This is a genomic window from Hymenobacter coalescens, from assembly GCF_054783195.1.
Genome location: NZ_BAAGRA010000029.1, coordinates 1 through 57194, shown reverse-complemented (window position 1 = coordinate 57194; position 57194 = coordinate 1). Strand labels below are relative to the sequence as shown.

Sequence of the window (57194 nt, the reverse complement as noted above, 5' to 3'; positions counted from 1 at the left end):
CCCTGATGATTCCGGTGCACTTCATGGTGGCGCGGGCCCTGCAGCGGCGCCTGGGCAGCCGGCGTTTCAGCAGCTGACAACCACCGGGCCGACGGCCCACCGCTCCGACCAGCTAAAAGGCCCCGAGCATCGTGCCCGGGGCCTTTTTGCGGAGTGTCATCTGACGGGTACACGGCGGGCGGCCGAAACCCGGCGCCGATTGCGGCTACTCGCGGCTGGCCTGGTCCAGGGCCGTCAGGTCTTCGGGGGCGAGCTGCAGCTGCAGGGCCGGCAGGAGTTCCGCTACCTGCCGGGCGTTGCTGGCCGAGGCGATGGGCGCCGTCAGGCCGGGCTGCGCCATGATCCAGGCCAGCGCCACCTGTCCCGGCGTGGCTTGGTGCCGGGCCGCCACTTCGTCCAAGGCCTGCAGAATGCCCAGGCCCCGCTCATTCAGGTACTTCTGGCCCACGCCGCCGCCCCGGGCGCTCTGCGAGAGGTCGGCTTCGGAGCGGTACTTGCCCGTCAGGAAGCCCGCGGCCAGCCCGTAGTAGGGAATCACGCCCAGGCCGTACTGCCGCACCACCGGCCGGAGCTGCTGCTCGAAGTCGGCGCGGTCGTAGAGGTTGTAGAGCGGCTGCAGCGTTTCGTAGCGCGGCAGGCCGTGCTGCTCGCTGGCCTGCAGGGCTTCGGTGAGGCGCGCGGCGGAAAAGTTGGAGGCCCCGATGGCACGCACCTTGCCCTCCCGGATCAGGTGGGCGTAGGCTTCGAGCGGCTCCTGCACCGACACCGTCGGGTCATCCTTGTGCGATTGGTACAGGTCGATGTAATCCGTCTGCAGGCGTTTCAGCGAGCCTTCCACGGTGCGCAGGATGTACGCTTTCGACAGGCCTTTCTGCTCGGGCGTGATTTCCCAGCCTACTTTGGTGGCGATGATTAGGTCGTCGCGGCGGCCGCGGCGCTTGAGCCACCGGCCGATGATGGTTTCGGACTCGCCGCCCACGTGGCCCGGCACCCACACCGAGTAGCCGTCGGCCGTGTCGATGGCGTTGCCGCCCCAGTCCACGAAGGCGTCCAGGATCTGAAACGAGGTAGCCTCGTCGGCCGTCCAGCCAAAAACGTTGCCGCCGAGCACGAGCGGCGCAATATGCAGGCCCGAGCGGCCTAGTTCGCGGTGTTGCATGAGCAAAAAGCGGAAGTAGCGCCGCGGCCCGGTGGCGGGCCGTGGCTGGTAGAATAAGGGTGTTTAACTCGCCTGCCGCGCCAGATGTTTTGGCCGAAGGCCGCCGGTCATGCGGCGGTTGGGAAAGCCGCCCCCGTAGCGCGGGCTGCAGCCCGCGTCCGCTCGAATGGTACCCACCGGCTGAACCGCCGCCCCGCCAGGCAGGCGCTGCAAGGCCGCGTACACCCGGCCCGAAACGGCCATACCTTGCAGCTTCCCGCCCGTTCTGCCTTCCCATGAAATACCTGCTGCCGCTGCTCGCCGGCGCCCTGATGCTGAGCCAGCCCCTGCGCGCCCAGGCCCAGCAGCCCCGCGCCGACCTCCTGATTCGCCACGGCCGCGTGCTCGACGGCACTGGCAACGCCTGGTTTTACGGCGACGTGGCCGTGCGCCAGGGCCGTATCGTGGCCGTCGGCCGCCTCGCCGCCGATTACCCGGCCGACACCGTGCTCGACGCGCAGGGCCTGGTCGTCGCGCCGGGCTTTATCGACGTGCACACCCACATCGAGGACGACGAGCTGCGCCAGCCCACGGCCGACAACTTCCTGCACGACGGGGTGACGACGGTGGTAACCGGCAACTGCGGTTCCTCGCGCCTCGACCTGCGCCGCTACTTCCATGTGCTCGACAGCGCCCGGCTGTCCGTCAACGTGGCCTCGCTCATCGGCCACGGCACGGTGCGCAAGGCCGTGCTGGGCCGCGCCCGCCGCGCCCCGGCCGAGGCGGAGCTGGCGCGCATGGAAGCCCTGGTCGACAGCGCCATGCGCGCCGGGGCGATGGGCCTGTCGTCGGGGCTGATTTACGTGCCCGGCACCTACTCGCGTACCCCCGAGCTAGTGCGGCTGGCCCGCGTGGCGGCCCGGCACCGCGGCCTCTACGCCACCCACATGCGCAACGAAGGCGACAGCGTGCGGCAGGCCATCGGGGAGGCGCTGCGCGTGGGCCGCGAGGCCGGGCTGCCGGTGCAGATTTCCCACCTCAAGCTCAGCGGGCAGCAGAACTGGGGCCGGGCCGCCGATCTGCTCGGCCTGATCGAAGCAGCCCGCCGCGCCGGCCAGGAAGTCACCATCGACCAGTACCCGTACACGGCCAGCTCCACCTCGCTGAGCACCCTGCTGCCCGACGACGTGCAGGCCGACGGCCGCGACTCGCTGCGGGCGCGGCTGGCCCGCCCGGCCGTGCGCCGGGCCGTGGAAGCGGCCCTGCTGCGCCGCCTGCGCACGCGCGGGCTGCGCCACTTCAGCTACGCAGTGGTGGCCAGCTTCCCGCCCGACACCGCGCTGAACGGGCTGAGCATCGAGCAGATCAACCAGCGGCTGGGCCGGCGCCACCGGGCCCGGGCCGAAGCCGCCACCATCCTCGACTTGGTGCTGCAGCACGACCCCAGCTCCGTGTTTCACGGCATGAGCGAGCCGGACGTGCAGCAGATCATGCGCTACCCGCAGAACATGGTGGCCTCCGACGCCAGCATCCGGGTGTGGCGCGAGGGCGTACCGCACCCGCGCGGCTATGGCTCCAACGCCCGCGTGCTCGGCCGCTACGTGCGCGAGCTGCAGGTGCTGACTCTGGAAGAAGCCGTGCGCCGCATGACCAGCCTGCCCGCCCAGACCTTCGGCCTGGAAGGGCGGGGCCTCGTGCGCCCCGGCTACGCCGCCGACCTGGTCGTGTTCGACCCGGCCACGGTGCAGGACCGCAGCACCTTCGCCCAGCCGCACCAGTATTCGGTGGGCATGAAATACGTGCTGGTCAACGGCCGCCTGACGGTGCGCGAAGGCCGGCACAACGGCCGGCGCGCCGGGCAGGTGCTCTACGGACCGGGGCGGCGGTAGCCAGATACCGCCTCACATCGGCTGGCGTAGTGCCCCGAATCCAAAGGCACGAAGCGGTGCGAAGGGTAAGCAAACCGGCCAGCCGCCGCTATGACCACTCCAGCACCCGCCAGCCGTAGGCGGGCACCGGCAGCTCGTCGCCCGTGCGCAGGGTAACGACTTCGTCGCCAAAGGTGTCCCACCAGCTGCCGGCGGCTTCGGCCGGCAGGGGCAGGCTCCGGCTTTCGGCGGCGGTGCTGATGACGACCAGCACCACGGCCCTGACGGTGTGCCGCACAAAGGCGTACAGCTCCGGCGGACTGGGCAGGCGGCGGAAGCGGCTCGTTGCGTCGCCGTTGCGCAGGGCCGGGTGGCGGCCCTTGAGCTGCAGCAGGCGGGTGTAGAAGTCCAGCAGCGGGTAGTCCTGCCAGTCGATGGGGTCGCGGTCGAAGAAGGCGAGGCGACGGTTCAGCGCCGCTTCCTGGCCTGAATATACCAGCGGCATGCCCGGCAGCAGGGCCGTGAGCACGGCAAAGGGCCGCGCCAGCGGGCCCAGCCGCTCGTACTCAGTGCCGTCCCAGCTGTTCACGTCGTGGTTGCTGGTGAAGTGCATCAGGTACACCGAGGGCGGGTATTTGGCCCGCTCGGCCGCCAGGTAGGCATCGATGGCGCGCAGCGGCTCCCGGCCCTCGGCCACGTGGTCGAGCAGGTAGTGCAGGCGCAGGCCGAAGCTCATGTTGAAGGCGTTTTCGAGCAGGCGGGTGTTGCCGTCGAATTCCTCCCAGCTCAGCCCGCCCGAGGGGTATAGCTCGTCCCATTCGGCCAGCATAAAAACGGGCTTGACCGCGTCCAACTCCCGGCGGGCCGCTTCCCAGAAGTCGGTGGGCACCAGGCCCGCCACGTCGCAGCGGTAGCCGTCCACGTCGGCCGCGTACAGCCAGTACAGCAGGGCGTCGGTCATGTAGCGGCGCAGCCCGGGCTGCCGGTAGTCCAGGGCCACCACATCGGTCCAGTCGGGCACGGGCGGCACCAGTTGGCCCGCCGCGTCGCGCCGAAACCAATCGGGGTGCTGCTCCACCAGCAGGTTGTCGGGGCTGGTGTGGTTGGCCACCCAGTCGAGGATGACGCGCAGCCCCAGCGCGTGCGCGGCCTGCACCAGATGGCGCAGGTCGCGCAGGGTGCCAAACTCGGGATTCACCCCGAAGTAATCCTGCACGGCGTAGGGGCTGCCGAGCGTGCCCTTGCGCCCGGCCTGCCCGATGGGGTGCACTGGCATCAGCCACACGATGCTCACGCCCATGGCCGCCAGCCGCGGCAGGTGCGCTTCGAAGGCCCGGAAGGTGCCCTCCGGCGTGTACTGCCGGATGTTGACCTCGTAGATGGTGGCGTGGGCGGCCCACTCGGGGTGGCGAACCTGAAACAGGTGGGCGGCGGGGTGCGGCAGCAGATCGGACACGGCGACGGGTGGTTAGGACGGGTAATGCCGCCGTGTACGCAAAATCGGCTCTGGCCGGGCCAAAACGCCGCTGCGCTTCCCCGGACCGGCACCCGCCGGATGGCAAGGGGCTAAGGCCTGGGGAAGCGCAGTCAATGGGCGAGGGAGCCGCTAGCTCCAGCCGGGGGCTACTGCACGGTTACTTTCAGGGCGCTGCTGGCGCCGCTGCGGTCCTGCACTTCCACCAAGTACGTGCCGGCGGGCAGGCCGCGCAGCGCTTCGGAGGGCTGGCCGGTGGTGGCGGGCGCGGTACGCACCGGGCGGCCCGTCAGGTCGCGCACGGTCAGCTCCACGGGCTGCTGCCGGCCGTTGCCCAGGGCCACGGTCAGGCGGCCGTCGGCGGTGGGGTTGGGGTAGGCCTGCAGGCCGCCCACGGCCGTGGCCAGGGCGTTGCGGGCGCTGGTGACCAGGTTGGCTTCCCGCGAAATCTGGGCGAAGTCCACGGTCTGGTAAGTGTCGTCGTCGTAGGAGAAGAAGGCCAGCGGCTGGGCCGAGTTGGCACGGAACAGCATGTCGAAATAGCCTTCCGACTCCTGGCCCTGCTGTACGCCCAAAATCAGCAGCAGAAAGGGCGAAGCGGGTTGGCCGTCGACGTACACGCTATCCACCTGGCGGAAGCGGGTGCGGCGCAGCAGGGCCGGGATGGGCGCCGTGGCGCCGCTGCCCATGACGGCCGGCAGGCGCACCGTGCCCCAGCCCGCCACCGAGTCAATCTGGCTCACGCGCTGCACCAACGTCACCTGGGCGCGGTTCAGCTGCAGCAGCTGCGCCGTCAGGATGCCGCGCGAGGCGCTGCGGTAGGAGTTGCGCTGCACCGAGCCGGCGGTGAGCGGAAACTTCACGATGTAGGAGTTCGAATAGGTCACCTGCTGCGCCGGGATGATGAGCGAGTCGGTGCGCACACCGGTGGTCGGCTGCAGGCCGATGCGCTGCTGGCGGAGCGCGAAGCCCAGGTCCTGCAGCCCCTGCGCGTTCAGCGACTGGTACTGCACGCCGGTGATGGGCGCCGGCCCGAAATCCACCGTGTAGTTGTAGGCGCGGGTGGCGGTGGGGAAAGCCGCGTTGGCGGGCGGGGCAATGTAGGTGCTCTGGTCCACCGCGCCGGTGGGCACCACGCTGGCGTAGTTCCAGGTCTGGTTGGCGCCGGTAGCGGGCCGGGCCACCGGCAGGGTCACGTCCTGAAAACGCTCCACGGTAGCGGTGGTAGCCGGGAAGTTGCCCTGGTTGATGGTGATGGCCGATTGGGCCTGGGCAGCCCCGGCGCTCAGCAGCGCGGTCAGCGTGAGGAGTACAGTCTGTTTCATGCGAAAGGAGAAAAGAATGCGGACTAAAGATGTACGGGCAAAGCTACGGCCTGCCAGGAAAATAATTGGGATACGGGAAGGACGAACTGGAATATTTTGATTCTGGCGGCTCGGTCTGGCGCGTGGCGGCGTGGCTTATTCCGCTTTCGGAGCCGCCGTACCGCTCAGGAAACGGATGACGTCCGTGTCGACCGGCGTGTAGCCCAGCAGCCGGCTCATGGACAGCACCTGGCCCTTGTGGTGAAACTCGTGCGTGATGACGTGGGTGAACAACTGCAGGGGCGTGCTGTGCAGCGGCGTGGCCCGCCCGGGCACGGCAAACGCCGCCGGAGTGAGCCAGTGGCCGGCGGCATGGCGGCCGAACTCTGCCACCAGCGCATCGGTGGCGCTAAACAACGCCCGCCAGGTAGCCGTGCGCGCATCGGGCAGCGGGGCGGCGGGCCGGCCCAGCGCGACCTGTCCGAGCCAGAAGTCGTAGGTGCCGGCCACGTGCATCAGCAGGTCGCCGATGCTGCGGTTGTGGAAGGCCGCCACCGGGGCCAGCAGGTCGGCGGGAGCCAGAGTGGCGCAGTACGTCAGCAGGGCCTCGCGGGCATCCTGCACCAGGGCGTACTGCTGGGCGTAAGGTGTTTCCATAGCAGCAGGAGGGGGAGCGAAGTCAGGTTCGGCTAGGGCTGGGCGCGGCGCTCCAGCACGCGGTAGCCGTGCGGCTCCACGGGCAGGGAGGCGCCGGGCGCCAGGGTGTAGTCCTGCTCGGCAAACACGTCGACGAAGCGGCCCTGCCAGGCGGCGGGCACGGCCAGCTCCTGCAGCTCGTCGCCCAGGTTCACGGCCACCAGCACGGCATCGGCCCCCTGGCTCCGCACGAAGGCATAGGCCGACGCGGCGGTGGGCAGGCGGGCAAATTGCCCGCAGGCGTCGCCGTTGGCCAGGGCCGGGTTGCGCTTCTTGAGCTGCAGCAGCCGGGTGTAGAAATCCTGCAGCGGAAAGTTGTTCCAGGGAATCGGGTCCTTGTCGAAAAACTTCAGCCGCTTCTTCAGGGCCGCTTCCTGCCCGGAGTACACCATCGGGATGCCCGGCAGGGTGGCGGCCAGCACGGCCTGGGGCAGGGCGTTGGCGCCCAGCCGCTCGTACTCGGTGCCGTCCCAGCTGTTGATGTCGTGCGAGGTGGTGAAGGTCATCAGGTAGCTGGTGGGCGGGTATTTGGCGCGCTCGGCCCGCCGGTAGCTATCCACGGCGGCCACGGGCTGCTGGCCGCGGGCCACGCTGTCGAGCAGGTAGCGCAGGCGCAGGGCGTAGGTCGCGTCGAAGGCCTGCTCGAGCAGGCGCGTGTCGGGCCGAAACTCGCCGGGCCGCAGGAAGGGCGGGGCGTGCAGCTCGTCCCACTCGGCCAGCATAAACACGGGCTTGATCTTTTCCAGCTCGGCCCGCGTGGAGTTCCAGAAGTCGGTGGGCACCAGGCCGGCCACATCGCAGCGGTAGCCGTCGACGTCGGCCTCGCGCACCCAGTAGGCCATGCTCTCGGTCATGTACCGGCGCAACTCGGGCTTCGAATAGTCGAGGTCGATGACGTCCTGCCAGTCGGCCACGGGCGCCACGAACCGGCCCTGGGCGTCGCGGGTAAACCACTCCGGGTGCTCCCGGGCGAGCTTACTGTCCCAGCTGGTGTGGTTGGCCACCCAATCGAGGATGACGTGCATGCCGCGCCGGTGCGCTTCGGCCACGAGGTGCTGCAGGTCAGCGAGCGTGCCCATTTCGGGGTTCACGGCCCGGTAGTCGCGCACGGAGTAGTAGCTGCCGAGCGTGCCCTTGCGCTTTTCTTCCCCGATGGGGTACACCGGCATCAGCCACAGAATGCCCACGCCCATCTGTTGCAGCCGCGGCAGGTGCGCCTCGAAGGCCCGGAAGGTGCCCTCCGACGTGTACTGTCGGATGTTGACTTCGTAAAGGCTGGCCTGCCGGGCCCAGTCGGGGTGCCGGATGGTGAACTGCGGTGGCGTCGGTGGGCAGTCGGCGGCGGTGTTTTGGGTGGATTGGGACTGGCAGGCCGGCAGCAGGGCCGCGGCCAGCAGGCCGAAAGCGAAGAGCGGGAGGGAGAGGCGCATTGCCCCAAACATAAGCGTTTACCCGCCGCCTCCCGGGTGGCCCGCAGAAGCAGGCCCAGCCGCCGGCTCAGGCCGCTGCCGCTTTGGCCGCCGAGGGCGCGCGTAGCCAGCGGTTCAGCGGCTGCTCCACGAGGTAGTACAGCCCGATGCTCAGCGCGTTGAGCAGCACGAACAGCGCCAGCGGGTGGTCCACCACGTAGTCGCGCAGCAGCTCCTGCACCAGCCCGAAGTGCACCAGGTAAAACACGTAGGAGCTTTTGCCCAGCAGCTGCAGCGGCGCGCTGGCCAGCAGGCGCTGCAGCCAGGTGCGCTCAGTGAGCAGCCCGGCGAAAAGCAGCGCGATGCCACCGGGCAGCACCACGTTGTTCAGCACGATGCCCAGCGGGGCCTCCTGCCCGTACTCGTAGGGGCCGCGCACTGCTACCAGCCCGGCCACCACGGCCGTCATCAGCAGCAGGCCGGCGGCGGTGAGCAGGCCCGGCACCCGGCTCCCGGCACGCAGCAGCCCGCGGCGGTACCAAAGGGCCAGCTGCACCCCGGCAAAAAACTCCACGGCCCGCCCGAAGAAGGTGAACAGCAGCATGAAGCGGAGGTTGCCGAACAGCCCGTGGTGCTCCAGCGCGCCCACCGTGGCCACCAGCAGGCAGCCCACCGCCAGCAGGCCCAGCGGCAACAGCCACAGCAGGCGCGGGCGGCGCAGCAGCAGGGCAAAGGCCACGGGCGCCAGCAGGTAAAAGCATTCCTCCACCGTCAGCGTCCAGCCCTGCGGAATGCCGGTGTACTTGTACTCATCGAAAAAGCCGCGCAGGAAGGTGACGTTGAACAGCCAGGTGCGGAAGGCAAACGCGCCCTCGCGGAAGTAGCGCACCACGAACACGAGCGTGGTGAGCAGAAAAAACATGGGGTAGATGCGCGCCACGCGGTTGCGCAGGTAGCGCGCCCACCAGCGGCGCGTCCACTGCCCGGTGCCGAAGTAGCGCAGCGTAATCAGAAAGCCGCTGAGCACGAAGAAGATGGGCACGCCCACGTGAAACTCCCGCACCGCCTCGTGCAGCAGCCCCGCCGGGCCGGGTCCCTCGGGAAATGGGTTGAAATGGTGCAGGCACACCAGATACGCCGCCACGGCGCGCACGCCCGTCAGGGCCGGCAGGTAGGCCCGGACGCGGGCGGTGAGGGCAGCGGCGGTGGCGCGGGCAGAATCGGGGGCGGGCAGCGTAGAAGGGGGCATAAGCGCGGGCAGTCGGGCGGCGGCCCGGCAAGTTACGCCGCCGTTCCCGCGCTTCCGCCGCGCCGGGGCGGCTCAGTGAAAGTCGCGCAGGCGCTTTTTGCTTAGCTCGTAGCTGAGGATGGCCGGCACGTAAAAGGTCACGTCGGCCAGCAGCTTGGCCAGCAAAATGCCCCCGGAAAAGTTGCCCAGCCACAGGGGCAGGTAGTACATCAGGGCCGGGCGGATCAGGAAGCTGTCGGCCAGCTCGGCCACGCCGAACTCCACCAGCAGGGCGCGCACGTTCTTGCCGAAGGTGGCCCAGGAGTACCCGTAGCCCCGGGCGCGGCGCATGCGCCGCGCCTGCCACACGTCCGTCAGCAGGATGGTGCCGAAGTACAGCACGTTGCCGGCCCAGGTACCCGCCAACGCGGCCGTCACGCGGCTTCCCGTCAGTGTCAGGGCCAGGGCGGCCCCGGCCAGCGTGGCCAGCAGCGAGAGGATTTCGGCCGGCAGGTAGCGGCGCAGCCATTCGCGGACTTTGCGTTTCATACGAGGAGCCGGGCTTCAAGTCAGGGCCCAGCCCAGTACGAAATAAAGCAGGAGCAGTGCCACGAAGGCCAGGGCCAGTGGCAGCACGCCGCGCCGCGGCACCAGCGCCAGCAGCAGCAGCGCCACCGCCGGCACCAGCACGCCCACCAGCAGCGACACGGCCACGTACCCCAGCCCCGTATACCGGCCGAGCTGCTCCAACACCCGGATGTTGTGGTCGTAGAACCAGCGGCTGAGCCCGCGGAAGCGGTGACGCTCGGCCGCCAGCCCGCAGCCCGCCAGCAGCAGCCCGCCAGCAGCAGCCCGGCCGGCAGCCACCAGGCGCGCGGCTGGCGCAGCGCGGCCACGGCCAGCCAACTCAGCGGCGCCAGCAGGCAGTACACGAAGATGTTCAGCTCCGGGTAGGTGAGGCCGGTGGCCCGGCACGTCGCCTGAAACGCCCGCACGATGTCGTCGAAGAACTGCTGCATGGCCGTCTGTCTATTCGGTGGGCAGCACCACCAGGCGCTGCCGCTGCCCGGCTAGCTCGGCCCAATACACGCCGCCGGGCACGCGCCCGCCCTGCTCGTTGGTGGCATCCCAGGCCAGGGTGTGGGCGCCGGCGGTGCCCGCCGTGGGCAGGGTGCGCACCAGCGTGCCGCGGCTGTCGCGGATGCGCAGCGGGCCGGCCGCGCCCGGCTCGTGGCGGGTGTAGCGCAGCTCGGTGCGGCTGCGGAAGGTGCGCTCCGAAGGGCCTTCCAGCGTCAGCACCTCGGGCTCGGCGTGGCGGGCCGGCGTGGTGTCGAGGTGCAGGCCGCGCACCGATACGCGGACGCGCTCCACGCCCTGTTGAACCTGGAGCCGCAGCGTCAGGGTGTGAGCGGCGGAGTCGTAGCGCCAGGCCTTGGCGGCCAGCTCCCCGCTGCCCAGCAACACGCGCTCCGGAGCGGCCACCACCCGCGGCAGCAGCAGCTCGATGACCCGCTGCTCGGGGGCGCCGGGGTAAGCGGCCCCGAGCAAGGCCAGGTGAATATCGGCCTGGCTGCCACGGGTCTGGCCGCTGAAGCTGAGGAGCTGGTACTCGCCGCGGGCCTCGGCCCGGGCCGAGCGGCCGTCGTCGTCGTAGAGGGCGAAGGCGGTGGTGCCGGCGGCCGGGTCGGCGTAGTACTGCACCTGTAAGGTGTCGGCGCGGTACGCGGCGGTGCTGGCGCGGTAGGGCGTCATCGGCAGGAAGGCGCCGGCGCGCACCAGCAGCGGCAGGTGCCCGAGCGGGGCCGGGCGCCCCACCGTCCGGCCGCCGGGCAGGGTTTCGTGGGAGTAAAAGTCGATCCAGGTGCCGGCGGGCAGCACCACGTTGCGGCGGCGCTGGCCGGGCTGCAGCACCGGGGCCACCAGCAGGTTCGGGCCGAGCATGAACTGGTCGTTGACGTTGACCAGGGCGGCGGCGTTGTGGCGCGCAAAAGCCTGCCGCTGCCGCTCCACAAGGCGTGCCTGGCCCCAGGTGCTGGAGGCGGTGGTGTTCCAGTTCCAGGGCAGCGCGGGAGCACCCCAGTCGAGGTCGGGCGGCAGGCCGGCGGCGCGCTCCTCCGCCGTCAGCGGCCAGGCCTGGGCGGCTTCCGGCAGCACGTAGGTGTCGCCGTAGTTCATTGGCCGCGTGAGGGGCGTGCCGGTCTGGCTGTTTTCCCAGGCCAGCGAGTAGAGGTAGGGCAGCAGCTGGTAGCGCAGGCGGGCGTAGTTGCGCACGATGGCCCGGTACTTTTCCGGCCACCAGTAGGGCTCGGGCGGCACGCCTTCGCCGTGGGGGCGCAGGATGGGCCCGAGCGCGGCCATTTGCAGCCAGCGGGTGTACAGCTCCGGGTCGGTGGGGCCCACGCAGAAGCCGCCCGCGTCGGAGTGCATGTAGCCCACGCCGCCCAGGCCCATGCTGAGCATGATGGGCACCTGCGCCTGCAGGCCCGACCAGGAGCGGTTCACGTCGCCCGACCAGGGAAACACCGCGTGGCGCTGCATGCCGGCCCAGCCCGAGCGGGCGAGGTTGAAGAGGCGCTCTTCGGGGTAGTGGCGCCGGTAGCCTTCGCTGAGGACGCTGGCCCACATCTGCCCGTAGCCGTTGTGAATGCGGCGGGTGGGGCCCGCGTCGTACACCATGTCGGCGGGCTGGTTTTCCGGCTCGCCCAGGTCGCTCCACCAGCCCTGCACGCCGTCCTGCTTCAGCCCATCGTACTGCTGCCACAGCCAGCGGCGGGCGGCCGGGCGGTACATGTCCAGCAGCGTAGCCGGCCCGGCCCAAAACGATTCCACGGTGTACGGCTGGCCCGCCTGGTTGCGCCCCACCAGGCCCTGCTGGCGCACCAGCGCGTCGTGGCGGGAAGTGCGCATCACGTAGGGCTCCGAAATCAGGAGGGTTTTGACGCCGGCCGAGTCGAGGCGGCGGATCATGCGCCTGGGGTCGGGAAAGCCGGTGGGCTCCCAGCGGAAGTCGCCCTGCCGCCGGGTGCCGCCAAACCAGTACAGGTCGAGCACCAGCGCATCGAGCGGAAAGCCGGCCTGGCGCATGCGGCGCGCTACCTGGTACATCTCCTGCTCCGATTTATACCCGAAGCGGCTCTGGATCAGGCCCAGCCCCCAGCGCGGCGGCAGCGGCTGCCGGCCCGTGAGGGCGGTGTAGCGGCTCAGGATTTCGGCGTAGGAGTGGCCGGCGATGATGAAGTAGCCCAGGTTGCGCAGGCCTTCGCCGCGGTATTCGAGCACGTTCCTGTCGGTGGCGCCCAAATCGAGGGTGCCGGCCGCGTGGTGGTCGAAAAACAGTATGTACCCCCGGCTGCTCATCACCGTGGGCAGCGTGGCGTTGAGCGTCGGCTCGCCGTTCTGGTAGCTGTAGTGGGCCTCGTTGTAGAGCGTGAGTCTGCGCCCGCGCCGGTCCAGCGGGAGGGCGCGGGAGCCGGTGCCGTAGAGGTGCTCGTCGGGGCTGAGGCCAAAGGAAACGCCCGTGCCGCCCGCCGGACCCGGCAGCGCGAAGACGCCGCCGGCCTCGGCCACCACGGTTTCGCCGGCGCGCTGGTAGCTCACGCGCAGCGGGTTTTTCTGCACGACGATGGTGCCGTCGAACGTGTCGCCGCGCAGCAGGGGCCACACCAGCGCATCGGCGTCGTTGCGCACCAGGCTGCGGTCGGGCTGCACGTTGAGCAGGTAGCTTTCCAGCTTGGTGTTGACGGGAGGCACCGTGGGCTGCTGCACCACGCTCAGCGACGAATCGGGCCGCACCGGCTGTCCGGCGGGGAAGTATTCCACCCGCACCACTCCTTCGGCCCAGGGCAGTACGCGCAGGGTGCTGCCGTCGGTGCTCAGCATGGTGAGCGTACGGGTGGTGGCCCGGTGGCTCTTGTAATTGCCGATGGCCCGCACCGGCGCCGGCGTTTCCGCGCGGCCGAACGGGTCTTGGGTGGGCGGCCCGGGGCCCTCGCGCTGGGCCCGGGCGGGCAGAACGGCCAGAGACAAGCCCAGCAGGGGCAGCAGGCAGCGGGTACGCATGGGCATCAGGTACGGGGCGGGAAAGGGACCGGCAAAATACGCGCTTCCGCGCCCGCTCGGCACCTCAGGCGCCAGCCACACGGCTTCGGCCCCGCAGTTACCGGCCCTGGCACCCCGGCCTTACGCACCGCTCACCCGCCGCAGCTGCAGCACGCCCGGAATTTCGGCCTGACCCGGCAGCTGGCCGGTGCGGATAAAATCAGCCCAGAGCGCGCGCAGCTGCCGGCCGGCGGCGTCCACCGCAGCCCAATCGGCCTGGCCCAGCAGCGGCACGGCCGCCCAGGTGGCTTCGGCGCCGAGCAGAAAGGGCAAATCCACGGTGTGGGCCGCGCCGAAGGGGCTGGCGGGCGGCTGGTAGGTGAGGGTGAAGCGGTAGGCCCGGCCCCCAGCCGCGGCGTGGCGCCGGGCAAAAGCCGTGGCCGGGGCGCCGTATATGCGCGCCGATACCTTGTCCACCAGCAGGCGCACGGCCGGGCGGCCCAGCAACGGCAGCCGCCCCAGCCACTGAAATTTCGGGTCGATAACGGCGAAAAACCGCACTTCCTCCGCCGTGGTGCCGATGAGCACATCAACGCGGGCCGCGGCGGCCTGCCAGGCGGCCTCCACGTCGGCCTCGGGCGGCAGCGGCTTGGCCCCGTACTGGGTGCCGAAGGGCATGCCGGCTTTCAGGCCGTAGCGCCGGGCGGCTCGCCAGGCCAGCGGCTCCCGGGCCAGCACCTCGGCGGTGCTGGCTGTCTCGGGCAGCGGGCCCACGGCGGCCGCCATGGCCCGGGTAAGCGGGCCGCGGTTGCGGGCCAGCCCCAGCGGGGCGCTGTGCAAAATCACGCGCTGAAACAGGCCCTCGGCCCCGCGCGCTATCATCAGGTGGGCGGCCGCGTCGCCGCCGGAGGAGTGGCCCAGCAGCGTCACGCAGGCCGCCTCGCCGCCGAACGCGTGGATGTTCTGCTGCACCCAGCGCAGGGCTTGCAGCAAATCGAGCAGGCCCAAGTTGGGCGGGGTGCCGCCTTGCGCGTTGCCCAGAAAGCCGAACAAGCCCAGCCGGTAGGTTACGGCCACCACCACCAGGCGCTGTTCGGCCACCAGCCGGGCCGGGTCGTAAAAGGCCAGGTCGCCGGCGCCCGTCACGTAGGAGCCGCCGTGAATCCACACCAGCACCGGCAGCCGCTCGTCGGGGCGCTGGTCGGCGGGCGTCGTCACCGAGAGGTGCAGGCAGTCTTCGTCGAAGCGCGTGCCGGTCCAAAAGTCGCCCAGGGCCTGGGCCAGCAGGGCGTCGGGCGCCTGCGGGCAGGCCGGACCGGGCACCAGGGCCCGAATGGGCGCGGGGCTGGGCGGCTCGGGTACGGGCGGCCGGAAGCGCGCCGCGCGGGCGTAGCGGATGCCCAGGGCCCGCAACACGGCGCCGTCGCGGCGGCCGATGATGCGGCCGGCGGGGGTATCGAACTCGGGCGGCGGGAGAGTGGTCATGGGTAGAAAGCCAGAAAGCGTCATTGCTGCCGCAGGTGGGGCACCGTATACGGCGGCGCGTAGCCAAGGGCCCGTAGCAGCCGCTGGCGCCCCGTCGCGGTCAGGACCGCCCCGCGCCGGAAGCCACCCGGTTTGGTCGAGGCGACGGCCCGGGCGTCGGAAAACAAATCCAGGTCGGTATAGCCCAGGATGTGGCCGGTCGCATCGTAGCAGACGAGCAGGTGGGTGAAGTTCGGAGTGGTGTCGCCGCCGAAGAGCAGGGAGTCCTGCAGCACCGCCAGAATGGCTTGGCTCCGGGCTTGGCCGAAGCTGCGGCCACGCTGAAAAAAGCCGCGGTAGTATTCGGTGCGCACCACCCGGCTGGCGTCGAGGGAAGCAGCGGGCGGCGTCCAGGTGCCGTTCCAAAGCGCAAAGGGAAACGGTAGCAGGCCGAAGCGTGCACCCACCGCCAGTGCCAGCACCAAGAGCAGTGCGGCCAGGCGCTTGATTAACGGCCGCATCGCACGTGGGCCTTAATACCCGGCCGCCGTGTCGTCGCCGCGCGGGTCGGCGCCGCCGCGCAGGGTGCCGTCCGGCAGCCGCTCGATCAGGTCGATGCGGCCCCAGGGGCTGCGCGGGTTCAGCCGGTGGTTGCGGCGCGTCAGTTCGGCTTCGGCGGCGGGCGTGAGGGCCCCGGCTTCCACGTCGATGTGGTCGGGCAGCCACTGGTGGTGCAGGCGCGGGGCGGCTACGGCCTGCTGCGGGTCGAGGCGGTACTCGAGCACGTTCAGCGTGGCCTGGAGCACCGAGGTAATGATGGTGCTGCCGCCGGGCGTGCCCACCACCAAGCGCAGCCGGCCTTTTTCGGTCACGATGGTGGGCGTCATGGAAGAAAGCATGCGCTTGCCGGGCTGAATGGCGTTGGCCGTGCCGCCCACCACGCCGTACATGTTCGGCACGCCGGGCTTGGCGGAGAAGTCGTCCATCTCGTTGTTGAGCAGGAAGCCCGCCCCGGCCACCACCACCTTCGAGCCGTACGCGCCGTTGAGCGTGGTGGTGCAGCTCACCGCGTTGCCCGCGGCATCCACGATGCTGTAGTGGGTCGTCTGATCCGATTCGTAGCCCGGCAGGCCGGCGCCGGCCGCTACCTGCGCCGAAGCCGTGGCGGACCCCGCCGGGGTGACGCCCTGCATGCGGGTTTTCAGGTAGTCGGGCGCCAGCAGCCGCGCCACCGGTACGCGGCCGAAGTCCGGGTCGCCGAGGTAAGTGGCGCGGTCAGCGTATACGCGCCGCTCGGCTTCGGTGATGAGGTGCACGGCCTCGGCCGAGTGCCAGCCGAGCTGGCCCAGGTGGTAGGGCTCCAGCATGCGCAGCATTTGCAGCAGGGCCACCCCGCCCGAGGAGGGCGGGGGCATGCTGATGACTTCGTACTGGCGGTAGCGGCCGCGCACGGGCTCCCGCCATTCCGGCTGGTACTGGTCGAGGTCGGGCTGGCGGATCAGGCCGCCGCCGCGCTGCATTTCGTCCAGCAGCAGGCGGGCTGTTTCACCCTGATAGAAACCGGCGCGGCCCTGCTCGCGGATGCGTTCCAGGGTGGCAGCCAGGTCGGGCTGGCGAAAGGTTTCGCCCGCTTGCCAGGGGCCGTGCTGGTCGGGCGCCACGTACGCCGGCCAAGTGGCCGCGTCGGCCCCGGGGGCGTTCTGCTCCCGGAAAACGCGCTGGTTGGCGTTCAGCCCGGCCGCTTCTTTGGGGGTGAGGGCGAGGCCCTTGGCGGCCAGCTCCACGGCCGGCTGCACCAGCTCGTGCCACGGCAGCTTGCCCAGCTTCTGGTGCAGCGCCACCATGCCGGCCACGGTACCCGGCACGCCCACGGCCCGGTGCCCGGTGGTGCTCAGGTTGGCAATGACCTGGCCCTGTGCATCGAGGTACATGTCCCGCGAGGCAGCCAGGGGCGCTTTTTCCCGAAAGTCCAGCGCGCCCGCCGCGCCGTCGGCCGCGCGGTACACCACGAAGCCGCCACCGCCGATGTTGCCGGCCACCGGCAGGCACACGGCCAGGGCAAACTGCACGGCCACCGTGGCGTCGTAGGCGTTGCCGCCGCGGCGCAGCACTTCCAGCCCGATGCGCGTGGCCTCGGGGTGGGCCGACACCACCATGGCCTGCCGGGCCGTGACGGGCGCGGCGGCCTGGGGCAAGGGAGCCGCTGTGCTGGCGGTAGCCGGGTAAGCGGAAGCGGCCGTGGGCGCGGCAGAGCGCTGGCACGCCGCGGCCACGGCCAGCAGCGAAGCCAGGCCCAGGGAAAGAGCAGAGCGGTGGAGCATGCAGCTAAATTACGGCAGTTGGTGTTTGTGGGAATGAAGAAGGAAGAATGAGGAAGGAGGAGCGGAGAAAGCCGGCGCCGGTTCTTCCTTCGTCATTCATCCTTCTTCCTTCGTCATTCTTGCTTCTCTCGCCCATGCCTCACCGTTACTGCCTGCTGAGTCTGCTGTGGCTGGCCGCGCTGCCTGGCAGCGGCGTGGCGGGCCAGGCCCTGCCGCCCCACCTGCTGCTCGACGACGCCTTCGACGACAACCGCCAGGGCTGGCGCACCGGTACCGACGCGCACGGCTCGCTCAGCCTGGAGGGCGGCACGTACCGCCTGCGCAACCGCCAGGGCGTGAGCGTGAGCCACCAGCCGCTGCCCCTGAATACCGCCGCCGATTACGCCCTCGAAGCCACCGTGCAGCTGAGCGGCGCGGGGCGCGGGGGGCTGTTCTGGGGCGCCCAAGACGACGACAACGGCAACGTCTTCGCCCTCGAAAACGACGGGCAGCAGGTCGTCATCGGGCGCTGGCAGAAGGGCAAGTGGGAGGAGCTGCGGCCGGCCGCGGCGGTGCCCGGCGCGGCCCCTGGCCAAGCCCACGCGCTGCGCGTGCTCGTGCACGCCGGCGAGGCCCGCTACTTTGTCGACGGCGCGGAAGTGTGGAAGCAGAGCGCGGCGCGCACCTTCGGCACGGCCGCCGGGCCCTACGCCAGCCGCGAGGCCGACCTGCGCCTCGACCGCCTGCGCGCCTGGCACACGGCCCGCATCCGCCTGGCCCCCGACGTGCCGCTGAGCCTGGAGCGCACCCCGCTCGGGGCCGCCATCAACGAGCCCCAAGTGCGCGAAACCAACCCCCGGGTGAGCCCCGACGGGCGGCAGCTGTACTTTGCCCGCGACGTGGGCGAGGGGGCGGCCCTGAACCTGGATATTTTCATGGCCCAGCGCCAGCCCGACGGGCGCTACGCCGACGTGCAGCCCGTGGGCCGGCCGCTCAACAACGACGGCAACAACGCGGTGGAGAGCATCACGCCCGACGGCAACACGGCCCTGCTCCTGAACCTCTACCAGGCCGACGGCAGCACCCGCCCCGAGCGCGGCGCCTCCCTGGCCCGCCGCCGCCCCGACGGGCAGTGGGGCGTGCCCGAGCCGGTGCGCTTCCGGGCCCTGCCGCCCACCGCCGAGCGCGCCGACTACTTCCTCGGCGCCAGCGGCACGGTGATGCTGCTGGCCCTGGACGCGCCTTCGCACCCGCAGAAGTGCGACCTGTACGTGAGCCACCTCACCCCGCGCGGCGACTGGACCGAGCCCAAGCTGCTCGGGCCCGCCGTGAACACGCCCGGCGACGATTACGCGCCCTTCCTGGCCCCCGATGGCAAGACGCTGTACTTCGCCTCCAGCGGCCACGCCGGCTTCGGCGGCGACGACATCTTCGTCACCCAGCGCCTGGACGAAACCTGGACCCGGTGGAGCGAGCCGCTCAACCTCGGCCCGGGCATCAACACCCTGCAGGACGACGGCTACTTCTCGGTGACGGCCAGCGGCGACTACGCCTTTCTGGTGGGCACCAACGAGCAGGGCACCTACGACCTGTACCGCGTGGCCCTGCCGCCCGCCCTGCGGCCCAAAGCCACCGTGCTGCTGCGCGGGCGGGCCGTGGACGCGCGCACCGGTCAGCCGCTGGCGGTGGTGGCCGACATCCGGGCCGAGCTGCCGCCCAAAACTGCGCCCGTGGCCCAGGCCAGCGCGGCGTCGGCCGGTAAGTTTCAGCTCACGCTGCCCGGCGGCGCCAGCTACACGCTGCGCGCCACGGCCCCCGGCTACCTGCCCGCCTCCGAGCCGCTCGACCTGACCAACAGCACCGAGTACGGCGAAATCACCCGCGACGTGCCCCTGACGCCGCTCGCGGCTGGTCAGCGCATTGCCCTCAACAACCTCTTCTTTCAGCAGAGCAAGGCCGACATCCTGCCCACCTCACGGCCCGAGCTGGACCGCTTGGTGCAGGTGCTCAAGGACAACCCCGAGCTGAAAATCCGCCTCGAAGGCCACACCGACAACCAGGGCGACCCGAAGCTGAACGTGAAGCTGTCGGAGGAGCGCGTGCAGCACGTGCAACAGTACCTGGTGGGCCAGGGCATAGCGGCCGGGCGGCTGCAAACCCTGGGGTACGGCGGCAGCAAGCCCGTGGCCCCCAACGACAACGAGTACAACCGGCGCAAAAACCGGCGGGTGGAGCTGGTGGTGCTCGAGTAGCCCCGAAGCTGGCGCCGGTGTAGCCGCAGGCGTGACCGGCGCCCGTAAGTTGAAAAATGTCGAGCCGCCGAAAGTGCCGTCTGCTGGCTGTTCAATCGATTGCACGGCCGCAGCCGTTGGGAACGGCGGAACGGTGCCAATCCATTGGATGGCGCGGCGGGTTACATTTGCTCTGAACCAAACGCCTGCTCCGATGGAAACCGACGCCGCCCTGACGACCCCGCCGCCCACCACCGATCCGCAGCTGCCCCTGATTCAGCACGACCCCTGGCTGGCGCCGTACGCCGCCGTGCTGCAGCGCCGCCTCGACCGCTACGAGGCCCGCAAGGCCGAAATCGAGGCCCAATGCGGCGCCCTGACCAAGTACGCCTGCCGCCACCAGCAGCTCGGCCTGCACTACGACGCGCGCCGCCGCGGCTACTGGCTGCGCGAGTGGGCCCCGGCCGCCGACGCGGTGTTTGCCGTCGGCGACTTCAACGAGTGGGACCGGAGCTACACCCCGCTCACCCGCCGCCCCGACGGCGTGTGGGAGGTATTCCTGGCCGAGCAGACCTTCCCCAACCTGGTGCACGGCTCGCGCTACAAGCTGCACATCCACGCCGCCAACGGCCAGCGCGACCGGCTGCCGGCCACCGTGCGCCGCGTGGTGCAGGACGAGCACACCAAGGACTTCAGCGCCCAGGTCTGGCGCCCGGAGCAGCCGTTTTCGTGGACCGATCAGCCGTTTCGCGTGAATAACTACGTGAAGGAGCCGCTGATCTACGAGGCGCACGTGGGCATGGCCCTGGAGGAAGGCCGCGTGGGCTCCTGGCGCGAGTTTGCCGACCTGATTCTGCCCCGCATCCAGCAGGATGGCTACAACGTGGTGCAGCTCATGGCCGTGGCCGAGCACCCGTACTACGGCTCCTTCGGCTACCACGTGGCCAACTTCTTTGCGCCCTCCGCCCGCTTCGGCACGCCCGAAGACCTCAAGTACCTCGTCAACGAAGCCCACCGCCGCGGCCTGGCCGTGGTGATGGACATGGTGCACTCGCACAGCGTCAAAAACGAAGCCGAGGGCCTGGGCAACTTCGACGGCTCCGGTGCCCTCTACTTTCACCCCGGCTCGCGCGGGCAGCACCCCGGCTGGGACTCGCTGCTGTTTGATTACGGCCGGCCCGAGGTGCAGCAGTTTCTGCTCAGCAACCTGCGCTACTGGCTGGAGGAGTTCCACTTCGACGGCTTCCGCTTCGACGGCGTCACCTCCATGCTCTACCACCACCACGGCGAGGGCACGGCCTTTACCGACTACGGGCAGTACTTCGGTCCCGAAGCCGACGACGACGCCATCCTGTACCTGCAGCTGGCCACCACGCTGGTGCGCGAGTGCAAGAAGTCGGCCCTGCTCATCGCCGAAGACATGAGCGGGCTGCCCGGCCTGGCCCGGCCCGTGGCCGAAGGCGGCATCGGCTTTGGCTACCGCCTGGGCATGGGCCTGCCCGATTACTGGATCAAGACGCTCAAGCACCTGCGCGACGAGGACTGGAGCATGGGCGGCCTCTGGCACCAGCTCACCAACCGCCGCGCCGGCGAAAAAACCGTGGCCTACTGCGAGTCGCACGACCAGGCGCTGGTGGGCGACAAGTCCATTTCGCACTGGCTGCTCGACGCGCGCATCTACACGGGCATGTCGCGGCTGCCCGCGCCCGACCTGATTACGGCCCGGGGCATCGCCCTGCATAAGCTCATCCGCCTGATAACCCTCGGGGCCGGCGGCGAGGCATACATGAACTTCATCGGCAACGAATTCGGCCACCCCGAGTGGGTCGACTTCCCGCGCGAAGGCAACAACTGGAGCCACCACTACGCCCGCCGGCAATGGTCGCTGGCCGACAACCCGGACCTGTACTTCCACAGCTGGCTGCTCTTCGACCAGGCCATGATTGCCCTGGAGCGCCGCACGCGCTTTCTTACCGCGCCCACCCAGCTGCTGCACGCCGACGAAGACAACAAGGTGCTGGCCTTCGAGCGCGGCGGGCTGGTGTTCGTGTTCAACTTCCACCCCGAGCGCAGCATCGCCGACTACCGCTTCTTCGCCGGCACGGCCGGCAGCTACCAGCCCGTGCTCGACTCCGACCAGGCTGCCTTCGGGGGCTTCGACCGCATCGTGCCCGACGTGAAGCACTTCACCCTGCCCAACGAGCACGATACACCGTTCCTGAGCCTGTACCTGCCCAGCCGCACCGCCCAGGTGCTGCAGCGGGTCAAGTAAGCCTCCTGCCAAGCGAGCGGCCCCACCCGCTAGCATTGCGAAGAAGCACAAACGAAGCAAACAGCACCGCCCGAACCTGCAAGCGCAGGCTTCGGGCGGTGCTGTTTTCGGGGGAGTAAACTTTGTGCCCTCGGCGCTGGTGGGCAGCAGGTTACTTCGCTAGCAAAGACCTGCGAGGCCAGCAGCGGGCTGCCGCTTTTTAGCTGCGCTTGCGGCCGGCCAGAATCATTTCCGTGGCCTTGCGAATCCGCTCGTAGCGCGTTTCGGTGTTTTTGGCGGCCTCGATCCAGCGGGTGTATTCCTTCTGGTGCGTGTACGACATGTCTTCGAACCGCTTGCGGGCCCCGGCGTTGGCAAGGGCCTTGGCGAAGTCCTCGGATACCTCGGCTAGGCGCGGCTCCTTGTCCAGGGCCAGCGCTACCGTCACGGTGTTGCCCCAGGTTTTGCCGATGGCGCCGCGCACCAGCTTGGTCACGCCCAGGATGTGGTGCCCGTCGCTGGTGGGCACGATGGAGCCGCGGTACGGGAAGCCGTCGAAGGTGGCCAGCACTTTCACTTGCCCGCGCGTGCCGTAGGTTTCCTTCACGTCGAAGGGGATAACGACGAACACGCCGCCGTTTTCGCTTTCGAGCTCCAGCTCGGCTTCAAAGGTGTGTTCGGGGGTGAAAGCGGGAAAGGAGGACATCGTCAAAAAAGAGGTTAAGCGGGAAAATGCGGGTCGAGCACCAAGGCTGCCGTCAGCTGGGGCGCGCTGCCGGGAGGCAGCACCTGAATGCGCGTGGTGGGCACGCGGTACAGCCGGTGCAGGCGGGCGGCGGTGGCTTCGTCGGGTACCAGGATGCGGTCGGCGTGGGGCAGGGTAAGGCGTTCGAGGGCTTCCATCCAGCCGCGTTCGGGCCGGGCAGGTTGGTCGGCCGCCAGCTGCGTGACCTGCAGTATCAGCGGCCGGCGCGTGAGCTGCCGCAGCTCCACGCCGGCCAGCCACGCGGGCCAATCCGGTGCAAAGATGACCTCAAATTCCGACTCGTAGGCCAGCCGGGCCGCGTGGCGGGCGTACTGAATGATACGCATATTGAGCTCGGCGGCGCTGACCGCCGCTGTCGTGGGGTTTTCGCCCGCCGAAACGGCCGGCTCCGCGTTGCTCTTGGAGCGCACGGGCAGCTCGGCAAACGATGGGGCAGCGGCTGGCGGCTGCTCAGTACTGGCTGCCGGGCTGCCGGGGGCGGTTTCGGCTCGCTGCAGCGGCTCGTGATGCACAAAAGCGGGCTGACCGGTGTGGGTCAGCGCCGGCTGCGCGCTGCTCAGCTCGGCGGCTTCGGCCGGGCCGGGCTCGGCGGCCGGCTGTTGCGCATCGGCCAGCAGGGCCGGGGGCGGGGTGGCTGCTGAGGGCTGCGCGGCGGGCTCGGCAGTGTGCGGGCGCGTGACGAAAGCGTCGTCTGTGGCGGCGGTGGGCGGCGGCGGGACGCTGCTGCCCAGGTAAGGGGCGGCCGGTACGGCCAAGGACCGCTGCGCCCGGCTGCTGCCCAGGTATGGAAACGCCGGCGCGGCGGCGGAGAGGGCCAGCGCCGGTGCGGGCGGCAGGGGGCCGGCCAGCAGGTTTTTTACCGGGGTGCCGTTGGTCGCGGTGCCGGCCGGCAGGGGGGCGGCCATCCACAGCTGCGCGGGGTGGCGCGGGGCCAGCGCCTCGGCCACGGGCAGCACGTCGGACGCCTGGTCCCAGCCCAGCAGCAGCACGGAGGAGGGGGCAGCAGCGGTCATTGGCATAGCAAGGTGTACGTAGGCCACGAACCTACGGCCGGCACGGCCGGCAAACAAGCCGCCGGCGCGCAAAGCCAGCGAAACCCAAGGCTACCAACCGGAAACCTCCGTAATTTGCGGCTTGCTTCCGCCGGGCCCGGCCCGGCGGAGGTTTTTTTCACTTCGCGTTACCGCCGCCCTGAACTCATGAACGAGTCGACGATTCAGGAAAACAACTACATGATCAACGACCTGGCCCAGCGGGCCAAGCAGGAGTTTTTTCCTGGCCAGGTCATCCGCGCCGAAGTCGTACCGGGTACGGCCGACTTCCGTTTTAGCTGCGCCAACGGCGTGGTGCTGCTGGTGCAGGTCATCAGCGACAAAATCCTGCGCTTCCGCTACGGTACCGACGGCCACTTCGCGCCCGACTTCAGCTACGCCTTCGAGGGCGGCGCCCCGCCGCGGCAGGCGCTGAGCATGCTGGAGTTCGTGGAGAAGGACGACCACTACCGCCTCACCACCGGGCGCGTCATCTGCATCATCGGCAAGGAGGGCCTGCACGTACGCCTGCTCAACCGCTCGGGCATCGTGCTCTGCGAGTACGAAAAAGGCTTCCACTGGGAGTACGAGTGGGAATCGGGCAACGACATCGTGAAGATGAGCCAGCAGGTGCAGCCCGGCGTGCACTACTTCGGCCTCGGCGACAAGCCCGCCAACATGAACCTGCGCGGGCAGCGCTTCTGCAACTGGGGCTCCGACACCTACGGCTACGAAAAGGGCTCCGATCCGCTCTACAAGAACATTCCCTTCTTCCTGGCCCTGCACCAGAAGCAGGCCTACGGCATCTTCTTCGACAACTCGTTTAAGAGCTACTTTGACTTCGCCGCCGAGCGCGCCGACGTGACCTCCTTCTGGGCTCACGGCGGCGAGATGAACTTCTACTTCATCTACGGCCCTACGCTCACCGAAGTCACCCAGGCCTACACCAAGTGCCTCACCGGCACGCCCGAGCTGCCCCCGCTCTGGGCCCTGGGCTACCACCAGTGCAAGTGGAGCTACTACCCCGAACAGCTGTTCCGCGGCATCGGGGCGGAGTTCCGCCGCCGCCAGATTCCCTGCGACGCCCTCTACCTCGACATCGACTACATGGACGGCTACCGCTGCTTCACCTGGAGCCCGGAGCACTTCCCCGAGCCCGAGAAGATGGTGCGCGAGCTGGCCCAGGACGGCTTCAAGACCATCGTCATCATCGACCCGGGCATCAAAATCGACCCGCACTACCCGGTGTGGCAGGAGGGCTTCGAAAACGACTACTTCTGCCGCCGCGCCGACGGCCCGCTGATGAAGGGCTCGGTGTGGCCCGGCCTCTGCCACTTCCCCGACTTCACCCGCCCCACGGTGCGCGAGTGGTGGGCCGGGCTGTTCAAGGGCCTGATCCAGGACGTGGGCGTGCGCGGGGTGTGGAACGACATGAACGAGCCGGCCGTGTTCGAGAAGGGCACTTTCCCCGACGACGTGCGCTTTGACTACGACGGCCACCCGGCCTCGCACAAAAAGGCCCACAACGTGTACGGCATGCAGATGGCCCGCGCCACCAACGAGGGCGTGAAGCGCTTCAGCTACCCGAACCGGCCCTTCACCATCACCCGCAGCACCTACGCGGGCGGGCAGCGCTACTCCTCGGGCTGGACCGGCGACAACATCGCTTCGTGGGAGCACCTGTGGCTGGCCAACATCCAGTGCCAGCGCCTGAGCATTTCGGGCTTCTCCTTTATCGGCTCCGACGTGGGCGGCTTCATCAACACCCCCGACGGCGAGCTGTACGTGCGCTGGGTGGCGCTGGCGGCCTTCCACCCCTTCTTCCGCACCCACAGCTCCGGCGACCACGGCGACCAGGAGCCCTGGTCGTTTGGCGAGGAATTTGCCGAGCTGGCGCGTCACTTCATCGAGCTGCGCTACCGCCTGCTGCCGGTTATTTACACCGCTTTCTGGCAGTACACCCAGCACGGCACGCCCATGCTGCGTCCCTTGGCCTTCCTCGACCAGACCGACGCGCAAACCTACCAGCGCATGGCCGAGTTCGGGGTGGGCGACCACCTGCTGGTGTGCCCCATCACCCAGGCCGGCGCCGACGGCCGCTGGATGTACTTGCCCAAGGGCCAGTGGTACTACTGGTGGACCGACGAGCCCAAGGAAGGCGCGGCCGAAGTGTGGGCCCCCGCCGCCCTCGACCGCATTCCGGTGTACGTGCGCGCCGGCGCCGTGATTCCCACGCGCCCGCTGATGCAGTACACCGACGAGCGGCCCGTGGAGGAGCTCACGCTGCACGTGTACTACCTCGAAGGCGAAGAAGCCAGCACCCTCTACGACGACGGCGGCGACGGCTACGGCTACCAGCAAGGCCAGTACACCGTGCGCCAGTACACCGTAACGGGCACCGTGATGAGCCTGAAAGTGGTGCAGCAGACCGAAGGCGAATTGGCCCCGAGCTGGACCAGCTACCGCGTGGTACTGCACGGCCTGCCGGCCCTGCCAATCGAGCAGCTTGCCGCCACGGCCGATGGCGCATCCCTGGAGGTGCGCCTGCTGCCCTCGGCCAACGGTGGCCAAGAACTGCCCCAGCTGACGGTGCCCAGCAACTTCCGCGAGCTGATGATCCGCCTGAGCTAAGCGTACGATAGGGGCTTGCCGACCGGGCTGCGTTGTTTCTGCTGGGCAGAGCGACGCAGCCCGGTTTATTTATTGACAGTCAGAATTCGGCGGCGTAACTATGCACGATGAGAACATTCTGGCGCGCGGCCCTGCTGGTGGGTGGGGCGGCGATGAGCGGGCCGGTGCTGGGGCAGCGGTTTGTGCTGCCCTCGGGCGAGTACATGGACACCACGTCGCGTCCGAATCCGAAGTGCCCGGCGGCGTACCCGTACTACTACAGCGCTCAGGTGAAGTACCCGCGCAGCTCGGCCACGCTGCTGGCGCAGGTGCGGGCCCATCTGGGCGGCCGCGCCAGCGCCGCCCGATCCACCGGCAGCGGCTACGTCACCTTCCGGTTTGTGGTCGACTGCGAAGGCCAGCCCCAGCCGCGCGTGCAGGTGCTGCAGACGGATGCCGGCTACCGGCCCACGCACTTCGAGCCGGCGCTGGTGGAAGCGCTGTACGCATTTGTGCGCTCCTTGCGCGAGTGGCCGGTGGCCACTCCCCGGGGCGGGCAGGCCGTCAATTACATCATGGTTTTCAGCTTTAAGCTCTCCGATGGACAAATTGTGGCTGTGTTGCCTTAGCCTGCTACTGCTGAGCCTGGGCAGCTGCCAGGGGCAAACCGCACCGCGCGCCGCCGCCGTGCCCGACCCCTGCACCGAGCCCCGCTACCGCGACAGCCTCGTGACGAAGTACCTGGAGCACGGCGCCCAGCGCTTCGGCTACAACCACCCGAACTGGGGCAAGTACTGCGACAGCCTAATTGCCGTGTGCCCCAACATCGCGGAAGCCTACCGCGAAAAAGCCATTCCGTACCTCAAAAACGGCGACTACGCCCGGGCCTTTCCGCTGGAAGACCAGGCCGTGCGCCTCGACCCCAAGACCTGGACGGCCTACCGGGGCTTCCTGAAGTGCATCTTCACCAAGGATTACGCGGGCGCCCTGGCCGACTTCGAGCGTGCCGAGCAACTCGTGCCGGGCGGCTACCAAATGGATCATACCTACTGGTTTTACCGCGGTCTATGCCACCTGGAGCTGGCCAATTATCCGGCGGCCGTGGCGGCCTTGGAGCGGGACGTGGCCAGCCAGCAGCGCGGCGATACCCGCCACGAAGTGCACTTTAATACGCGGTTTTACCAAGGCGTGCTCCACTACGAGATGCAGCGCTACGCCCAGGCCGAAACGTACCTGGCGGCCTGCCTGCGCGCTTACCCGCAGTTTCCCGACGCGCACTACTACCAAGCGCTGGTGCAGCAGCGTCTGGGCCGCGCCGTGGCGGGCCGGCAACACCTGCAGCAGGCCCTGGACTACCTGCAGAGGGGCTACGGAATCAACGAGGACAACGCCTACTACGCCAACTACCCGCACCAGATTACCCGCTACGAGGTAACCCAGGCCCTGCGCGAAACGCGGTAAGGGCGGCTTAAGCGCCGTCGACGGTCAGCTGCGTTCGGATGTACTCGTACACGTCGAGGTCGGCCAGCAGGGTGCCGTGGTGCTGCCGCGGGAAGATGCGCGCGTGCACCTGGGTGCTGCGCCGGAACACGCTGCCGGTGGCCGAGCCGCCCCCCACGAGCCCGTCGCCGAAGTACCGGGCCAGCGTCGATTCCGCGTTTTTGAGCAGCGAGGCGCCCAGCACGTGGTATTGTACGCCCGGCAAGGGCGGCACGGGCGTGCGCGGCGGCACCAGGTCGTCGGCGTGCGGGTTGAGCCAGTCTTCGTCCACGAGGCGGGCGTGGCGCAGGTCGCGGATGCCGTGGCTGCGCCGGTCGATGGTATCGGCTAGCAGGCGGGCCAGTCGCAGGTCGAAGCGGCGCAGCGCAAGCGCCGTCAGAAAGCTGTTCTGTTCCAGAAAGGAGCCTTCGTTGGGCACGCCCAGCAGGAATACCTGCCGCAGGTGCGCCAGCCACGGTGCCCGGTTCGCGGCTCCGAAAGCCGGCACCAGCTCCTGCCCGTCGTCGGTCCGGTTCGCGGCGGAAGCAGCTCCCGGCGCTTCGGCCGAAGGGTCCTGCTCGGTTCCGGCGTGTGCTGTTGCCTCGCCCTTACTCAGGCTGTCCTCTAGCTGCGCGTAATAGCCGGCCGAGCGAATCACCAGCCCGCCCATGGAGTGGCCCACCAGCGTGAGGTCGGTGATGGCGTCGGGCCAGGCCTGCACGAGCTGGGTGAGCAATTGGTGCAGCGCGCGGCCGTTCTCGGAAATGTGCAGGCCGGTGTTGTAGCGCACGTACAGGCAGCGCACGTCCGGCAGGTCCTGGGCCAGGCGCGGGCCGTAGCGCAGCAGCCCGGCGGGGCCGGTTTGCCAGATGTGCTCGTCGCCCATGAGCCCGTGCACAAACACCACGGTGCGGCGCGGGCCGTCGGTCAGGTGCAGGTCGACGGCGGCCACGTCCGCATCGTGGCGGCGAAACGAAAAGCGGATGGCGCGCTGGTCGCCGCGCGCTGCCAGCTGGTCGCCGAAAGCCCCGTTCAGCGCTGGCAGCAGAAAATGGCGGTAGCTGCGGCCGGTTTGGAGCAGGGCCTCCAGGCCGGTAAACGGCGCGGCCGCCACGCGGCGCAGCGCCCCGGCGGCCCGCCGCCAGCGCGGCACTTGCGGGGAAAGATCGGCGGACGAGGCAGCGGGCATGGCGGCAGCGGTTGGGTGGTGCCTGCAAGGTACGGGCTGACCCGCGTCCAGGATTGGGCAGTGCCGCGGTGGCAGTGGGCGGGGCGGCTTCGGCACAAACGAAAACCGCCCGGACCAGCGGCCCGGGCGGCGGTAAATTAGCTAGGCAGCTGGGCTTAGCGAATGATCAGGCGGCGCGTCACCGGGCCCTCGGGCGTTTCGAGGCGTAGCGTATACACGCCGGGCGGCTGATGGTGCAAGTCCAGGGAGCGGCCGTTGCTGAAGCGCGCGGCTACGGCCTCGGCGCGTAGCACGGTGCGGCCCAGCGCGTCGGTCACGGTCAGCGGGGCGGTAGCCACGGCCGGGTGGTCGAGCGAGGCCAGGGCAAACTCGCCGGTGCTGCTGGGGTTGGGGTACACGCTCAGCGAAGTGGCCAGCTGGCGCGCGGCCTTGCTGGACAGCACGCGCGAGCCGAAGGTGATTTCGTCGACAATGAGCGAGGAAGACGCGGCGGCGTTGCCCGTGCCCACCACAAAGCCCATGCGCAGCGTGTCGGGCGCCAGCGTGCCGGGGTTGTACTCGATGTTGAAAGCCGCCTGCCGGAACGTGGTGCTCGGCGTCAGTTCCAGGGCGCCCGCCCCAATGGTTTGCTGCGTGGCGCGCGGTCCGCGCACCAGCCCGGCAAAGGCACCGGCCGTGTCGTTGGGGGCCAGCGTGAGCTTGTACCAGAATCGCACGCTGCCCGGCCGGCTGGTGAACGGCACCCCACCCGCAGCTTCGGCGTCGTCCAGGTCCAGGTTGTTGCCGATGAGCATGATGCTCGGGAGGTAGCCCCCGAGGCCCGGAATCGGGATGGGGATGGGGATGGTGCGGCTTTCCAGCTTGGCGGCAAAGCTGCCCGCCTGCCGGTCCGTCGACTTGGTGACGAAGTTCAGCTGGAAGGGCAGGCCCTGGCCCACCAGGGCCTGGTCCATGGTCAGCCAGCCGGTGGGCGACTCGGTGGCGCCGCTCGTGGTCCAGTTTTCGAAGCCGCCGTTGGGAACGGTCTGGGCCAGGCTCGGCAGCGCCGGCAGCAGTAACGTCAGCAAGGGTAGCAGTAGTCGTTTCATAAGCTTGGTGCGGGTTAGAACGGTGAGAACGGAAAGGACAAAGGCTACCAATGGCCCGGCGGGCCATTGGGATACCTGCAGTGCAAAGGTGCGGGCTAAGGACTTTGAAGTCAATCACATCATTGGGTGGGGTGCCGCCGCGGCAGGCTGCGCCCCAGCGGCCAGGCCAGCAGCGCCCCCGCCAGCAGCCCGCCCACGTGGGCGGCGTGGTCGATGCCCGGAGTGAGGCCGGTGGCGAAGTTGGCTCCCACGATGTAGAGTGTGTGCACGAACAGGGCCGCGCGGGCCGGGCGGCTCAGCCGGGCGGCGTTGGTGGCGGTGAGCGTGAGCATGACCCCGTAGAGCCCGAAAATAGCTCCCGAGGCCCCGACGCTGTTGACGCCGCCCGTGTGCCACCACAGGCTAGCCAGGCTGCCGCCCACCCCGCTAAGCACGTAGGCCAGCAGCAGGCGCGGCCGTCCCAGCAGCGGCTCCAGCAGTGCCCCGATGACCAGCAGCGCGTAGGCGTTCAGCAGCAGGTGGGCCAGCCCGCCGTGCAGGGCGCAGGCCGTTAGCAGCCGCCACCACTGCCCGTGCAGGGTCAGGGGCGAGAAGTTGGAGCCCCAGGCAATCAGGTCGCGGCCGGCGGGGTGCAGCACGTCGGCGCCGCCGGCTACCATGAGCAGAAACACCAGCACGTTCAGACCAGTCAGGCCGAGCGTGACGGCCACGCTGCCCAGGCCGGGCACGCGGCTGGGCGCGGCCGGCGGCGCGGCCGGCTCGGGCGCGGGCACCTGGCCGCGGCGGTGCAGCTCGGCCCAGGCGGCCGTCACCAGCACCGGCGCAAAGGCCTGCGGGTGCTGCGTCAGGTAGAGCAGCTCCGCGTCGGTTTTGCGGGCAAAGGCCTCGGCCAGGGGCGAACCAGGTTCCATGCCAGCGCACCCCGCCACAAGCCTGCCAAGGGGCTGGAAACCGCCAACTTGGCAAGCTCGGCTGTACAAACCGGACGGTCGGCCTGCCGTATAGCCATGACTACCTACTCACCCAACCACCGACCTCCATGGAACAGGACCCGGTTCAGCAAGAACCTTTCAACCAGGAAACCAACGCCCGCCCCGCCGGTCGGGAGTACGAGGCCAAGGCCACTGCATCGGGCCAGCCCTCCAGCGAGCAGGAGCGCGACCCGCAGGGCCGCTTCGGCATGGGCGACCGAATGAACGTGCAGACCGGCGAAAACGCCGACGATAATTCCGGCAGCGGCGGCAACGTGGGCGGCCGCGCGACCAAAGGCCACAGCGTAAGCCGTGGCACGCAGTACGACCAGCCCGGCAACGCCGCCGAAGGCGACGTGGGCGGCAGCACCGCCTCGGCCGGCACCGGCACCTCGGCGGGCCAGCCCGGCCAGGTGCCCGGGCTGTAAGGGCGCGCGTGGGCAGTGCCGTTCTGGCATTCTGGCCTTCAGTGCTTCACCTCTTCAATGCACCCTTCCTACCCTAACCAAAATACCGCCATGAACAAAGGACAAGGCAACTCGACCAATCAGGAAAGCAGCGGCGCCGACAAAGTAGGCGTGGCCAACAGCGGCCAGAACCAGTTTCCGCTGAAGAAGGACGCCCAGGACGACACCAAACAGCAGGACAAGGAGCAAGGCCAGGCCAGCGCCGGCTCGCAGGTGCGCGACGAAGCCAAGCAGCTGCGGCGCAACGACAACGCCACCGACTAAGCGCCGCAGGCAGCTCCTACTAGTTCCTACTTCTTCCTGCTTCACCCACCCCAGCCATGAGCAACAACCAAAACAACCCGAACGCCAACCGCCAGGCAGCGCCGGGGCAGGCTCCCATTGATAAAACCAGCCCCGACGGCAACGTGAACCGCAGCGAGCAGAAGCACGTGGGCAACGCCAGCCCGAGCAGCATCGGCAGCTCCGAGGACAGCCGCGGTACCCACGGCCAGCACGGCGGCAACCACGGCAACGACCGCGACAACCGCAACGAGCAGCCGGCCGCTGGCCAGAACGCCAAGGGCAGCAGCAACCGCGGCGGGCAGCCCTCGGCCGATCAGCGCAACCAAGGCGGCGGCCAGGATTCGGAGAAAAAGCAGAACCAGAGCCAGCCCAAGGGCGAGTCGGATTACTACGCCAACGGCTCCCTCTCGCGCAGCTCCGCCAACGACGGCGGCACCATCGAGGACGCTGACAACCGCGACGCGAAGTAGCCGCGCGCTTATTCGCGGAGCGAAACCGGTTCATCGGTGCCAGGAAGTATCTTCCGGCCTGATGAACCGGTTTCTGGCGTTAAGCCCCCTTCTGATTCTGACCGCGGCCGGCGGCGCGGTGGCCCAGCCCGGTAACCCGCTGCGTAAACTGCTGCGCCGCGACACCACCGCCGTGGTGCGCCAAGTGCTGGCCGAGGCCGACGCGCACCGCCTGCAGATCATCTACACCCAGATCCGGCGCGACGCGCAGGGCCGGCCGACGTTCAAATCTTACCCCTACCGGCTGAAGCCCGAGGAGTATTTTTACCCGGCCAGCACGGTGAAGCTGCCCACAGCGGCCGTGGCGCTGCAGAAGCTACGCCAGCGGCATGGCAGTCTGGTGGCCCGCAGCCGCGGCATGCCCCTGGTAACCCGCGAAACGCCGCTGCGCATCGACTCCGCCTTCGCCGGCCAAACGCGCGTCGTGGCCGACTCCACCGCCCCAGGCGCCGGCGCCACGCTCGGGCAGTACGTGCGCAAGGTGCTGCTGGTCAGTGACAACGATGCTTTCAACCGGCTCTACGAGTACGTGGGGCAGCACGAGCTGCACACCAGCCTGCAGCAGGCAGGCCTGTCGCGCACCCGCATCATTCACCGTCTGGCGGTGGGCGACCGGGAGCCCGGCTCGCGGCACACCAATCCGGTGACGTTTTTTGCCGACACCAGCTGGCAATCGGTGCTGTACCGGCAGCCGCCCGCCCACAACGACCGGCCGCTGCCGCCCCTGGCCGCCCCCGACAGCCGCGTCGGGCAGGCTTACCTGAGCGGCGGCCGGCGCGTGGCGGAACCCATGCGCTTTCACGACAAAAGCTTCTTTCCCCTCGACGAGCAGCAGCGGGTACTGCGGGCCCTGCTGTTCCCGGCGTTTGTGCCCGCCGCGCAACGCTTCGAGCTAAGCGAAGACGACTACGCTTTTCTGCGCAAGTACCTGAGCCTGCCGCCGCGCCTGAGCCGCTACCCGCGCTACGACGCCCGGCAGTACCCCGACAACTACGCCAAGTTCCTGCTCGTGGGCGGCCCGGCGGCGGCGCTACCCGAGGGGGTGCGTATCTACAACAAGATCGGGCAGGCCTACGGCTTTCTCATCGACAACGCCTGCATCGTCGACTCGGTGCGCGGGGTGGAGTTTATGCTGTCCGCCGTGATGTACTGCAACCGGGACGAGGTGCTCAACGACGACGCGTACGACTACGACGCGGTGGGCCTGCCGTTTCTGCGGCGGCTTGGGCAGCTGGTGTACCAGTACGAGCTGGACCGCCGTACACCCCGGCGCACGGCGCAGGTGCGGGCGTACTGGTCGGCCACCCACGAGCGAGCTACGCCGTAGATATTTCGCGCGCAAGGCGTTGGCATCCCGGCGCTCCTGCTATACTTACGCTGTGCCACCCCCTCTTTTCCCACCCATGCTGCCGCTTCTCCTCGCCCTTTCCCACATGCTTGCCCCGGTTTCATCCGACCCGCCCGGCGGCCCCGACGTCGTCACCGATGTGGCCCAGTACCGCCGGCAGGTCAGCCGCCACCCCGCGCACGAGCTGGTGGATCTGGCCACTTTCATTCCCGGTATCCGCCTCGATATCCGCTACGCCACGGCCGATAACCTCGTGGGCAAGGCCATTTACCCCGAGGCGGCCGCTTTTCTGCGCCGACCAGTAGCCGAGGACCTGCGCCGCGCCCAGCAGGAGCTGGCCAAGCTCGGCTACGGGCTGAAAGTGTACGACGCCTACCGCCCCTACACGGCCACGGTGCGCCTCTACGAAGCCATGCCCGACCAGACGTACGCCGCCCCGCCCACCCGCGGCTCGCGCCACAACCGCGGCTGCTCCGTCGACGTGGGGCTGGTGGACCTGCGCACCGGCCGCGACCTGCCCATGCCCACCGAGTTCGATGCCATGACGCCCGCCGCCCACGCCGACTACCAGCAGCTGCCGGCCGAGGTGGTGGAGCGGCGCGCGGCCCTGCGCACGGCCCTGCACCGCCACGGCTTTCAGAACTACGCGGCCGAGTGGTGGCACTTCGACCACCAGGGGTGGGAGAAGTTTCCGCTGCTGGACTTGCCCTTCGCCGCGCTGCGGCCGTAGCGTCGTCGCCGCCGAACTGCGTAATTTGCAGCGGGCGAACCGCCGCCGGTCAGCTCGGACCGGGGGCCGGAGTCGCCGCCGGAGTCTTGTTGATGCGTTGTCGTTTGCTGTTGAGTGCCCTCGGGGCGCTGCTGATTTCCGTGGGGGCCTGGGCCCAGCCTGCGGCCGCCACCCTGCCCGCCAAACCCTTCAAGGGCGCGGTCATTACCACGCCCATTCCCTCGCCGCCGCCCAAGCGGGAACTGCGCGGCGTCTGGATTGCCACCGTCGAGAACATCGACTGGCCCAGCCGGCGCAACCTCACGCCCGAGCAGCAACGCCGCGAGTACACGCGCATGCTCGACGCGCAGCAGCGCACCGGCATCAACGCGGTGTTTGTGCAGGTGCGGCCGGCTTCGGATGCCTTTTACCAGAGCAGCCTGGAGCCCTGGAGCAAGTGGCTCACTGGCCAGCAGGGCAAGGCGCCGGGCTGGGACCCGCTGCCCTTCCTCGTCGACGAGGCCCACAAGCGGGGCATGGAGTTTCACGCCTGGTTTAACCCGTACCGGGCCAGCACCGACTCGGTGACGGCCCGGCTGGCGCCCCAGCACCCGTACCACCGCCACCCCGAGTGGTTTCTGCGCTACTCCGGCAAGCTGCTCTACAACCCCGGCCTGCCCGAGGTACGCGCCTACATCACCCAGGTCATCATGGACGTGGTGCGCCGCTACGACATCGACGGGGTGCACTTCGACGACTACTTCTACCCGTACCCCGAGGCCAAGCAAACCATCCACGACGAGCAGGCCTACGCCCGCTACAACGACCAGCAGTTGAGCCTGCCCGATTGGCGCCGCCGCAACGTGAACCAGCTGGTGCAACAGGTGCACGACTCCATCGACGCCGAGAAGCACTGGGTGAAGTTCGGCATTTCGCCCTTCGGCGTGTGGATGAACAGCAACGAGCACCCCGAGGGCTCCGATACGCGCGCCTTCCAGGGCCACGCGGGCCTCTACGCCGATGCGCGCGAGTGGCTGCGCCAGGGCTGGGTGGATTACGTGCTGCCCCAGCTCTACTGGAGCACCAACTTCCGCGCCGCCTCCTACGCCACCCTGCTGGAGTGGTGGAGCCGCAACCGCTTCGACCGCCACCTCTACATCGGGCAGGGCGCCTACCGGATGATGGAAAGCACCAAGTCGGACACGACCTGGCGCAACCCGCGCGAGCTGCCGCGGCAGGTACGCCTGAACCGCTCGTACCCGCAGGACATCAGCGGCAGCGTGTTTTTCTCCTCGAAGTCCTTGCTGACGAACGGGCTGAAAACCACCGATTCGCTGCGCGAAAACCTGTTTCGCTACCCGGCCCTGCTCCCGACCATGCCCTGGAAGGACGCCGTGCCGCCCCGCGCCCCGCAGATGCTGACCCTCACGCGCGGCGGCGGGCCCGTCACGCTGGTGTGGCAGGCCGGCCCGGCCGCCGCCGACGGCGACTCGGCCGCGGCCTACGTCATTTACCGCTTTGCCCGCGGCGAGCAGCCCACGCCCGACGACCCGCGCCACATCCTGGCCATTCAGCCGAGCCGCAAGCGCAGCACCGAGGCCTTCGTGGACACTACCGCCCGCTTCGGCACCGAGTACGCCTACTACCTCACCGCCCTCGACCGCCTGCACAACGAAAGCGGCCCGCTGCGCGTGACGACCATCGGCTCGGTGGCTGGCCCCGTGGTGGCCCGCGCCGAGGCGCCGGCCACGCCCATCACGGCCACACCCGACCCGGCTGGCCAGCCCATCGTGACCCTGCCCGCGCAAACGGAAGTGAAGGAGAAACCCGGCGTCACCAAGGTCAAAACCACCGTCGGCAACAACGTCATCAAGACCAAAGCCAAGAAGAAGCGCGGCTTCTTCGGGCGGCTGTTCGGCCGCTAGCCCGCGCCGCAGCGCGCAACCGGCGCTGCGGTGCGGCTTCTGTGGCTGCTTGCCCCAAATGCTAACCGTGGCGTCAGGCGCAGACCAGAGCAGCGGCCGATGACGGCTTCCGCAAGCCAGCCGCCAGTATACGGCGCAAACCCATCAACATAAAAAAGGCCGCCCGGAGCTTCCAGGCGGCCTTTTTTAGGTAAAGCGCAGCTTACAGCGCGCGGTAGTCGAACGTGACACGGGCCGTAGAGCCGGCCGTGCTCGTGCGGACGCCGCGCACCCGCAGCAGCATGGGCTCGGCACCACGCACCCGCACCGCGAAAACGTCGTTCGCGGCCACGATGCCCGGGTTGCCGGTCAGCGAAGAGGCATTCTGGTACATCAGCGTGCCCACGGCGTTGGCCGTGGCGTTGTCGAAGTAGCCCGTGGCGGCCAGCGCGGCCGGAATGCGGTAGTACACCGTAGTGTTTTCGGCCTTGATGCCAACGGCGGCCGCGCCCGTGGTGGTCGACGCGATGCTGGCGAAGACGTCCTTGGTGGTAGCGGCGGCGCTGTTCAGCACGTTGGCGCCCAGGCGCAGGTCGTAGGACGAAGAGTCCTGCGGAGCGCCCGAGCCAGCCGTGACGCGGCCGGTGCGCGTGCGGGCCAGGGCCGAAGGAGCGGCCACGGTGATGGGCGCGGCGGTGGCCGTCACGAAATACGGCCCGGCGTAGGCCGTGAACAGGAACGTCACGGCCTGCCCGCGCGAGCCAGCCGGAATCGTCGCGTCCACGGTGCGGGCGTTGGCGGCCCCGGTGCTCGGGTTGCGCACCACCCCGATGCGAACCGGCGCGCCGGTACCGATGCGGTAGAAGGTGGTGAGGCTGTCCACGTTTTTGAAGAGCGTGGAGGTCGTGGGGGTGGTGGGCACGGTGGCAATGCCGCCCTCGTTAATCACCAGGTTGTAGCCCACAATGTCGCCTTCGGTCTGCGCCGTGGCCGCCAGGTTGTTGCGGAACGTGGTGATGGTCGTGGGCGAAGTCAGGGTGCCGAAGCGCAGCGTGGGCGCGGCGGCCACGTTGTACGTGAAGCGGCGCAGGCGCGTGGCGCCGTTCTCGTAAGTGGTGGTCACGTCCACGCGCACCGGCGTTTTGTTGGCCAGGTTGCTGGGCACTACGTAGTTGACCACCTGCTCCGTCAGGCCGGAGGTGGCCCCAATGGCGCCGCCGGGGGCCACTGTGCTGACCACGGCCGAGTCGGCGCGGTTGATGACGTGAAACACGGTGATGCTGCGCACCCCGTCGGCGGCGTTGTAGCCCACCACGATGGGTACGGTTTCGCCGGGGGCGTACTTGGTTTGCAAGCCGCTGGGCTGGGCGCCGATGGTGGCAAAGCCGCCCTCGTCCTTTACCTCGTAGGGCGGCTCCAGCTCATCTTCGCAGGCCGCGAGCGTGAGGCCGGCGGCAGCCAGCAGCAGGGCGCCGGCGCGCAGGTTGGGAAATATTTTCATGGGAAGTACAATCAGGGAGAAAAGAAGAATACCGCAGCTTACTGCTGGTCCCACCACACCGGGATGGTCACGTAGTCCGGCCGGTTGCCACCGGCCGCGTCCACGGCCTGCGGGTTGTAGAGGGTTTCGGTTTGCGGCGGCGCCAGGCGGCGCGGGAACTTGCGCGAAGCCGGGTCGGTGGGCGTCGGGTTCAGGATGGGGTTGGCGCCCACGGGGTAGGCGAAGTTCACGTAGATGTCCGAGCGGAAATCGTAGCGGCGCAGGTCCGACCACGACTCCGGGTTCAGGAACATGGCAATGTACTTCTGCTCCATGATGCGCTTCTCCGTCAGATCGGCGGCCGACTGGGCCACGGCCGCGCTGCTCAGGTACGCGTCGATCTGGCCCTGCGTGATGAGCGGGAAGGTGGCCGTGATGCCCTGCGAAGCGAAGGTGCCGCCGCCGCTGATCTTGCGGATGTGGGCCTCGATGCCCTGGCGGTAAGCCGTGAAGGCGCGGTTGCGGTTGCCGGCTTTCAGCGCGGCCTCCGCCTCGATGAACTTGAGCTCGTGGTAAGTAATGGCCTCGAAGTAGCCCAGGTCGCGGGCGTACCAGCTATAGTAGAAGTCGGCGGCTCCGCCGATCAGGGTGCCGCCCGATACGCCGGGGTTGGTGCCGGCGCTGGTGGGCGTGGCCATGACGGGCAGACGCGGGTCCACCACGCCGGGGTAGGTCGCGTTGGCGATGCTGCCGTTCAGGTAGCGCAGCAGGTTCAGCGAGAACGTGCCGGTGGCGAAGTTGGCGCGAGTGGTGCCGAAGATGTTGGTGCTGCCCGATACAGGCGGCACGGCCACTTCGTACTGCAGCTGCGCGTCGTCGGCCGAGCTCTGGAAGCCCGCGTCCACGGCCGCCAACACGGCCTGCGGGTTGTAATTGGCCTTTTTGGTCAGGTGGTTGAGCTGGCGGGCCTTCAGCGAGTTGGCCAGCCGGATCCACTTCTGCACGTCGCCCTTGTAGAGAATGTCGCCGCTGGGGCTGGGCACGGTCACGTACAGGGGGCGCAGGTTGGCCGAAGCCGGCTTCTGCAGCTCCGCAATGCCTTCGTCGAGCAGTTGGAAGATGGTCTGGTACACCTGCTCCTGCGGGTCGTATTTGGGCGTGTAGTTGGCCGCGCCCTGCCAGGCTTCCGAGTACGGAATGTCGCCGAGCATGTCGGTGGCGTGGGCCAGGCCCATGGCCAGCGTAATCTTGGAAGCGCCCACGTAGTGCGGCGAGCCTTCCTGCTGGGCCGCCGCAATGGCCGCGCGCAGGTTGCCGGCCGCGTAGAAGTACAGGTAGTTGAACGTGTTGGTGCTGTTGCCCGTCGTGAAGAAGTACTGATCGGTGCTGGCCGCGGGGGCGCGGCGTACCACGTACTGGGTGATGTAGGCCGTCGTCAGCGAAGTAAACATCTGCTGCTGGAAGGCCTGCGAAATGCCGCCGGGGAGCAGGAAGTTGGGCGTCGAGCTGACCGGGTTGTTCGGGTCGGTGTTCACGTCGAGGAATTTCTCGCACGACGTCAGCGCCCCGCCACCCACGAGCAAGCCCAGAAGGAGAAGGTATTTTTTCATCGGATTGAATTGCTAAATGGTTGCGTGGCTAAATGGCTGGCGGTTCCAAATAAGTTCAGAAGCAATCAGCCATTCGACCAGTTAGCCATCAGACCATTTATTAAAAATTCAGGCGCAGGGCCATGTCCACGCCGCGCGTAGCGGGGGTGCTGCCGTAGTCGAAGCCGCCCGAGCCGCCGCCGCGCACGCCGGCACCGGCCGACGAGGTTTCCGGATCGGCGCCCGAGTACTTGGTGAACAGCAGCAGGTTGCGGCCGGTCACGCTCAGCTCCACGCCCTTCACGAACGAGGAGCCCAGCAGCGTCTGCGGCAGGCGGTAGGAGAGGGTCGCGTAGCGCAGGCGCGTCCAGGAGCCGTCTTCCACGAAAGCCCAGCCCGTGCCGGCCAGCGTGTTCACGAAGTAGCCCTGCGACAGTTCCACCGGACGCGTGTTGGGCGCGTAGGTGCCGTCGGGGTTGCGCACCACCCCGTCGATGACGGCGGTGTTGTAGCGGTCCAGGGTTTTCTCGCTCAGGCCGTTACGCACGGTTACCCACTCGTTGCCGTTCACCACCTTGCCGCCCTTGCGGAAGTCCAGCAGGAAGGCCAGGGAGAGGCCTTTGTAGCTTACCGTGTTCGTTACCTGGGTGGTGAAGTCGGGGGCCCGGTCGCCGGCGTACACGAAGGTGCCCGCCACCACGGAGGGCAGGCCGGTCGTCGGGCTGACGATGACCTTGCCGAAGTCCGGCGAGTTCGTATCCGTGACGCGCTGGTAGTCGATGACGCCGATGGAACTGATCGGGCGGTTGGGGAAGGCGCTGCCGCGGGCCACGTCAATCACCCAGGAGTCCGATTGGTTTACCTCCGTCAGGAAGCTGGGCAGCTTCTTGGCGCGGTTCTCGTTGTGGTAGAAGTTGGCCAGCACCTCCCACGTGAAGCCGTTGTCCAGCACCACGGGCTTGCCCGACAGCGCGATTTCCACGCCGCGGTTGACCACCGTGCCGCCGTTGATGTACTGCAGGATGAAGCCCGAGGCCTGGCTCACGCGCGGGGCGATGAGCTGGTCGCGGGTTTCGGCGTAGTAGTAGCCCGCGTCGAGGCCCACGCGGCCCCGCAGAAACTGCAGGTCCAGGCCCACTTCGTAGGAGCGGGTGCGTTCGGGTTTCAGCTGCGCGTTCGAGCCGAAGAAGCCCAGGCGGAAGCCCTGGCCGATGTAGGTGCTCTGCGCCAGCGGCGACTCCACGCGGTAGGGCCCCGTGTCCTTGCCCACCTCGGCCACGGCCAAGCGCAGCTTGCCGTAGTTCAGAATGGGGTTGTTGTCGAGGCCCAGGGTGCGGGTAAACTCGTAGCCGGCCGTGGCCGAGCCGTAGAGGAAGCCCCGGCCGTAGTTCTTGTTCTTATCGGGCCGCGGCAGCGTCGACGACATGTCGTAGCGGGCGCTGGCCTCCAGCGTCACCTGCCGGAACAGGTCCAGGTTGATGCGGGCGAAGTTGCCCACCAGGCGCCGCAGCGAGTTGGTAGTCAGCGCACCGCGGTTCACCGTGTTGTTGATGGAGGGGAAATTAGGCGAGCGGAAAATCAGGCCGATGATGTCGGTGGCCTCGCGCCGGCCCTGCTCCACGGTGTTGCCCAGCAGCAGCGTGCCGCTGATGTTCTCGCTGAACGAGTGGCTGAACAGCGCCGTGAAGTTGGAGTTCATCAGGCGGCTGAGCGTGGTCGTTTCCGAAATGCCGCCGTCCTGGTTGCTGGGCTGCGAGGTGCCGATGGCGCGGACCGAGCGTACCTGCTCGGTGTACACGTCGGTGCCCAGGTTGTAGCTCAGCGTAAGCCACTTGAACGGGTCGTAGCTCAGCTGCGCGTTGCCGATGATGCGGTTGGTGCGGTCCGTCACCGGGTTGCGCTCCACCGTGAAATACGGGTTGTCGGCGTCCTGCGTGCCCACCAGCGTGTTGAGGCGGCGGCGCGTGCCGTCGGGGTTCAGGAAGTTGCGCGCGTCGTCGTTGCGCGGCCAGGTGAGCAGGCTCACGAAGTAGCCGCCCGAGCCGCCAAACAGGCCCGGTCCCTGCAGGCCGCGGCGGCCGCCGGAGTTCAGGTACTGGGCCGAGCCCTGGGCGCGCAGCTTCGGCGAAATCTGTAGCGTGCCCGCCAGGCGCACCGTGGCCTTGTCGAAGTCGGAGTTGGGCACCACGCCCACCTGATCCAGGTGCGAGGCCGAGAGCAGCAAAGAGCCTTTCTCGGTACCGCCCGAAATGGTCAGGTAGTTCTGCACCGAGCGGCCCGTCTGGTAGAAGTTGCCGAGGTTGTCGTACACCTGCTCGCCGGGCGCAAACTGCGGCCCCCACGACAGGCGCGTGGTCGGGTCGAAGATGCCGTTGGTGCCCTGCTTGTACACGTTCTGCAGCTTGGGCAGGCGGCTCACCTCGTCCACCGAGTACTGGGTGCGGAAATCCACGCTCACCGTGCCCGCCTTGCCCTTCTTGGTGGTGATGATGACGGCGCCGTTGGCGGCGCGCAGGCCGTAAAGGGCCGCAGCGGCCGGGCCCTTGAGCACCGTCATACTTTCGATGTCCTCCGGGTTGATGTCGGAGGCGCGGTTGGGCGAGGCCACCGAACGGCCCAGAATGCCGTTGAAGCCGGAACCCCCGCCGGGCGCCGTCGACTCCACGAACGAGGAGTTGTCCATGATGATGCCGTCAATCACGAACAGCGGCTGGTTGTCGCCGTCGAGCGAGTTGCCGCCCCGGATGACGATGGACGCGCCTTCGCCGGGCGCCCCGCCCGAGCTGGTCACCTGCACGCCCGCCACCTTACCCTGCAGCGCATTCACGATGTTGGGCTGGCGCGACTCGATGATGTCCTTGGCGGTAACCTGCTGGGCGCCGTAGTTGATCTGGCGGCGCTCCTGCTGGATGCCGTAGGCCGTCGTGATTTTGACTTCCTGCAGCTGGGTGGTGTTGGCGTCCAGCGCCACGTCCAGGGTAGCGTTATCGCCCACGGGGCGCTCCACGGGGTTGTAGCCGATGAAGCTGAAGACCAGCGTAGCGCCGGCCGGCACCTGCAGCGAAAACCGGCCGTCGGAGCCCGTTTGCGTGCCGGTGGTGCCGCCCTTCACGACCACGTTTACCCCCGGCAGGGGCGTGCGGTCCGAGGTGGCCGTCACCGTGCCGGTGATGGTGCGCGTCTGCTGGGCCAGGGCCGGCTGCGCCAGCGCAAGGCCGGGCAGGGCTAAGGACCATAGAAGTTTATTCATTGAATAGGTGGGAAAGGAGTGGGAGAAAAAGCAAAAACAGCGCGCGCGCCGCTATATAGGGGCGCGCGCGTGCAAATCCAGGCCGTAGGGCAGCAACCAGCAGGGGTGAAAACAAGGGGCTGACATGGAGGAGAAATCAGCGGTTAAAATGGACTGGTAGCTGCCGAAAGTATCCCAAAAAGCACATAAAGCAACGCTTTTGGGCTTAAAGGGGGATTAAAGTTAAGGTTGGGGCCGGATAAGTCAAGAAAAATAGCATAGGCCAAACTTTCCTGGGAACAAGTTGACTGCCGCTGGCAAAAGCCATTACCTTGGCGGCTCCCCTCCATCCCAGCCCGAAACCTATGCACCCTGTCGCCAGCGCCGAGCGCGTCCCCGTCCAGGTTTACCCCGATTCTGAGCTGGCCTCCGCGGCCGTCGCCCGGCAAATTGCCGATCTTATTCAGGAGCGCAACGCCCAGGGCCGCCCGGCCGTGCTCGGGCTGGCTACCGGCTCTACGCCCACGCGCGTGTACGAGGAGCTGGTACGCCTGCACCGCGAGGAAGGCCTCTCGTTCCGCAACGTCGTCACGTTCAACCTCGACGAGTATTTCCCGATGGCGCCCGACTCCTTGCAGAGCTACGTGCGCTTTATGCACGAGTACCTCTTCGACCACGTCGACATTCCGGCCGAAAACGTGCACATCCCCGACGGCACCGTGCCGGCCGAGCAAGTAGCCGACTACTGCCGCCGCTACGAGGCGCAGATCCGCGAGGCCGGCGGCATCGACCTGCAGCTGCTCGGCATCGGGCGCACCGGCCACATCGGCTTCAACGAGCCCGGCTCCGGCGCCCAGTCGCGCACCCGCCTCATCACCCTGGACCACATCACGCGCACCGACGCCGCCTCCGACTTTTACGGCGAGGAAAACGTGCCGCGCCGGGCCCTGACCATGGGCGTGGGCACCATTCTGGAAGCTCACCGCGTGGTGCTCATGGCCTGGGGCGAAGGCAAGGCCGCCGTGGTGAAGCGCATGGTGGAAGGCGAGCCCACCGACACCGTGCCGGCCACCTACCTGCAGCGCCACCCCGCCGTGCAGGTGGTGCTCGACGAGGCCGCCGGCGCCGAGCTTACCCAGCGCAAAACGCCCTGGCTGGCCGGCCTCAGCAGCAACTGGCAGCACGACGCGACCGTGCGCAAGGCTGTGACCTGGCTGGCGCGCACCCTGCAGAAGCCCATCCTGAAACTCACCGACGAGGACTACAACGAAAACGGCCTCTCCGACCTGCTCGCCGCCTCCGAAGGCCAGGCCTACGGCATCAACATCCGCGTCTTTAACCAGCTGCAGCACACCATCACCGGCTGGCCCGGCGGCAAGCCCCACGCCGACGACACCCACCGCCCCGAGCGCGCCGCGCCCTTTCCCAAGCGCGTGCTCATCTTCTCGCCCCACCCCGACGACGACGTCATCTCGATGGGCGGCACGCTGCTGCGCCTCGCCGACCAGGGCCACGAAGTGCACGTGGCCTACCAGACGTCCGGCAACATCGCCGTGTTCGACGACGAGGCCATCCGCTTCGCTGAGTTCGTGGCCGACTACGACCAGGCATTCCGCCTCGACGACCAGCCCGCTGAAAACCTGTACCAGCGCGTCACGGATTTCCTGAAAAACAAGGCGCCGGGGCAGGTCGATTCGGCCGAAGTGCAGCAGATCAAGGGCCTGATCCGGCGCGGCGAGGCCAAAAGCGGCCTGCGCTACGCCGGCCTCGACCCCGACACCCGCGCCCACTTTCTGGACCTGCCGTTCTACGAAACCGGGCGCGTGCGCAAAAAGCCGCTGGGCGAGGAGGACATTCAGCTGACCATCGACCTGCTGAACCGCATCCGCCCGCACCAGATCTACGCCGCCGGCGACCTGTCGGACCCGCACGGCACGCACCGCGTGTGCCTGGCCGCCATCATGCAGGCCGTGCAGCGGCTCAAGGCCCAGGGCACCGACTGGCTGCAGGACTGCTGGGTATGGCTGTACCGCGGCGCCTGGCAGGAGTGGGACATCGACCAGATTGAAATGGCCGTTCCGCTCTCCCCGCAGGAGCTCACGCGCAAGCGCCGCGCCATCTTCAAGCACCAGTCGCAGAAGGACCGGCCGCTGTTTCCCGGCGCCGATCAGCGAGAATTCTGGCAGCGCGCCGAGGAGCGCAACCGCACCACGGCCAAGATTTACGACCAGCTCGGTTTGCCCGAGTACGAGGGCATCGAAGCCTTCGTGCGCTGGCAGTATTAGCAGGGTGGAGACTTACGATGTGCTGGAGCGGTTGGGCTTCGACCTGAGCGCTGTACCAGCCGGCGACGCGGCAGCGCGCTACCGGTTCTGTTGGGCCTGGGTGCCCGAGCTGGCCGAGGCGGTGCTCAACGATCTTGCCGCCGTGACGGAGCAGCGCGGCTTCGTGCAGGAAACCAAGCTGCGGCTGAACCCGCGGGGGCTATTCAGCACCGGAGGCTTCTTTTTTGAATTGAGCTTTGCGCCGCAGGAGCCGTTTTCGGTGAGCGTACAATGTTATTTCGCCGCGGAGTGCAGCGTACAGCTACGCATACTTAATGAAGCCGAAGGAAAAAGCTTCCGACGAGCCGCTACACTACTTTCCGGCCCCGCCTACGACAACGGTTGGGTAGAGCTTAATACCCTGAAAAAACGCTGATGCAATCCACCACCCAGGCCGCCGAAGCCACCACCCACACCCAGCCGCTGGCCGAAGCCTCGCAGCCTGGGCGCCTCGTCTCGCTCGACGTGTTCCGGGGCATCACCGTCATGGCCATGATCCTGGTGAATAACCCCGGCGACTGGGGCCACATCTATGGGCCGCTGGAGCACGCGGCGTGGAACGGCTGCACGCCTACGGACCTGATTTTCCCCTTTTTCCTTTTCATCGTCGGCGTGTCGTTGGTGTACGCGCTCGACGGGGTGAAGCGGCACGGCGGGCCGCTGGGGCCGGTGCTGGCGCGCGTGGCGCGGCGGGCGGCGGTGCTCTTTGCGCTGGGGCTGCTGCTGTCGTTGTTTCCGAAGTTCGACTTCAGCACCGTGCGCGTGTTGGGCGTGCTGCAGCGCATCGGGCTGGTGTTTATGGCCTGCTCGGCGCTGTTTCTGACCACGGGGCGCCGCACCCAGCTCTGGACGCTGGCCGGCATCCTCGTCGGCTACAACGTGCTGCTGCAGCTGGTGCCCGCACCCGGCGAGGCCACGGCCCAGCTGCTGCCCGGCCGCGACCTGGGCGCCTGGCTCGACCGCACCCTGCTCACGGAGGCCCACCTGTGGAAATCGAGCAAGACCTGGGACCCGGAGGGGCTGCTGAGCACCCTGCCAGCCGTAGCCACCGGCCTGCTGGGCGTCGTCACCGCGCAGTGGCTGCGCCGCCGCGACGTGGCCCCGGCCGAGAAGGTGGTGTGGCTGTTCGTGGACGGCGCCCTGCTGATCGTGCTCGGCCTGATCTGGAACGGCTGGTTTCCCGTCAACAAAAGCCTCTGGACCAGCTCCTACGTGCTGTACACCGGTGGCATGGCCGTCAGCGCGCTGGCCTTGCTGTACTGGCTGTGCGATGTGCAGGGCTGGCGCGGTTGGATCAAGCCGTTCCTGGTGTACGGCGTCAACGCCATCACCGTGTTTTTTCTCTCGGGCCTGATTCCGCGCATCCTGAGCCTGATCCGTATGCCCGACCCGCGCGGCAAAGCCCCGGACCTGGGCCTGAAAGACTGGCTGTACCAGACCTGCTTCGTGCCCTTATTCACGGTGCCCGAAAACGCCTCCCTGGCCGGGGCCCTCACCTTGGTGCTGCTGTGGCTGGGCATCCTCTGGTGGATGTACCAGCGGCGCATCATCATCAAGGTCTGAGCCCGCGCGGCTGGGACGTGCAACTTCAGGGCGCCTGCAGCTGCGCCGCGTACGAAGCCCCCACCGGCACGTACGCGCCGCCCACGTACACCTGGTGCCGCTCGATGCGCTCGATTTTGTCGCGCGCCACGATGTAGGAGCGGTGCACCCGCAGAAACTGCTCGCGGGGCAGCAGATCGAGTACTTCCTGCACCGTCATGCGGGAAAGCAGCCGCTTGCCGGGCAGCACGAAGGTGAGGTAGTTGCCGGCCGCTTCGAGGTAGAGGATGTCCGCGAAGCGCACTTTCACCTGCTCGTACCCGGTTTTCAGAAACACGTAGTCCCGGGCGTCTTTGGCCGGCGGCGGCTGGGTGCGCAGCTGCAGCAGCTCCTGGGCCTTGTTGCAGGCTTTCACGAAGCGGGCCAGCGAAAACGGCTTGAGCAGGTAATCCACCGCGTCGAGCTCGAAGCCCTGCACGGCGTGCTCGGCGTAGGCGGTGGTGAAGATGACCAGCGGCTTCCTGGGCAGGCTGCCGACGAGCTCCAGCCCGCTGATGTCGGGCATGTTGATGTCGAGGAAGATCAGGTCCACCGCCTCCTGCTGCAGGTAAGCCAGGGCCTGAAAGGCGTCGGTAAACGTGGCCTGCAGCGCCACGAAGGGCACTTTGGCCGCCAGGGCGCGCACCACTTCCAGGGCTACGGGTTCGTCGTCGATGGCAATGGCCTTCATGCGGGCGGATAGGGTACGGTGGGGCAAGGCACGGAAGATAAGGCGGGCCCGAGCTACAGCTGTACGGTCAGGTGCACGAAGTACTCCTGCGGCGTCTGCCGGATGACCAGCTCGTGCCGGCCGGGGTACAGCAGCTGCAGGCGCTGCTGCGCGTTGGCCAGCCCGATGCCGGAGCTGTCGTTTTCCAGGCCGCGCGTAGGCCGCTCGTGCCGGCTGTTGTACACGTCGAAGTACAGCGTGTTGTGTGCGCAATGCAGGCTTACGCGGATCCACGACTTGTGCTGCAGGCTGATGCCGTGCTTGAAGGCGTTTTCCACGAACGGAATCAGCAGCATGGGCGCAATGGCGGCGCCCGCCGGGGCCTCCTCGATGCTGGTATCGAGGGTGATGCCGGGCGAGGTGGCGATGCGCAGGCTCTGCAGCGCAATGAAGTTGCGCAGGTACTCGATTTCGCGGGCCAGCAGGATGCGCGGCTGGTGGTTTTCGTGGAGCATGAAGCGCATCATGTCGCCCAGCATCTGAATGCCCTGGGCCGTGCGCTCCGCGTTTTCCTGCAGGGCCGTACCGTAGAGCGTGTTCAGGGCATTGAACAGGAAGTGCGGGTTGATCTGGGCGCGCAGCAAATCCAGGCTGGCCGTTGAGTGCCCGAGCTCTTGCTGCAGGCCTTCCAGCGCCTGCTCGCGGCGGCGGCGGCGGCGCAGCAGTACCCAGGTCAGCGGCCCGGTCACGAGCAGGTGAAAGCCGAAATAAAACAGCGTAAAGCCCACGGCCTGGTCGTTGTCGCGCATGAGCAGGCGCATCAGCTGCAGAACGGGCAGCACCGTTGCCAACAGCAGCAGCAGGTAGCGCCAGAGGTAGCTGCCGAAAGGGCGCCGGCGCACCAGGGCCGGCGGCACCAGGTAGTAAGCGGCCAGGCCGTGCAGCAGCATGCCGGACAGCGCCAGCACGCCCCAGTACACCACTATTTCGCCTTCGGCCTCGGCCAGCAGCAGCAGCAGCAGGCTCGGTATCCAGAGCCCGACGGCCAGCAGTACGTCGCGCAGAATAGAAGGCGGTCCGCCGCCGGCGCGGCGCAGGGGCAAACGTTTCACAAAGGCAGGAAAACCAAACATGGGGCAGCGCAGGGAGGTAAAGAAAAAGGATTTGGCGGCGTGAGGCCGGGGCGGGCAGCGGCCGGGACTAAGGCTTGCGGGTGGCTACAGTGACTTTCCAGCGGCTTTCACGGATGGTAAGCGCCCGCGCCGGGCCCTCGGCCGGGGAGAAAATCAACGGGTCATCGTCGTCGCCGGTGGGCACAAACAAGTGCTGGCCCTGGTAGCGGAGTCGCACGGGTTGCCCGCTGCCAAAGCGGGCTTTCAACGGCCCGTTTTCGCCGTACACCGGCAGCTTGTGCAAGTCCTGGGCTGCCTGGTAGGGGTAGATGCCGGCGTAGCGGGCAGGAACAGTGCACGCAGTACCAGGCCGAGGACCGCGCGGACCAGCAGCCTGGCTGCCGTCAGTCCGTCGGCGGGGGTAAGAATGCTCATGGTCGTTTTCGAAAAGCGTGGTCGAAAGCGCGGCGCGGGCGGTGGCCGGGCCGAATCATGAGCAAGGTTAGGGCGGCCGGGAAGCGGCGGAAAAGGAATGTGATGAAGGCCCGGATAAATGGGATGAATGCGCCGGACAACCCCCGCGGCCTGTGGGCGGGTGCGCAAGCCGGCCGGTTTGGCGGGCCGTTGGCTGCCCGACGTTGCTTCGGCGCCCGCAGCGGCAGTTCGTGGGCCTGCTGCCCGCCCTTCCGGCCCCTGGCACCGCTCACGCTTTTCCCGTCCGAAATCCGGCTACGGCCGAAAGTACTGCGGCGGGTTGTCGGCGGTACTCCACCGGCAACCCGCCGCCGCATTTATACCTCAAAGCGTGCCGACAGTCGATAAACGGACCGGCAGACTAGCCAGCGGCTTGGGTGCCGGTTACGAGAATTCGTAGCTGGCGAAATCCTTACGCAACTGGGTTTTGAGCAGCTTGCCCGTGGCCGTGTGCGGCAGTTGCTCCACGAATTCCACCCCGCTGGGTACCCACCACGGGGCCACTTTGCCCTCGTAAAACCGCAGCAGCTCCTCGGACGATACCTCTTGGCCCGGCTTGCGCACCACTACCAGCAGGGGCCGCTCGCTCCATTTCGGGTGCGGTACCCCGATGACGGCCGCCTCGGCCACGGCCGGATGGCCCACCGCCAGGTTTTCCAGCTCGATGCTCGAAATCCACTCGCCGCCCGATTTGATGACGTCCTTCGAGCGGTCGGTTATCTGCATGAAGCCGTCCCGGTCGATGGTGGCCACGTCGCCGGTGCGAAACCAGCCGTCGGCGGTGAGCTGGCCGGGGTGCTCGGCCTGGAAATAGTCGCCCACGATGAAAGGACCCCGCACCAGCAGGTCGCCGAAGGCCACGCCGTCGTGCGGCAGCTCGCGGCCCTGGTCGTCCACGATTTTCATGTCGACGCCGAAAATCACCCGGCCCTGCTTGTTTTTCAGCGCCTGCTGGTCTGCGGCCGGCAGCTGCAGGTGCTGCGGCTTCAGCGTGCTGACGGTGCCCAGCGGCGAGGTTTCCGTCATGCCCCAGGCGTGGCGGATTTCCACGTGCAGCTCCTCGTCGAAGGCGCGCAGCAACGCCGGGGGGCAGGCGGCCCCGCCCACAATCATGCGCCGCAGGGTGCTGAACTGCCGCTGGCCCTCGCGCATGTACTGCAGCAGCCCAAACCAGATGGTGGGTACGCCGGCCGAAAACGTGACCTGCTCCCGCTCAAACAGCTCGTAAAGGCTGGCCGCATCGAGGCCGGGACCGGGCAGCACCAACTTGCAGCCGTTCAGGGGCACCGCGTACGGAATGCCCCAGGCGTTGACGTGGAACATGGGCACCACGGGCAGCACCACGTCGCGCGAAGAGCAGTTGAAACAGTCGGGCAGGGAGGCCGCGTAGCTGTGCAGCAGCGTGGAGCGGTGGGAGTAGAGCACGCCCTTGGGCTGGTCGGTGGTGCCGGAGGTGTAGCACAGCGAGGAGGCCGTGTGCTCATCGAACACGGGCCACTCGTACTCGGGCGCCTCGGCCGCCAGCAGGTCGTCGTAGCAGAGCAGGTTACCGGGCAGGTGGTGGCTGGCGGGCAGGTGGGCGCGGTCGGTCATCAGCACCCAGTGCTGCACGGAAGGGCAGTGGGGCGCCAGTTTTTCCACCAGCGGCAGAAACGTCGCGTCGAAAAACAGCAACCGGTCTTGCGCGTCGTTGATGATGAAGATGAGCTGATCGGCGAACAGGCGTGGGTTGATGGTGTGGCACACCGCACCCATGCCCGACACGCCGTAGTACAGCTCGAAGTGGCGGTGGTTGTTCCAGGCCAGCGTACCCACCCGGTCGCCGGGCTGGGTGCCCAGCTTCGTGAGGGCGTTGGCCAGCTGCTTGGCGCGCTGGTGCGCGTCGTGGTAGGTGTAGCGGTGTAGTCCGCCCTCGGTATTGCGCGACACGATTTCGGTGTCGGCGTGCCACTTGGCGGCGTGCTCCAGCAGCGCTGCAATGCGCAGCGGCGTCTGCATCATCAATCCTAGCATGGGAATCAGCGGATAACAGGGTGAGACGGTGGGGAAGCTACGGATTTTACCCGCTCCGCCCACCCGCTCGGCGCGTGGCCGCTCAGCGAGTCCGCCGTGCGTTTACGCTACCCCGAAACGCAAAGCGGGCGGCCCCAGAGGGTACCGCCTGCTTCACCATTTTCACTCACCAATTGGGAACCGCAGGGGTCATTGTCGGTCCCACACGGTGCCGCCTGCTTCCACGAAGCGCACGACGCCGTTTTCCTTTGAGTAGTACACCCGCTGCACCTGCCAGGCCGGCAGGTGCGCGGCCGAGGTCTGCAGGCTGGTGTACTCCAGTATGTTCTGATAAGCGCGCGTGCCCAGCGTGATGGACGGCAGCAGGCGCACATCCACCGGCAAGGGTTGCTGTGCGTTGACCTGCGCCACGGGCAGCAGCAGGCGGGCGGGGCCCCAGGCCAGCTCGGCGCTCATGGGCACGGCCGCCGTCTTGGCCGCCACGCCGGCCGTCATCGTGAAGGTCGCCTGGTAGCGCTGCTGCTCGGGGCGCGCCACGTAGGCCGAGTCCACGCGCTCGAGGCGGGCGCCGAGGCCTTGCTGGAAGTAGCCCACGCGCTGGGTGCCCGGCGTCAGGCCGGGCAGCTGCTGGTCGGAGAGGCCTTTCACCTGGTAGCGCCGCTCGTAGCCGTTCGCGTTGCGGAAGCGCCACTCTTCCCCGAGGCGGTAGGGGGCCGCCCAGGCCTGCTCAGCGGCGTTGAGCTGGTACTGGGGCAGCTCGGGCTGCTCCGGCTCGGGGAAAAGCCCGGTGCCGCAGCCCGGCAGCAGCAGGCTGGCGACCAGCGCGGCCGGCAGCGTGGGGCGGCGAAACCAGGAGAGTACAAATGTTTTCATAGCGGAGGCAGGCAGAGGAGCGGAAGCAGCAGCGCCGCAGGCAGGGCCCGGCGACAGTGCAAAGATGGGGCGTGAAATGACGCTGGTAAATCGCATAAGCATGTGGTAGCCAGCCAGCCTCGGGGGCCGATGGGCAGGACGGCAGCGCCGTGTGGCCAGCGCCACGCCGCTGCCGCCTACGCCCCACAGATACCGGCCAGGCCCGAATGGTTGCTTACCCGGGCGGCCGAACCAGGCAAAATCCCGTACCTACCAGCTATGAAACACCTGCTGATTCTTGCCGCCGGCTTGCTGCTGGCCGCCCCGGCCGCCTCGGCCCAAACCACGGCCGCCGCTTCCGGTAGCCCGGCACCCATCTCGGCCGGCCAGCGTCAGGCCGCTGAGGAGCTGCTCAGCACCATGCAGATGCAGCGCAACACCGACAACGCCCTCGATCAGATGATGACGGCCCAGCTTATTCAGCGCCCCGAGCTGAAGGCCGTAGAACCCGAAATGCGCAGCTTCCTGACCAAATACATGAGCTGGGCCTCGCTCAAGGAAGACATGGTGGCCCTCTACGCTCGCGAGTTCACCGAAAAAGAGCTCAAGGAGCTGAAGAAGTTTTACGGCTCGCCCACCGGGCAGAAATTCATCGGCAAGCAAAGCACGCTGATGGCCGCCGGCATCGAGCTGGGCCAGCGCCGCATGCAGGAGCACATGCCCGAGCTGCAAAAAAGCATCGAGCAGAAGCTGAAGCCCGCGCAGCAGGAGTAGGGCCCGCTGGGCAACTCCGGCCAGCTGAAACAAGCTTCGTCAAACGCCACGCGCCCGGTCATTCGCGAATGACCGGGCGCGTGGCGTTTAGTACTAAGGCCAGCGGGCCGCGGAAGCTAGTGAGAGAACAGCAAGAATGCTGTTCCCTAGACTTCCAAAACGTCATGCTGAGCTGGTCGAAGCATCTCTACCGCTGACGTTTGTTCGGTAGAGATGCTTCGACCAGCTCAGCATGACGGCCTTTTTGCTTACTGTCCACTATTCTAGGGCAGCACCCGGTTCCACAGCTCCCCGTTGGCCGTCTGGTACTGCAGCACGCCGCCGGCTTTGTGGTACACGATGCGCCGGATGGCCTCGGGCCGGCCGTCGTTGCTCAGGGTGTAGGGCTGCATTTCCAGCGCATTCTGGTAGGTGCGGCCCCCCAGGCTGAACTGCGGCAGCAGGGTGACGGTGCCGCCCGGGGGCAGCGGCCGGCCCGCTTCCAAGGCTGCCGCCGGCAGGTTGAAATACGCGTTGTTGAGCTGCAGGCGCGCAGAAAACGGCTCGAACATGTTGTCCAGGCTTACCTCGGCGTGCAGCTCAAACGCCGCGCCGCCGGCCGGGCCACTCAGGCCGGTATGAATTTCCTGGCGGTAGAAGTCGATGCTGCCGGTCTTGCTGCTGAACTTGGTCTGGGGCTTGTTCTGGTCATCAAATTTGATAACCTGCATGCTGAGCGCCTGCGCGCCCGGCCCGCGAAACGTCCAGGTGGCGCTGTTGCGGTACGGGTCGGCCCAGGCGGCCTGCTCGTTGGTCATGCGCAGCTGGGGCTGCTGGTCGTCGTCGCGGAGCCAGCCGCAGCTGCCCAGCGTCAGGCTCAGCATGGCCAGTAAGAGGCCGGCATTCAGGCGCCGCAGGGATATAGAAGAAGTTGTCATCGGGAAAAGCGAAGGAATGAAGCGGTAGTGACGCCGGGCTTACTGCCGCACCCACACTTGGCCACCGACCTCCTCAAATTGGATAATGCCGACAGCCTTGGAGTAGTAAATGCGCCGCAGCTGCCAGGCCGGCTGGGGCCCCGTGTGCCAGGGCGAGCTGGGCGGCGTGTACTGCAGCTGCACCACGTTGGCGTAGGTGCGGCCGTTGGCGGCAAGGAACGGGGGCGGCGCGGGCGCGCCCTGCTCCAGGGTGCCCACCGGCACGCTGAAGCCGGCGGTCCAGTTGATGTCGAGGTGGGCCGCCTGCGCGCTCGTCTGGGCCTGCAGGTTTAGCAGCAGCTGGTAGCCCCGCATGTTCACGTCGTTGGCCGTGCCGGTGGCGCGGAAGGACGTGGAGTCCTCGCGCAACAGCGTGATTTTTACCATCTGCTGGTAGTAGGACACGTTCAGCGACTTGGGCACATGCGCCTGCATCTTGTCCTTTACTTCTGTCACCTTATAGCGCCGTTCGTAGCCGGTGGCCGCGTTGCGGAAGGTCCACACGTTGCCGGCCTGGTACACATCGGCCCAGGCCCGCTCGCCGGGCGTGAGGGAGTAGCGCGGCGCGTCGCCGTCGTCGCAGGAAGCCAGGCCCAGGGCCGTAACGGCCAGGAGCAGCCCGCGGGTGAAGAGGAAAGCTGATTTCATGGGAAAAGCAAGTCGGGAATAGTAGCCGGAGGCCGCGCTGCCGGGAAAGGTTGTATACCGTTGGGCTTACCGACGCAAAGTTGGCATTTCCGCTGCCTATGCCGCGTCACATGATCATGCGAGCGGACGCAAAAACGCCCGGCCTTGCGGGCCGGGCGTCTGCCTGTGCCGGAGCGGCGCCGGGCTTATTCTTCCACCGTCGACTCCACTTTCGGGCGCTCCGACTGCACCGCGTCGATGGCCAGCTGCAGCAACTTGGAGCGCACGCTCAGCTCGGTAATCTTGTTGTTGTTGCGCGTCGGGTGCACGCGGTTGGTGAGCAGCACCACCACCAGGTCGTACTGCGGATCGACCCAGAAATAGGTGCCGGTGTAGCCCGTGTGGCCAAAGCTGCGCGGCGAGGCGCCGGGGGCCGTGTTCACCTTCGGGTCGTTGGCCGGGCGGTCGAAGCCCAGGGCACGGCGGTTGTCGGGGCAGTACTGACACTTGGTGTACTCCTGCACGGTTTCGGGCTTGAGCAGCTGCTGCCCGCCGTACTGGCCTTCCCAGGCGTACATCTGCAGCAGCTTGGCCAGGTCGTTGGCGTTGCCGAAGAGTCCGGCGTGGCCCGAGAGGCCGCCGAGCAGCGCCGCGCCCTCGTCGTGCACGGTGCCGTGCAGGAGCTGCTTGCGGAACAGGGAGTCGTACTCCGTGGGCACGATGCGAGCCTTCGGGTGGTGCCACGTGGGGTGTAGGCCCAGGGTGGTGGCGCCCAGCGGGCGGTACAGCTCGTCGGCGAGGAACTGCTCAAACGGCTTGCCGGCCTGCTGCTGCACTAGCTGCGGGTAGAGGTAGAAGGAGAGGTCGGAGTACACGTAGCCGGGCTTCTCGTTCAGCGGCGACTCGGCAATGGCCTTGCGCAGGCGCTCCGGGAAGTCCTGGCGGGCCCACAGCGCGGGCGCAGCCTGCAGCGGGAAGCGGGCCGAGGAGTCGGGGCGGAAGAAGCGGCGGCTCATGGGCAGCGGGGCCTCGCCCGGCTTCAGCTTGATGGGCTCGTGCGGGTACTTGGCAAACAGGCGCGCGAAGAAGCCCCGCGGCTCGGTGTACTGCTGCCAGAACGGAATCCAGGCCTTCAGGCGGGCCTGATGCGTGAGCACGTCGCGCAGCTTCAGGTCCTGCTTGTTGGTGCCTTTCAGGAAGTCGAAGTAGGAGCCCAGCGTCTGGTCGGGGCTGAACTTGCCCTGGTCCTGCAGCTTCATCAGGGCCGGAGTGGCGGCGGCCACTTTCGTTACCGAGGCCAGGTCGTAGAGGTCGGTGTTGCGCACCAGCGGGGCATTGGGCTCATAGGTGTGCCGGCCAAAGCTCTTGCGCAGCACCACCGTGCCGCGGCGGGCAATGAGCACCTCACCGCCGGGGAAGGCCCGGGCCGCCAGCGCGGCGTTGAGCAGGGAGTCCACGCGGGCTTCGAGGCTGTTGTTCATGCCCACGGCCTCGGGCTGGGCGTAGCGCAGGCGCAGGCCGCCCTTGGTGGTCAGGCCGGCGCCGTAGTTGAAGGGCCCGCCCACCGTCACGGGCAGCTTGCCGGTAGCGCCCACGCCGCCGAAAATAATCTGGGCGGCCAACTCCTGCGCGTTTTTGCTTTCCTGGTAGGCCAGCACCACCGCGTCGGCGGCGGCCAGGTCGCGCAGCTTGGCCACGGCGTAGGCATTGCCGAACACCGACACCACCATCTTTTTCTTCAGGCCCGCCAGCTCGCGCAGCAGCACGTTCTCCTCCGGCGAGATGCCGAAGTTGGTGGCCGGCAGGCGGCCCAGGTTCTGCAGGCCCACCAGCAGCAGGTTGTAGCCCCGCAGCTGCTCGCGCAGCTTGGTCAGCTCGTCCATCGTGGGCGTGGCCGAGATGCTGAAGTGCCGGGCCGGGGCGTAGTCGGCCACCATGCGCTGGAAGTCAGTGGTGTCCTTGTAGCCCATCAGCACGGTGGCAATGCGCAGCGTATCCAGGCGCTGCAGCGGGAGCAGCTGCTTCTGGTTGCGCAGCACCGTCATGCTCAGCTCCTGCAGGCGTTGGGCAATGTGCTGGGCGTGCGGGTTGTTGAGGTCGGCGGTGAGGTTTTTCAGCTCGATGGGCTGGTAGCGGTTCAGCCCGGCCCACTGCTTCAGGGCCAGCACCCGGCGGCAGCGCACGTCGATGTCGGCCTGCTTCACGCGGCCCGAGTCGATGGCGGCGCGCACGGCCAGCAGGGCCTTGGGCACGTTCTTCGAGAATTCCAGGATGTCGTTGCCGGCCAGGATGGCGCGCACGTCGGCCTCGCCGGGCGGGTACTTGCTCGTGACGCCCTTCATGTTCATGGCGTCGGTGAAAATCATGCCCTGGTAGCCCATGTCGCGCTGCACCATGTCCGTCACGATGCGCTTGGAAAGGGTGGAGGGCACGCCGGTGGAGTCCAGCGCCGGAATGTTGAGGTGGGCAATCATTACCCCGCCCAGACCGCGCGTCATCAGCGAGCGGAAGGGGCCCAGCTCCAAGGAGTCGAGGCGGCGGCGGTCGGCGCGGATGATGGGCAGGGCCAGGTGCGAGTCGGCGTCGGTGTCGCCGTGGCCGGGGAAGTGCTTGGCCACGGCCAGCACCTGCGCGTCCTGCATGCCGCGCATGTACTCCAGGCTTTTCTGCGTGACGTTGCGCTTGTTCTCGCCCCACGAGCGGAAGCCGATGACGGGGTTGGCGGCGTTGTTGTTCACGTCGACCACCGGGGCGAAGTTGACGTGCATGCCGACGCGGCGCACTTGCCGCCCCACTTCCTGGCCCATTTCGTAGAGCAGGGCGTTGTCGCGAATGCCGCCCATGGTCATCTGGTAGGGGAAGCGGATGGTGCTGTCCAGGCGCATGCCCAGGCCCCACTCGGCATCCATGGCCACCAGCAGCGGCACCCGGCTCTGGGCCTGGTAGCGGTTCAGCAGCTTGGCCTGGCGCACGGGCCCGCCCTGGAAGAAAATCAGCCCGCCGATGCCGCTTTTCTGGATCAGCGTGGAAATGGAGTCCTCGTCGATGCGTTGGCGGTTGGAGTACGCGGCCACCATGAACAGCTGCGCTACGCGCTGGTCGGGCGTGAGCGTCTTCATCACCGAATCGACCCAGGGCGAGTGCAGATACTGCAGGAACTCGGGCTGCTGGGCCGCCGGGGCGGCTTTAGCAGCCGCCTTCCGGGCGGCAGCGGTTTTGGCAGCCGCCTGCGGCCGGGCGGGCGCGGCTTTGGGCGCGGCGCGGCGCCGGGCGGCGGCCTGGGTGGTTTTCTTCTTGGCGGTGGGCTTCTTGCGGTGCTGGGCCGGCAGCGTCAGCGGCCCGAGCAGCAGGAGCAGCAACAGGAACTTGGAGAGGTTGCGCACGGGAGTGGGAAAATGGTGCGCGGCGAAGTTACGGAATGATGAAGGTGGGAGCTCAGCAACCAATGGTTACTGATGAGAACTTGTCGCTCATACCTCCGCGTCTGGTAGCGAGGCTTTACAGTACTGCTAGTGCGGCAGGCTATGTACAACGTAGGCAATTTGGTAAGCAAATGCTGCAGGCTCAGGCTAGCAGGTTGAATGGGTTGGACTGAAGGATAGGCGATTAATCATCTGCAGGCAATCAATGAATATCCTTTGTGGATAAGTAGTATTCGCCTATGTAGTCGTCGTGAGTAATGAAGTACCCATGTATAGCGGATTCATGAACGGTGTACATGATAGCCACAATGGTTGAACCAAGCTTTGGCGTCCT

The 57194-nt window shown here is 68.0% G+C and carries 45 protein-coding genes (1 of these 45 running past the window's edge); 17 read left to right on the top strand and 28 right to left on the bottom strand.

The annotated features are described in order from the left end of the window. A protein-coding gene (locus ACYVKQ_RS22695) for a lysostaphin resistance A-like protein (RefSeq protein ID WP_460677663.1) crosses the window boundary here: on the top strand, nucleotides 1–77 show its final stretch. Its footprint begins 727 nt before the window's first position; only the last 77 of its 804 coding nucleotides appear in the window; its start codon lies beyond the left edge, outside the window; its stop codon occupies nucleotides 75–77. Nucleotides 78–205: 128 nt separating this feature from the next. Here the strand turns inward: ACYVKQ_RS22695 and ACYVKQ_RS22690 are convergent, their stop codons facing one another. Continuing rightward, a complete protein-coding gene (locus ACYVKQ_RS22690) occupies nucleotides 206–1159 on the bottom strand; it encodes an aldo/keto reductase (RefSeq protein ID WP_460677662.1) in 954 nt (317 codons plus the stop codon). Between the two features lie 275 nt (nucleotides 1160–1434). On the opposite strand from ACYVKQ_RS22690, the gene ACYVKQ_RS22685 reads away from it, so the two are divergent. Next, nucleotides 1435–3027 carry an N-acyl-D-amino-acid deacylase family protein gene (locus ACYVKQ_RS22685; protein ID WP_460677661.1) on the top strand — a complete coding sequence of 531 codons (1593 nt, stop codon included), beginning with the start codon at nucleotides 1435–1437 and terminating at the stop codon, nucleotides 3025–3027. An 88-nt stretch (nucleotides 3028–3115) separates the two neighbouring features. On the opposite strand, the gene ACYVKQ_RS22680 is transcribed toward ACYVKQ_RS22685, so the two are convergent. From ACYVKQ_RS22680 to ggt, 11 genes are all read right to left on the bottom strand, one after another. Beyond that, entirely contained in the window at nucleotides 3116–4462 is a 1347-nt protein-coding gene (locus tag ACYVKQ_RS22680) for an alpha-amylase family glycosyl hydrolase (RefSeq protein WP_460677660.1), read from the bottom strand. Between the two features lie 167 nt (nucleotides 4463–4629). Next, entirely contained in the window at nucleotides 4630–5805 is a 1176-nt protein-coding gene (locus ACYVKQ_RS22675; RefSeq protein WP_460677659.1) for a T9SS type A sorting domain-containing protein, read from the bottom strand. Between the two features lie 135 nt (nucleotides 5806–5940). After that, the gene (locus tag ACYVKQ_RS22670; RefSeq protein ID WP_460677658.1) at nucleotides 5941–6441 is read right to left on the bottom strand and encodes a DinB family protein; all 501 of its coding nucleotides are present in this window, start codon (nucleotides 6439–6441) and stop codon (nucleotides 5941–5943) included. A gap of 32 nt (nucleotides 6442–6473) precedes the next feature. Beyond that, nucleotides 6474–7910 (bottom strand): alpha-amylase family glycosyl hydrolase, encoded by a 1437-nt coding sequence (locus tag ACYVKQ_RS22665; RefSeq protein WP_460677657.1) that lies wholly within the window; start codon nucleotides 7908–7910, stop codon nucleotides 6474–6476. A 67-nt stretch (nucleotides 7911–7977) separates the two neighbouring features. Continuing rightward, a complete protein-coding gene (locus tag ACYVKQ_RS22660) occupies nucleotides 7978–9138 on the bottom strand; it encodes an acyltransferase family protein (RefSeq protein ID WP_460677656.1) in 1161 nt (386 codons plus the stop codon). Nucleotides 9139–9210: 72 nt separating this feature from the next. Beyond that, nucleotides 9211–9666, bottom strand: a complete 456-nt coding sequence (locus tag ACYVKQ_RS22655) for a hypothetical protein (RefSeq protein WP_460677655.1) — start codon at nucleotides 9664–9666, stop codon at nucleotides 9211–9213. A gap of 15 nt (nucleotides 9667–9681) precedes the next feature. Further along, a complete protein-coding gene (locus ACYVKQ_RS22650) occupies nucleotides 9682–9984 on the bottom strand; it encodes a hypothetical protein (protein ID WP_460677654.1) in 303 nt (100 codons plus the stop codon). A gap of 162 nt (nucleotides 9985–10146) precedes the next feature. Further along, nucleotides 10147–13176, bottom strand: coding sequence for a TIM-barrel domain-containing protein (locus tag ACYVKQ_RS22645; RefSeq protein ID WP_460677653.1), 3030 nt, complete (start codon nucleotides 13174–13176; stop codon nucleotides 10147–10149). Nucleotides 13177–13296: 120 nt separating this feature from the next. Next, nucleotides 13297–14640, bottom strand: a complete 1344-nt coding sequence (locus ACYVKQ_RS22640) for a carboxylesterase family protein (protein ID WP_460677652.1) — start codon at nucleotides 14638–14640, stop codon at nucleotides 13297–13299. A gap of 20 nt (nucleotides 14641–14660) precedes the next feature. Further along, nucleotides 14661–15140 carry a hypothetical protein gene (locus tag ACYVKQ_RS22635; RefSeq protein WP_460677651.1) on the bottom strand — a complete coding sequence of 160 codons (480 nt, stop codon included), beginning with the start codon at nucleotides 15138–15140 and terminating at the stop codon, nucleotides 14661–14663. A 12-nt stretch (nucleotides 15141–15152) separates the two neighbouring features. Further along, entirely contained in the window at nucleotides 15153–16940 is a 1788-nt protein-coding gene (gene ggt, locus ACYVKQ_RS22630) for a gamma-glutamyltransferase (protein WP_460677650.1), read from the bottom strand. Between the two features lie 134 nt (nucleotides 16941–17074). Here ggt and ACYVKQ_RS22625 point away from each other — a divergent pair, with 134 nt between their 5' ends. Together ACYVKQ_RS22625 and ACYVKQ_RS22620 are read left to right on the top strand one after the other, a co-directional pair. After that, nucleotides 17075–19171 carry an OmpA family protein gene (locus ACYVKQ_RS22625; protein ID WP_460677649.1) on the top strand — a complete coding sequence of 699 codons (2097 nt, stop codon included), beginning with the start codon at nucleotides 17075–17077 and terminating at the stop codon, nucleotides 19169–19171. Between the two features lie 193 nt (nucleotides 19172–19364). Then, nucleotides 19365–21422 (top strand): alpha amylase C-terminal domain-containing protein, encoded by a 2058-nt coding sequence (locus ACYVKQ_RS22620; protein WP_460677648.1) that lies wholly within the window; start codon nucleotides 19365–19367, stop codon nucleotides 21420–21422. A gap of 199 nt (nucleotides 21423–21621) precedes the next feature. On the opposite strand, the gene ACYVKQ_RS22615 is transcribed toward ACYVKQ_RS22620, so the two are convergent. Continuing rightward, nucleotides 21622–22107 carry a DUF1905 domain-containing protein gene (locus tag ACYVKQ_RS22615; RefSeq protein ID WP_460677647.1) on the bottom strand — a complete coding sequence of 162 codons (486 nt, stop codon included), beginning with the start codon at nucleotides 22105–22107 and terminating at the stop codon, nucleotides 21622–21624. Between the two features lie 14 nt (nucleotides 22108–22121). Beyond that, on the bottom strand, nucleotides 22122–23180 hold the full coding sequence (locus ACYVKQ_RS22610) for a glycosyltransferase family 4 protein (protein WP_460677646.1): 1059 nt from the start codon (nucleotides 23178–23180) through the stop codon (nucleotides 22122–22124). Between the two features lie 186 nt (nucleotides 23181–23366). On the opposite strand from ACYVKQ_RS22610, the gene ACYVKQ_RS22605 reads away from it, so the two are divergent. The 3 genes from ACYVKQ_RS22605 to ACYVKQ_RS22595 all read left to right on the top strand — a co-directional run bounded on the left by ACYVKQ_RS22605 (nucleotide 23367) and on the right by ACYVKQ_RS22595 (nucleotide 27269). Further along, entirely contained in the window at nucleotides 23367–25829 is a 2463-nt protein-coding gene (locus ACYVKQ_RS22605) for a glycoside hydrolase family 31 protein (RefSeq protein WP_460677645.1), read from the top strand. Between the two features lie 107 nt (nucleotides 25830–25936). Further along, complete coding sequence (locus ACYVKQ_RS22600; protein ID WP_460677644.1) at nucleotides 25937–26437, top strand: hypothetical protein; 501 nt, start codon at nucleotides 25937–25939, stop codon at nucleotides 26435–26437. Beyond that, nucleotides 26409–27269: a tetratricopeptide repeat protein gene (locus tag ACYVKQ_RS22595; protein WP_460677643.1), complete on the top strand. Its 861-nt coding sequence runs from the start codon at nucleotides 26409–26411 to the stop codon at nucleotides 27267–27269. The genes ACYVKQ_RS22600 and ACYVKQ_RS22595 overlap by 29 nt, the downstream gene beginning before the upstream one ends. Before the next feature lie 7 nt (nucleotides 27270–27276). On the opposite strand, the gene ACYVKQ_RS22590 is transcribed toward ACYVKQ_RS22595, so the two are convergent. The 3 genes from ACYVKQ_RS22590 to ACYVKQ_RS22580 form a co-directional block, all read right to left on the bottom strand. Then, the gene (locus ACYVKQ_RS22590; protein ID WP_460677642.1) at nucleotides 27277–28476 is read right to left on the bottom strand and encodes an esterase/lipase family protein; all 1200 of its coding nucleotides are present in this window, start codon (nucleotides 28474–28476) and stop codon (nucleotides 27277–27279) included. A gap of 155 nt (nucleotides 28477–28631) precedes the next feature. Further along, nucleotides 28632–29564: a T9SS type A sorting domain-containing protein gene (locus tag ACYVKQ_RS22585; protein ID WP_460677641.1), complete on the bottom strand. Its 933-nt coding sequence runs from the start codon at nucleotides 29562–29564 to the stop codon at nucleotides 28632–28634. A 119-nt stretch (nucleotides 29565–29683) separates the two neighbouring features. Further along, nucleotides 29684–30475: a rhomboid family intramembrane serine protease gene (locus ACYVKQ_RS22580; protein WP_460677640.1), complete on the bottom strand. Its 792-nt coding sequence runs from the start codon at nucleotides 30473–30475 to the stop codon at nucleotides 29684–29686. Between the two features lie 128 nt (nucleotides 30476–30603). Between ACYVKQ_RS22580 and ACYVKQ_RS22575 the strand changes: the two genes are divergently transcribed. The 6 genes from ACYVKQ_RS22575 (at nucleotide 30604) to ACYVKQ_RS22550 (ending at nucleotide 35778) form a co-directional block, all read left to right on the top strand. Next, the gene (locus tag ACYVKQ_RS22575; protein WP_460677639.1) at nucleotides 30604–30963 is read left to right on the top strand and encodes a hypothetical protein; all 360 of its coding nucleotides are present in this window, start codon (nucleotides 30604–30606) and stop codon (nucleotides 30961–30963) included. A gap of 90 nt (nucleotides 30964–31053) precedes the next feature. Beyond that, a complete protein-coding gene (locus ACYVKQ_RS22570) occupies nucleotides 31054–31266 on the top strand; it encodes a hypothetical protein (RefSeq protein ID WP_460677638.1) in 213 nt (70 codons plus the stop codon). A gap of 56 nt (nucleotides 31267–31322) precedes the next feature. Then, entirely contained in the window at nucleotides 31323–31757 is a 435-nt protein-coding gene (locus tag ACYVKQ_RS22565) for a hypothetical protein (protein ID WP_460677637.1), read from the top strand. 61 nt (nucleotides 31758–31818) lie between these two features. Beyond that, complete coding sequence (locus tag ACYVKQ_RS22560; protein WP_460677636.1) at nucleotides 31819–33123, top strand: serine hydrolase; 1305 nt, start codon at nucleotides 31819–31821, stop codon at nucleotides 33121–33123. 76 nt (nucleotides 33124–33199) lie between these two features. After that, complete coding sequence (locus ACYVKQ_RS22555; RefSeq protein ID WP_460677635.1) at nucleotides 33200–33874, top strand: M15 family metallopeptidase; 675 nt, start codon at nucleotides 33200–33202, stop codon at nucleotides 33872–33874. A 92-nt stretch (nucleotides 33875–33966) separates the two neighbouring features. Beyond that, nucleotides 33967–35778: a glycoside hydrolase family 10 protein gene (locus ACYVKQ_RS22550; RefSeq protein ID WP_460677634.1), complete on the top strand. Its 1812-nt coding sequence runs from the start codon at nucleotides 33967–33969 to the stop codon at nucleotides 35776–35778. A 202-nt stretch (nucleotides 35779–35980) separates the two neighbouring features. Here the strand turns inward: ACYVKQ_RS22550 and ACYVKQ_RS22545 are convergent, their stop codons facing one another. From ACYVKQ_RS22545 to ACYVKQ_RS22535, 3 genes are all read right to left on the bottom strand, one after another. Then, entirely contained in the window at nucleotides 35981–37258 is a 1278-nt protein-coding gene (locus tag ACYVKQ_RS22545) for a hypothetical protein (protein WP_460677633.1), read from the bottom strand. A gap of 38 nt (nucleotides 37259–37296) precedes the next feature. After that, nucleotides 37297–38847 carry a SusD/RagB family nutrient-binding outer membrane lipoprotein gene (locus tag ACYVKQ_RS22540; RefSeq protein ID WP_460677632.1) on the bottom strand — a complete coding sequence of 517 codons (1551 nt, stop codon included), beginning with the start codon at nucleotides 38845–38847 and terminating at the stop codon, nucleotides 37297–37299. Nucleotides 38848–38947: 100 nt separating this feature from the next. After that, nucleotides 38948–42076, bottom strand: a complete 3129-nt coding sequence (locus ACYVKQ_RS22535; protein ID WP_460677631.1) for a SusC/RagA family TonB-linked outer membrane protein — start codon at nucleotides 42074–42076, stop codon at nucleotides 38948–38950. A gap of 344 nt (nucleotides 42077–42420) precedes the next feature. Here ACYVKQ_RS22535 and nagB point away from each other — a divergent pair, with 344 nt between their 5' ends. Genes nagB through ACYVKQ_RS22520 form a run of 3 tightly spaced genes read left to right on the top strand, consistent with a single transcriptional unit; the run spans nucleotide 42421 to nucleotide 45942 of the window. Next, nucleotides 42421–44340 (top strand): glucosamine-6-phosphate deaminase, encoded by a 1920-nt coding sequence (nagB, locus tag ACYVKQ_RS22530; protein WP_460677630.1) that lies wholly within the window; start codon nucleotides 42421–42423, stop codon nucleotides 44338–44340. Nucleotides 44341–44344: 4 nt separating this feature from the next. Next, nucleotides 44345–44755: a hypothetical protein gene (locus ACYVKQ_RS22525; protein ID WP_460677629.1), complete on the top strand. Its 411-nt coding sequence runs from the start codon at nucleotides 44345–44347 to the stop codon at nucleotides 44753–44755. Then, a complete protein-coding gene (locus ACYVKQ_RS22520; protein ID WP_460677628.1) occupies nucleotides 44755–45942 on the top strand; it encodes an acyltransferase family protein in 1188 nt (395 codons plus the stop codon). The genes ACYVKQ_RS22525 and ACYVKQ_RS22520 overlap by 1 nt, the downstream gene beginning before the upstream one ends. Nucleotides 45943–45967: 25 nt before the next feature. Here ACYVKQ_RS22520 and ACYVKQ_RS22515 read toward each other — a convergent pair whose 3' ends face one another. The 5 genes from ACYVKQ_RS22515 to ACYVKQ_RS22495 form a co-directional block, all read right to left on the bottom strand. Next, nucleotides 45968–46651 carry a LytR/AlgR family response regulator transcription factor gene (locus ACYVKQ_RS22515; protein WP_460677669.1) on the bottom strand — a complete coding sequence of 228 codons (684 nt, stop codon included), beginning with the start codon at nucleotides 46649–46651 and terminating at the stop codon, nucleotides 45968–45970. A 53-nt stretch (nucleotides 46652–46704) separates the two neighbouring features. Further along, nucleotides 46705–47742: a sensor histidine kinase gene (locus tag ACYVKQ_RS22510; RefSeq protein ID WP_460677627.1), complete on the bottom strand. Its 1038-nt coding sequence runs from the start codon at nucleotides 47740–47742 to the stop codon at nucleotides 46705–46707. An 88-nt stretch (nucleotides 47743–47830) separates the two neighbouring features. Further along, nucleotides 47831–48046, bottom strand: coding sequence for a hypothetical protein (locus ACYVKQ_RS22505; protein WP_460677626.1), 216 nt, complete (start codon nucleotides 48044–48046; stop codon nucleotides 47831–47833). A gap of 554 nt (nucleotides 48047–48600) precedes the next feature. Then, nucleotides 48601–50229, bottom strand: a complete 1629-nt coding sequence (locus tag ACYVKQ_RS22500) for a 3-(methylthio)propionyl-CoA ligase (protein ID WP_460677625.1) — start codon at nucleotides 50227–50229, stop codon at nucleotides 48601–48603. A 189-nt stretch (nucleotides 50230–50418) separates the two neighbouring features. Then, nucleotides 50419–51102, bottom strand: coding sequence for a hypothetical protein (locus ACYVKQ_RS22495; protein WP_460677624.1), 684 nt, complete (start codon nucleotides 51100–51102; stop codon nucleotides 50419–50421). Nucleotides 51103–51360: 258 nt separating this feature from the next. Between ACYVKQ_RS22495 and ACYVKQ_RS22490 the strand changes: the two genes are divergently transcribed. Then, on the top strand, nucleotides 51361–51855 hold the full coding sequence (locus tag ACYVKQ_RS22490; protein WP_460677623.1) for a DUF2059 domain-containing protein: 495 nt from the start codon (nucleotides 51361–51363) through the stop codon (nucleotides 51853–51855). 263 nt (nucleotides 51856–52118) lie between these two features. Here the strand turns inward: ACYVKQ_RS22490 and ACYVKQ_RS22485 are convergent, their stop codons facing one another. The 3 genes from ACYVKQ_RS22485 to ACYVKQ_RS22475 all read right to left on the bottom strand — a co-directional run bounded on the left by ACYVKQ_RS22485 (nucleotide 52119) and on the right by ACYVKQ_RS22475 (nucleotide 56821). After that, the gene (locus tag ACYVKQ_RS22485; protein WP_460677622.1) at nucleotides 52119–52772 is read right to left on the bottom strand and encodes a hypothetical protein; all 654 of its coding nucleotides are present in this window, start codon (nucleotides 52770–52772) and stop codon (nucleotides 52119–52121) included. Between the two features lie 39 nt (nucleotides 52773–52811). Continuing rightward, entirely contained in the window at nucleotides 52812–53459 is a 648-nt protein-coding gene (locus tag ACYVKQ_RS22480; protein ID WP_460677621.1) for a hypothetical protein, read from the bottom strand. 185 nt (nucleotides 53460–53644) lie between these two features. Then, nucleotides 53645–56821: a glycoside hydrolase family 3 N-terminal domain-containing protein gene (locus ACYVKQ_RS22475; RefSeq protein ID WP_460677620.1), complete on the bottom strand. Its 3177-nt coding sequence runs from the start codon at nucleotides 56819–56821 to the stop codon at nucleotides 53645–53647. Nucleotides 56822–57194: the final 373 nt, after the last annotated feature.

Coding starts and splice junctions, on each gene's coding strand:
- ACYVKQ_RS22665 (WP_460677657.1), bottom strand. CDS start 7,910: ATGCGCCTCTCCCTCCCGCTCTTCGCTTTCGGCCTGCTGGCCGCGGCC.
- ACYVKQ_RS22535 (WP_460677631.1), bottom strand. CDS start 42,076: ATGAATAAACTTCTATGGTCCTTAGCCCTGCCCGGCCTTGCGCTGGCG.
- ACYVKQ_RS22480 (WP_460677621.1), bottom strand. CDS start 53,459: ATGAAATCAGCTTTCCTCTTCACCCGCGGGCTGCTCCTGGCCGTTACG.
- ACYVKQ_RS22610 (WP_460677646.1), bottom strand. CDS start 23,180: ATGACCGCTGCTGCCCCCTCCTCCGTGCTGCTGCTGGGCTGGGACCAG.
- ACYVKQ_RS22485 (WP_460677622.1), bottom strand. CDS start 52,772: ATGACAACTTCTTCTATATCCCTGCGGCGCCTGAATGCCGGCCTCTTA.
- ACYVKQ_RS22645 (WP_460677653.1), bottom strand. CDS start 13,176: ATGCGTACCCGCTGCCTGCTGCCCCTGCTGGGCTTGTCTCTGGCCGTT.
- ACYVKQ_RS22675 (WP_460677659.1), bottom strand. CDS start 5,805: ATGAAACAGACTGTACTCCTCACGCTGACCGCGCTGCTGAGCGCCGGG.
- ACYVKQ_RS22685 (WP_460677661.1), top strand. CDS start 1,435: ATGAAATACCTGCTGCCGCTGCTCGCCGGCGCCCTGATGCTGAGCCAG.
- ACYVKQ_RS22550 (WP_460677634.1), top strand. CDS start 33,967: ATGCGTTGTCGTTTGCTGTTGAGTGCCCTCGGGGCGCTGCTGATTTCC.
- ACYVKQ_RS22545 (WP_460677633.1), bottom strand. CDS start 37,258: ATGAAAATATTTCCCAACCTGCGCGCCGGCGCCCTGCTGCTGGCTGCC.
- ACYVKQ_RS22635 (WP_460677651.1), bottom strand. CDS start 15,140: ATGCGGCCGTTAATCAAGCGCCTGGCCGCACTGCTCTTGGTGCTGGCA.
- ACYVKQ_RS22585 (WP_460677641.1), bottom strand. CDS start 29,564: ATGAAACGACTACTGCTACCCTTGCTGACGTTACTGCTGCCGGCGCTG.
- ACYVKQ_RS22620 (WP_460677648.1), top strand. CDS start 19,365: ATGGAAACCGACGCCGCCCTGACGACCCCGCCGCCCACCACCGATCCG.
- ACYVKQ_RS22555 (WP_460677635.1), top strand. CDS start 33,200: ATGCTGCCGCTTCTCCTCGCCCTTTCCCACATGCTTGCCCCGGTTTCA.
- ACYVKQ_RS22690 (WP_460677662.1), bottom strand. CDS start 1,159: ATGCAACACCGCGAACTAGGCCGCTCGGGCCTGCATATTGCGCCGCTC.
- ACYVKQ_RS22605 (WP_460677645.1), top strand. CDS start 23,367: ATGAACGAGTCGACGATTCAGGAAAACAACTACATGATCAACGACCTG.
- ACYVKQ_RS22600 (WP_460677644.1), top strand. CDS start 25,937: ATGAGAACATTCTGGCGCGCGGCCCTGCTGGTGGGTGGGGCGGCGATG.
- ACYVKQ_RS22490 (WP_460677623.1), top strand. CDS start 51,361: ATGAAACACCTGCTGATTCTTGCCGCCGGCTTGCTGCTGGCCGCCCCG.
- ACYVKQ_RS22540 (WP_460677632.1), bottom strand. CDS start 38,847: ATGAAAAAATACCTTCTCCTTCTGGGCTTGCTCGTGGGTGGCGGGGCG.
- ACYVKQ_RS22670 (WP_460677658.1), bottom strand. CDS start 6,441: ATGGAAACACCTTACGCCCAGCAGTACGCCCTGGTGCAGGATGCCCGC.
- ACYVKQ_RS22565 (WP_460677637.1), top strand. CDS start 31,323: ATGAGCAACAACCAAAACAACCCGAACGCCAACCGCCAGGCAGCGCCG.
- ACYVKQ_RS22575 (WP_460677639.1), top strand. CDS start 30,604: ATGGAACAGGACCCGGTTCAGCAAGAACCTTTCAACCAGGAAACCAAC.
- ACYVKQ_RS22595 (WP_460677643.1), top strand. CDS start 26,409: ATGGACAAATTGTGGCTGTGTTGCCTTAGCCTGCTACTGCTGAGCCTG.
- ACYVKQ_RS22625 (WP_460677649.1), top strand. CDS start 17,075: ATGCCTCACCGTTACTGCCTGCTGAGTCTGCTGTGGCTGGCCGCGCTG.
- ACYVKQ_RS22515 (WP_460677669.1), bottom strand. CDS start 46,651: ATGAAGGCCATTGCCATCGACGACGAACCCGTAGCCCTGGAAGTGGTG.
- ACYVKQ_RS22615 (WP_460677647.1), bottom strand. CDS start 22,107: ATGTCCTCCTTTCCCGCTTTCACCCCCGAACACACCTTTGAAGCCGAG.
- ACYVKQ_RS22495 (WP_460677624.1), bottom strand. CDS start 51,102: ATGAAAACATTTGTACTCTCCTGGTTTCGCCGCCCCACGCTGCCGGCC.
- ACYVKQ_RS22590 (WP_460677642.1), bottom strand. CDS start 28,476: ATGCCCGCTGCCTCGTCCGCCGATCTTTCCCCGCAAGTGCCGCGCTGG.
- ggt (WP_460677650.1), bottom strand. CDS start 16,940: ATGCTCCACCGCTCTGCTCTTTCCCTGGGCCTGGCTTCGCTGCTGGCC.
- ACYVKQ_RS22580 (WP_460677640.1), bottom strand. CDS start 30,475: ATGGAACCTGGTTCGCCCCTGGCCGAGGCCTTTGCCCGCAAAACCGAC.
- ACYVKQ_RS22560 (WP_460677636.1), top strand. CDS start 31,819: ATGAACCGGTTTCTGGCGTTAAGCCCCCTTCTGATTCTGACCGCGGCC.
- ACYVKQ_RS22520 (WP_460677628.1), top strand. CDS start 44,755: ATGCAATCCACCACCCAGGCCGCCGAAGCCACCACCCACACCCAGCCG.
- nagB (WP_460677630.1), top strand. CDS start 42,421: ATGCACCCTGTCGCCAGCGCCGAGCGCGTCCCCGTCCAGGTTTACCCC.
- ACYVKQ_RS22500 (WP_460677625.1), bottom strand. CDS start 50,229: ATGCTAGGATTGATGATGCAGACGCCGCTGCGCATTGCAGCGCTGCTG.
- ACYVKQ_RS22655 (WP_460677655.1), bottom strand. CDS start 9,666: ATGAAACGCAAAGTCCGCGAATGGCTGCGCCGCTACCTGCCGGCCGAA.
- ACYVKQ_RS22640 (WP_460677652.1), bottom strand. CDS start 14,640: ATGACCACTCTCCCGCCGCCCGAGTTCGATACCCCCGCCGGCCGCATC.
- ACYVKQ_RS22570 (WP_460677638.1), top strand. CDS start 31,054: ATGAACAAAGGACAAGGCAACTCGACCAATCAGGAAAGCAGCGGCGCC.
- ACYVKQ_RS22660 (WP_460677656.1), bottom strand. CDS start 9,138: ATGCCCCCTTCTACGCTGCCCGCCCCCGATTCTGCCCGCGCCACCGCC.